Here is a 55514-nt window from a genome sequence, read left to right on the forward strand (position 1 = left end):
GGAAGCCGATCCGTCCCCGCGTTCGGCCCCAACGGTGCGCCCGCCGCGCCGCATCGCGACCGTGGCGCGGCCCGCAGGCCGCCGTGACATCCGCCTCCATCATCGTGCCGAGCGCCTCGATCCCCGCCGCAAGGCAGAACCGATCAAAGCTCGCCCGCACTTCTGCAAACGCTTCGTCCACAGCCCCAGTCGCCGGCGAACCAGCCGGTGTGATATCTCTCGTCATGGCGTTGCTCTCCTTTGTGGAATCAGCACCCCGAGCCTACCGGCTCAAGGTGGGCAACGCCGACCTCTTCAGAAATTCAACAGAACCCGGGACATCCCCCCGTCAGCCGCTTGGCGAGCGTGATGGGCTCGCCGTCGATCTGGAGAAAGGCGCGCTTGTCGTAGTCATAAAACCCCACGATGAACTGGGTACCATCGGCACAACGATAGGTCTGGAATGTCTGCGCGCCTGCCGGCAGCGCCTGGAAGGTTCCTCCCGCCAGTGCTGCGAAAGCCAAAATAATGGCCTTGTGCCTCTCCATGATCGCCCCCTGTAATAGACTTCAAGAAAAAATCCCGAAGGTGCCCGCTACGCGCGTCCGCCGGCAACATAGCCCAAGCTGATCCCATGTCAGACTCCCATATCCGTCACCTCAACCTGCAAGGCGCCAGCAATTTTCGCGATCTCGGCGGCTATCCGACCGCCGACGGCCGCACCACGCGCTGGCGGCATCTCTTCCGCTCCAACCATCTCGGCCTGCTCACGACCGCCGACGTCGAGATCGTCCGCGCGCTGGGCGTCAGAAGCGCGTTCGATTTTCGCGGGGTGGAGGAGCGCGCGGCCGGCGTCTGCGTCGTCGACGAGATCACCGTGCACTCGCTGCCGATCGAGCCCACCGTGGTGGCCTCGCTGCGCGCCGAGCTCGCGCGGGGCACGCTGACCGCGCCGGTTGCGCTCGAGATCATGCGCGAGTCCTATCGCAACTATGTCCGCCATAACACACACAGTTTCCGCGCGCTGTTCGGGCACCTCCTGGAAGACCGCGCGCCGCTCGTCATCCACTGCACCGCCGGCAAGGACCGCACCGGCTTTGCCAGCGCGCTGATCCTGCATGCGCTCGGCGTGGCGGACGATGTGATCGCCGGGGATTATCTGCTGACCAACCAGCTCTACCGCCGCGACGGCTCCAGCGCCGCCGATCTTCCCGCCGATGTGCTCGACGCCATCGGAAGCGTCGAGGCCTCCTATCTCGATGCGGGCTTCGAGGCCGTCCGCGCCGAATATGGCGATCTCGAAACCTATTTGCGTGACGGGCTCAAGCTCGGGACACCGGAGCGGAGCGCGCTGAAGGCACGCTATCTGCAGTCGTGATCGGAAACAGCCGCCAATCAGCTCGTCGCCCCAGCGGCTTTGACGATCGCTGACTTGAGGGCCAGCGACACCTGCCAGGTGCTCCAGTCGCTCTGGTGCAGCTTGTCCGGGTCAGTCGGATCCACCAACTGCTCGAACGATACGCCGTTCTGCACGTGCCAATGCCGCATCAACGCCCAGCGTTGAAACAGGTTGACCCCGGCGCGATCGGCAGCAGCGTGGATCAACTGCACCATCTTGTCCGACAGCTCGGCACGGTCATCCCAGAGCATCTTCGTCACATATTGAGGATCGATCAGAAAGACCTCGAATCCGCGGTCGCGCAACTGCGCCAGGCCTTCCCCGATCTTTGCGGCAACCACGTCGACATCGTAGAGGTCATTGTGAAACACCGCGTTCGTCCCGACCTGCCAGATCACCAGCACGGGACTGTCCTGGAAAATATCGGTCTCGAAGCGCCGAAGTTCGTCGCTTGCCTCCTCTCCGCCCTTGCCCCGGTTGAGCACGTCAATCCGGATCTCGGGATGAGGGTCGGCATCCTTGTAGTGCTGCCGTAGATACATCTCTAGCCGATAAGGATAGGGAACGACATCGCCCCGTCCTGCCGTTGAGGACGATCCCATGGCCACGATCCGCACCGGTCCTTTTCCGTCCAACGCCCGCCGGAATTGCCTGAGCGGGTATTTCAGGTCGACGATCGCCGAGGGAAATTCGATGATCGGCAAATTGTCAGACATGCCAAGCCCCCTCTTTGCGATCCAAGGTTGCGATGATTCAGCCTTGAAGCGGCCGCCATTGCAAGTCCAATTCGCCTTGCGCAATAGTCTGCGCGAATGAAACGACGGAGAGTATCGTGCAGGGAAAAGTCATTGTCGTGACCGGCGCGCTCGGCGCGCTCGGAAAGGTGGTGGCCGAGGCTACGCAGGCGCGCGGCGCGCGCATTGCCGGCATCGACTACGCCCCCTCGCAGACGCCGGCGACCGCCGACCGCATCGAAATCGGCGGCGTCGATCTGTCCGACGCGCCACACGCGAAGACGGCCGTCGATACGGCGGCAAAGCACTTCGGCAAGCTCGACGCGCTGATCAACATCGCCGGCGGCTTCGCCTTCGAGACGGTCGGCGACGGGGACGTCAAGACATGGCAGCGCATGTATGAGCTCAACGTGCTGACCGCGCTCAATACCTCGCGCGCGGCGCTGCCGCATCTGGCCGCATCGAAGGCCGGTCGCATCGTCAACATCGGCGCGATGGGCGCGCTCCAGGCCGGCGGCGGCATGGGCCCCTACGCGGCCTCCAAAGCCGGCGTGCATCGCCTCACCGAGGCGCTGGCCAACGAATGGAAAGGCAAGGTCACCGTGAATGCGGTGCTCCCCTCGATCATCGACACCAAGGCCAATCGCGCCGACATGCCGAAGGCGGATTTCTCAAAATGGGTGACGCCGCAGGAGCTCGCCGAAGTGATCCTGTTCCTCGCCAGCGACGCCGCGAGCGGTATCACCGGTGCTCTGATCCCCGTAAGCGGACGGGTCTAGTCCGGCACCAACAGCCGCAGATTGCCCTTGAAGCGGATGCTCTGCTTGCCGGCAAGCGCAATGCCTTCGCCATAAGCGGTCGCGTCGGTGTAGGTGCCGCTGAAGCCGATGGTCACGACCTTGCGGCCCCACACCGGACGCTCATCGAACGATGGCGAGTGCTCCTCGTTGGTCAGCTCGCCCTTCCACTTGCCGTCACCCGAGCTGTAGGTGCCGTAGGCGAAGAAGAATGAATCGCCGCCGCGCATGGTGCCGTCGCGCAACACCATGACGCCCTGATTGCCGCCCTGCACGCCATCCAGCATCTCGATCCGGATGTGATAGAGCCCATTCCTGATTGTCATCTTCGCAAGCGCCCGGCTGTCCCCCGTGCAGGATAGCCGCACCATCGGTTCCCGATCAAATGGCGCAGAGGGCCAAGTCCGATCCGGGCTAGACTGCCCGCAACTGATTCTCCGATCGGACACCAAGTGGAAACCGCGCTTTATCTGCCCGTCAAACGCTTCCTCGAAGGGCTCGGCTTCACGGTCAAGGGCGAAATCGGCGGCTGCGATCTCGTGGGCCTCAGCGCCGGCGATCCGCCGGTCGTGGTGATCGGCGAGCTCAAGCTCGCCTTCAATCTCGAGCTGATCCTCCAGGCCGTCGACCGCGCGCCGGCGGCCGACGAGATCTGGATCGCGGCGAAGATGTCGGCGCGCGGCAAGGGACGCGAGAGCGATGCGCGCTATCGCAATCTCTGCCGACGGCTCGGCTTCGGCATGCTTGGCGTGACCGACCGCGGTCAGGTCGAGGTGCTGGTGAAGCCACCGACGGCGGCCCCGCGCCGCGAGCCAAAGACGCGCTCCCGCCTCGTCGCCGAGCATCAGCGCCGCCAGGGCGATCCCGTGCTCGGCGGCAGCACGCGCACGCCGATCATGACGGCCTACCGGCAGCAGGCGCTCGCCTGCGCCTCCGCGCTCGCCGACGGGCCGCGGAAGGTGCGCGAGCTACGCGAACGCTGTCCGGATGCCGGCAAGATCCTGCTGCACAATGTCTATGGCTGGTTCGAGCGCGCCGAGCGCGGGATCTACGGCCTGACGGAAGCCGGCCATGCGGCCCTGAAACGCTGGCCGCAGCAACGGGTTGAGCTCGATGCCGGTGTCGCGTCACCGCCCTGACATCGGATCGATGCAAGCCGTGAATAGCTGACTTGCCACAGCAAATTCATATTGCAATGCAACATAGGTAGCACTAGGTATCCCGGGATCGAAACGAGGCCCCTATGAGCGCAGACTGGAATACCAAATATGGCACGCGGCGCGTCCGCCACGATCCGCCGACCCTGGACGAGGCGATTTTCGCCGCCGTCGGCATCACCGAGGATCATGACCAGCAGGCCGAGATCGCTGCCGCGCTGATGGGGATGCCGCTCGACGTCGTGCAGGCCGAAGTCAAGAAGCAGGCACGCACCAACACCCGCGTTTCGGCGACCCGCGTGATCGCCGGCGAACAGGGCGCACAGCGCTCGATCGTGGTCGAACGCCGCGTCGTGCGCCGCTTCGGCAACGACAAACGCACCGGCACCTGAGCGCTTTTTCGTCGACCCAAATATGAAAGCGGACCGGTTTTGCCGGTCCGCTTTTTGATTCTGCGCAGCAGCCTTTAGGCTGCGCGATTGCCGTACATGCTGGAAATCAGCTTCCAGCAGGTCGAGTTGAAGCTGAGAATGGCGCGGCCGGCCGTGAACGGCGCTGCCGCAAGATCCGCCAGTTCAGCTTCGGGCGGCTTGGTGAGATCGATCGTGCCGGTCGATTCGCCATGGCGGAATTGCAGATGGGCGCCGAACTTGTTCGCAAGGCCCCGCATCGCGTGATTCTCGGCGCCCGTGGTGATGCGCAGGCGTCTGTAACCCTTCCAGCGCGCCTCCGCGATCAGGCGGCGGAACAGCACCGTGCCGACGCCCTGGCGGCGCGCGGAGGCTTCCACGCTGAAAGCGACCTCGGGCAACGAATCGCCTTCCGGCGGATGCAGCTCAGCCGCACCACGGACCACGCCGTCGACGATATAGGCGACGATCACGGTGCCGTCCTCGGCACAGCGGGCGGCATACCGCTCGATAAAGCTGTCGTCGAGAAAGCCGTTGAAACGGTCGTGCCGGCTTTCGGCGTCGAGCCTCAGCAGGTGATCGCGCAGGAGCGGCAGCTCTTCCTGCTGGATCAGGGTCCGTACATAGCCCGGAGCGGTGCGGACGGTCTCTTTTAGTGCCACGTCAAAACTCCTCTTTGGTGTCCCTCGAGGAGGCGTTCGAATCCCTAGGTCCCCAATATTGTGCGTCGCAGCATCTCTTTCAAGACGGGAACCTGCCCAAGTTAGCGGCATGTAAGTGACAATTCGTTAATGAAATCAAGGCTCCGTAATCATACGAGGACTAACTGCGTCTGGGTCACGACAGCTACCAATTTACCGTCCTCGGTCTCCAGCCGCGTGGTCCAGACCTGGGTCCGCCGGCCCCGGTGGACGGGCGTAGCGGTGGCGATCACCGTGGTTCCCTCCTTGGCGCCGCCGATGAAGTTGGTCTTGCTCTCCAGCGTGGTGGTGCCCTTGGCGTCCTCCGGCAGGTTGATGACAGTCGCGGCCGCGCCGACGGAATCGGCCAGCGCCATCACGGCGCCGCCGTGAATGGTGTGGTGGAGCGTGCAGAGATCGGGCCTGACCGTCATCCGTGCGACCACGCGATCCTTCTCGGCCTCGACGAATTCGACGCCCTTGAGCTCGGCGAACGGCATCTTCATCGCTTTAAGTTTCTCAAGCGGCGTCATCGGATCTCCTCCCAATTCCTTGTTGTCTCAAGGTGAATGGCTTCGATCAGCAAAGCAATGACGTCCGAGGTCATGGCCCTGCTGACATCTTTGCCGGCATTTGGGCATATGCTCCTGCCATGCGCCACTTCCCGCCCCGCCGCATCGTCTGCCTGACCGAGGAAACGGTCGAAACGCTCTACCTGCTCGGCGAGCAGGATCGCATCGTCGGCGTCTCCGGTTACGCGGTGCGCCCGCCCCAAGTGCGTCGTGAGAAACCACGGGTGTCGGCGTTCGTTTCGGCGGACATTCCAAAAATCCTGGCGCTCGAACCGGACCTCGTGCTGGCCTTCTCCGATCTCCAGGCCGGCATCGTCGCCGATCTCGTGCGCGCCGGCATTGCCGTCCACGTCTTCAACCAGCGCGACGTCGCCGGCATCCTGGCGATGATCCGCACGCTCGGGGCGCTGGTCGGCGCGGCGGAGCGCGCGGGACATCTAGCCGAGGATTTCGAACATCGCCTCGCCGCGATCGCCGCAACGCCCCGCCCCTCGCCGCGGCCAAAGGTCTATTTCGAGGAGTGGGATGATCCGCTGATCTCCGGCATCGGCTGGGTCTCCGAGTTGATCGAGATCGCCGGTGGCGAGGATGTGTTCCCGGAGTTGCGGCATCGGCAGTCCGCGAAGGACCGCATCGTCTCGGCGGAAGCTGTCCGTGTGGCCGCCCCCGAAATCATCCTCGCCTCCTGGTGCGGCAAGAAGGTCGTGCCCGCCCGCATTCGCCAGCGCGATGGCTGGGCCGAGATTCCGGCCGTGCGCGACGATCGCATTGTGGAGATCAAGTCGACGATCATCCTGCAACCCGGGCCGGCCGCGCTGACGGATGGGCTAGATGCGATTGTGAGGGCGCTGTGGGGCGAGCGCGGGTGAATTGCTGCGTCGTCACCCTCTATGGCCCGTCATCCTGAGGCGCGAGCTGCACGGTGCGCAGCACCGTGCAGGGAGCCTCGAAGGATGAACGGCCCGGATGCAGCCGGGCCGTCGCCCTTCGAGGCCTCCGCTGCGCTCCTGCACCTCAGGGTGACGGTGATCGAGTTGAGCACACGGCTCCTTCCTCCTCGTCCTTGCAAGCGCAGCGAAGCGATTCAGAGTTTCGCCGGGGAACGATTCTGGATTGCTTCGCTGCGCAATGACGTTGAAGCGCCCTCGTCTCACGTCACCGCGTTCACGACCTGATACTCCGGCCGCTTCCACACCTCGCCTTTGACGATCTCCTCGATGATCTCAGCCGCCTTCAGCACCTCGGCCTCGCCGATATAGAGCGGCGTAATCCCAAACCTCATGATATCCGGCGCGCGGAAATCGCCGATGACGCCGCGGGCGATCAGGGCCTGCATGGCGGCATAGCCGCCGTCGAAGGCAAAGGAGACTTGTGAGCCGCGGCGTTCGTGCACGCGCGGCGTGACGAGCTTGAGCTGCGGACAGCGGCGCTCGACCTCGGCGATCAACAAATCGCCGAGCGCCAGCGAGCGCGCACGAACGTCGGCAATATCGACGCGGTCCCAGATGTCGAGCGAGGCCTCCAGCGCTGCCATCGCCAGCACCGGCGGAGTGCCGACGCGCATGCGTTCGACGCCGCCGGCAGGCGCATAGCCGAGATCGAAGGCAAAGGGTTTTGCATGGCCCATCCAGCCGGACAGCGCGGCCCGCGCCCTGTCGGCATGACGCGGCGCGACGTAGAGGAAGGCCGGCGCGCCGGGGCCGGCGTTGAGATATTTGTAGGTGCACCCCGCGGCGAAATCGGCGCCGCTGCCGGCGAGATCGACCGGCAACGCGCCGGCCGAATGCGCGAGGTCCCAGACGGTGACGATGCCGAGCGCATGCGCTTTTGTGGTCAGCTTCGCCATGTCGTGGCGGCGGCCGGTGCGGTAGTCGACCTCGGTGATGTAGAGCACCGCGATCTCCTCCGACAACGCGGCCTCGATCTCCTCTGGCGCGACCAGGCGCAATTGATGCCCGCGCCCCAGCGTCGCAATCAGGCCTTCGGCCATGTAGAGATCGGTCGGGAAATTGCCGGTGTCCGACAACACGACCAGGCGCTCCCGGTTCATGTCGAGCGCGGCGGCGAGCGCCTGATAGACCTTCAGCGACAGCGTATCGCCCATCATCACAGAGCCGGCCTCCGCGCCGATCAGCCGCGCGATGCGGTCGCCGACCCGGCGCGGCTGGACGTACCAGCCCGCCGTGTTCCAGGCGCGGATCAGCTCGTTGCCCCACTCGGCCGTGATGACGCGGTTGACGCGCTCGGCCACGCCAAGCGGCAGTGCGCCGAGCGAATTGCCGTCGAGATAGATCACGCCCTGAGGCAGATGGAACAGCGCTCTGGTGTCGTCATAGACGCGCAAGCGGATTTCGGTCATGGACACCTCTAGAGAATGGTGCGGACGCGCCAGAGCTCGGGGAACAGCTCGACCTCCAGCATGCGCTTGAGGTAGCTCACGCCACCAGTGCCGCCGGTGCCGCGCTTGAAGCCGATGACGCGTTCGACCGTCGTCACGTGGTTGAAGCGCCAGCGCCGAAAATAATCCTCGAAGTCGACGAGCTTTTCGGCGAGCTCGTAGAGCATCCAGTGCGTCTCCGGCGCCTCGTAGACCTCGCGCCAGGCCTGAAGTACGCCCTCGTGGAGGCTGTGGGTCTCGCGTACGTCGCGCGACAATACCGCGGCCGGTATCTTGAGGCCGTGGCGGTCGGCGAGCCGCAGCACCTCGTCATAGAGGCTCGGCGTCGCAAGCTCGGCCTCCAGGAGTTTCGTCGTCTCTGGATCATGCGCGTGCGGCTTCAGCATGGCGTGGTTGCGGTTGCCGAGCAGATATTCGATCAGCCGGTACTGACGCGACTGGAAGCCCGAGGACTGGCCGAGCTTGGAGCGGAAGCGCGTGTATTCGCTCGGCGTCATGGTGCGCAGCACATCCCAGGCGCTGTTGAGCTGCTCGAAGATGCGCGACACCCGCGCCAGCATCTTCATTGCCGGTGCCACCTCGTCCTGCGCGATCGCGCGGCGCGCGGCGCTGAGCTCGTGGATGGCGAGCCGCATCCACAATTCGGTGGTCTGATGCTGGATGATGAACAGCATCTCGTCATGCGCCTCCGACAGCGGATGCTGCGCGGTGAGGATCGCATCCAGCGCCAGATAATCGCCGTACGACATCCGCCGGGTGAAATCGGTCTCTGCGCCTTCGCTGGTGGGATCGTAATCGCTGGACGTCATGACAAGCCCCTCTCGATCATCCCTCTCGTAACTTCAGTCGAGGCCGACCAGGCGCGCGGTGATCGGCGACGACGGATCCTTCAGTCCGTCGACCACCGTGAAGTGGTTAAGCCCGGGCTCGATCGTAAGGTGCGTCGGCACATCAAAACCGGTCCAGACATTCGCCATCAGCTCGGACTGGCGGATGAACTCGGGCCGTTCGGCGCCGCCGACCCAGGCCGCAACCGGCGCATGCCCACGCGGCACATGCAGCGCCGCGCTCTCGAGCGTCGCCTCCTCCGTCGTCATCCGAAGCGTCTGGTTCATCTTCGTCTTCAGCAGCGGGCGCAGATCGTGCAGGCCGCTGATCGAGAGCGTCGCGGCGATGCGGTTGTAGACGGCAGGCTCGAGGCGGCTGTCGTCGCACAGCATGCGCGTGACGAGATGACCGCCGGCGGAATGGCCGGCAAGCCGGATCGGGCCGGAGACGAGCGAGGCCGCCTTGGCGATGGCGGCGGCGATCTCTGCCGTAATGTCGGAAATGCGCGCGGCCGGCGTCAGCGTGTAGCTCGGCAGCGCGACCGTCCAGCCGTGATGCCGTCCGCCTTCGGCGAGATCGGTCCAGTCCGACTTGGCAAAGCGCATCCAGTAGCCGCCGTGCACGAAGACGACGAGGCCCTTGCTATCGCCATCGGGCAGGATGAGATCGAGGTGCTGGCGCTGGCCGGGACCGTAGGCGATGTCGGGGCGAAAGCCGCGGAGTCCCGCACGATAAGCCGCCGCCCGCTCCGCCCACAGCGCCGGCAGCTTGTCCGAGCCCGGCACATGGGCCGAGTTGGCATAGGCATCATCCCAATCGCGCATTGTCACTCCCTGACGGACTCGGCCTGCGACTGCGCGCCAGTCTGCCACCGGCGCCGCCGGCATCCTAGTCTTTACTTTAAGCTTAAAGCATTTGGTGGCGCCCGTGTTTCGGGCAGCGGCGACGCCCAGAATCCAGAAATCGTAGGGTGGGCAAAGGCGCTCTTGCGCCGTGCCCACCATTTCCGCTCGGAGTGGTGGGCACGCTTCGCTTTGCCCACCCTACGAACTCAGCGCGCGAAACACCTACCCGTTCTCCACCCCGCACCATTCCGCGATGAACAGCGCCATCGCCTTGGTCGCCTTCTTCAGCGACTCCAGGTCGACATATTCGTTGAAGCCGTGCATCTCGCCGCCGCTCGCGCCGAAGCAGAGGCTTGGGATGCCGTGGTTGAGGCCGTAGAATCGGGTATCGGTGAGCGCGGTGAAAACGAGATCCTCGACCGCGCCGCCATAGGCCTTGTCGAAGGCCTTGGCGAAGGCGGCTTCCGGAGCGGCGGCGTCGGTCAACTCATAGCCTTCCGACAAAAAGCCCGACCATTCGACCTCAGGCGGATTGTTGGCGAGAAAGCGATGGTTGCGCGCCGCGGCGGCGACGCAGGCCAGAATCTCCTTCTGGTGATCGGCGATCGACCAACCCGGCAGCACCGCGATGCGGCAATCGACGTCGCACCAGGCCGGCACGCTGGACGCCCAGTCACCGCCCTTGATGATGCCGGGGTTGAAGTTGATGGGATGATTTAGCGTCTTGAAATGGCGGTCGGCCTTGGCGCGCTCGTTCCACTCGATCTCGAGCTTTTGCAGCGCCTGGATCAGATGATAGGCCGCCATGATCGCGTTGGCGCCGGAGCCGGCAAAGGCGACATGGGTCGGATGGCCTTTCACGCGCAGGCGGAACCAGATCACGCCGACCTGCGAGCGCACCATCTTGCCGCCGGTCGGCTCCGGAATGAAGCAGGCATCGGCGCGATAGCCGCGCTGAAGCGTCGAGAGCGCACCGACGCCGGTGCTCTCCTCTTCGATCACTGACTGGAAGTGGATCCGCGCCGTCGGCCGGAGACCAGCGGCCTTGATCGCGTCCAGCGCATAGAGCGCGCCGATGGTGCCGGACTTCATGTCGCAGGCGCCGCGGCCGAACATCTTGCCGTCCTTGATCACCGGCGAGAATGGCGGGGTATCCCACAGCTCCAGCGGACCGGCAGGCACCACGTCGCAGTGCCCCTGCAGGATCAGCGATTTGCCGGCCTCGGTTCTGGGACGATATGTGCCGACCACCGTGCGCGCCCTGGAGAAATCATGCTCGATCGCCCCAAAGCCGCGCAGGTCCTTCAAATCGTCGACATCGATGTGCCAGTCGTCGACCTCGTAGCTGCGCGCCCGCAGGAGGTCGCCGATCATGTCCTGGCACGGACCCTCGGCACCGCGGGTCGAGGGGATCGCGACGAAATCGCGTGTGGTCGCAAGCTGGGCGTCGAAGCCGGCGTCGACGGCGTCGACAATCCTCTGCTGCGTTTCGGCATTCATCAGGCAACTCCAGGCATTCAAGAGGTCCAAGGAGCGCGCAAGCTAGCCGATTTCAGCCGGTCGGGTACTGCTTAAAATAGGCATCCCGCAATGCATCTTCGAGCAACCGGCCTTCGGAATAGCCATTCAGCGTCGCAGGCCGCGTCACGCCGTCGAGCAGACGCGCGCACGGCTCCGGCGCGCCGAGCACCGTGCGCACCGGAATACGCTCGGCATAGATCGGCAACGCGTAGTCTTCCTCGTCGTCGGCGACGCCCTTGGCGCGGATTTTCGCCGACGCCTCCTCGATCTCCATCGCGATGAAGGAGGTCGCCTTGATCTCCTGCGTGTTGCTCTGGCGCAAGCTTGCCGTGCGATCCGGGAAGAAGCGGTCGACCATGGCGACCAGCGCGCGCTGCTTCTCCTCGGGATCGGTGACGAGATAGGCGATGCCGAAGGCCATCACGGCACGGTAGTCGGCGGAGTGGTTGAAGCCGCAGCGTGCCAGCACGAGGCTGTCGAGATGGGCCACCGTCACGCACACGCGCTCGCCCTTCGACTGGTTGCGCAGCATGCGGCTGGCGCTTGAGCCGTGCCAATAGAGCTTCGTCCCCTCGCGCCAGAAGAAGGTCGGCGTGCAATAGGGCTGGCCGTCGATCGCATAGGAGACGTGACAGAGCATCGAGGAATCCAGGATGCGGTGGACGGTGGCACGATCGTAGAAGCCGCGGTCGTGACGGCGCTTGACCTGATTGCGCGCTGACGTCGGATAGGAATTTTGAGTATCGCTTTGGCTCACGGCCGCTCCTGTCGGGACTGGAAGAATGCCAGGAGAGTTGTAGCGGTGGATTTGGTCTGCGATAGTGCCAATTCCGTGCAAAAAATTCCGACCAATCTGGCACCCTCGCCGGCCAAGTCCGAGCTGCCGCTCGACCTCACCGGCCCGCACATCACGGCCGGCGCCTCCGCGGCGCAGCGGCTCTACCAGGCGCTGTGCGAGACGATCGTGAGCGGGCTGGTGAAGCCCGGCGAGCCGTTGCCGCCATCGCGCACGCTCGCAAAGCAGACGGGATTTCGACGCAACGCCGTCGTCACCGCCTATGAGCGCCTGATCGCCGACGGCTTCGCCGAAGCGACCGTCGGCTCCGGCACCTTCGTCGCCGCGCGCATTCCGGCACGCGCGGCCGGGCCAACCAAGCCGAAAGCCGCGGTCGAGGCGCCGCGTCAGGGCGCGTTCTCGCTCGGTTGCACCCATATCGACGAGCGCGCGGTGCAGCGTTTGCGCGCCTTCGTGGGGCGGCGCATGCGCGCCTTCGGTGCCGAGCACCTCCATTATGGCGATCCGCGCGGCAGCCGCGAGCTGCGCGCCGCAATCGCCGATCACCTGTTGTCGGCGCGCGGCCTGCGCTGCGATCCCGACCAGATCATGCTCACGTCGGGAACGTTACACGCGTTACGCATCGTTCTCGGCGCGATCCTCAAACCGAACGATCAGGTCTGGTGCGAGGATCCCGGCTATCCCGCCGCCCGCGGGACAATTGCTCATTGTGGCTATCGCACGGTGTCTGTTCCCGTCGACGAGCACGGCATGCGCATTGCCAAGGGCCGCACCGCGGCTCCTTCCGCGCGCGCGGCCTATGTGACACCGTCGCATCAATTTCCGCTGGGCGTGCAGATGTCGATGCCGCGGCGGCTCGAGCTTTTGGACTGGGCGAAGACGGCCGGTGCCTTCGTGTTCGAGGACGATTACGACAGCGAGTTCCGCTACGACGGCGCGCCGCTGATGTCGCTCGCCGGCATCGATCGTCTCCAGCGCGTGATCTACATGGGCACCTTTGCAAAAACCCTGTTTCCTGGCCTGCGCATCGGCTATTGCGCGCTGCCCGAGCGCCTCATCACTGACGTCACGGCCGCGCGCGCCGCACTCGACCGCTTTCCCGGCACGCTGATGGAAGGCGCGGTCGCCGACATGCTCCATTCCGGCGGCTTCGCTGCAAATCTGAAGCGCGTCCGAAAACTCTATCGCGAGGCGCGCGATGCGCTGGCGACGACGCTCGAAGCCGCCTCCGACGGGATACTCTCGGTGCCGGTGCCGTCGCAGGGCCTGCATCTGGTCGCGCGGTTCGATGCATCGATCGATCTTGCGGTCGCGGCCCGGGCGAAACAAGCCGCCGGTGCGGAGGGCTGGCTGTTGGCCGACACCTATATGCGCGCGCGTCCTCTGCCCGGCTTCGTGCTGGGATTTTCGGGGCATGCGATTCCGCAACTCGTCGCATCCGCAGAGCTGCTGGCACGCGCGTCGCGCGCGGCCTTGCGCGCCAAAAGCAAGCCGGCCCGCCGGGCGTGACGAAGGTTCACTATCAGAATCGCGCGCAGCTCCCTAGATTGCGCCATCGATGCCGGGACCTCTCATCATGCTGCTGCGCCGCGCGACCTGCCTTTCGCTCCTGATCTCGATCGTGCTCGCCACGACGGCCCGCGCGGGCACCGTCGGGCGCGAACAGGACATCGTCGACCTCAAGCTCGGTCAGCGCGTGCTCGTGGATGACGGAACCTGCCCCGCCGGACAAGTCAAGGAAGTGCGCGGCGCGAAGATGACCGACCAGGGGGTCTCGCGGACGAGTGCCTGCGTGCCGCGTTTCGGTCCGAAATCGAAGTGACGGACTAAAAGCCCTACTTCGCCGGTTCGAACATGCACTGCAAGGTCGGTTTGGCGATCTTGGTGAAGGTCGGACCGATCTCGCTCTGCTTGGATGCCGGGACCCAGTCGGTCTCGATCGTCGGCACGCCGGTCTCGCTGATGCCGCGCAGCAATGCTTCGCGCAGGTCACGGTCCTCGACGACGGCCGCGGCATGATCATGCAGGCAGCCGCAAACCTCCTCCGGATGCTCCCGGCGGCCGAGCATATGCGGCGCGCATAGCCGCACGAACTCGCCGCGGGGATCCGGCAATCTATTGGGAGAGCGCACCTGCGCCTGGGCAGAACTGATTGCTGCGAGGGAAATGAATGCTGCGGCGCAAAGACGGAAGTGCATGATGGCGGTGCCGGCTGGTTTTCTTTGCCTTGCGATCAGAAGCGCGCAGCGACCACGATCGGCTGCGGCGCCGGGGCAACCGGCGAGCCGCTGTACTCGAAGGCGCCAACGCCCGGCAGGCTGCCATCGGCCGAACCCGCCACCGAGGAGCCAACGAGCACGAGGCCGAAAGCAACGATGAAGCTGAGCGCGCGCATTGACTGTCTCCAGGATCTGTTCGGCCGGCGGTGCGCCGTTTCGTTGCGGAACCTGATAACCATGCGTCGTTTCGTCCGTGATGCGCCAAAAGCGCAAAATGGTTTCGTGTTCGTGCGAATTGTTTCGTCGGACGCGAGGCGACGAAACAATTCTCGGAAAACACCAATCATTTCAAATGGGTCGCGCAGCAGTTTCACCTTGTCCGGCAAGCGGCCATGCGCCCGGGCGTTCACCTGAGGGATGGCCATCATGCTGGCGACAGATCGCGCAGCGTCGCGCGACTCGGACCGGTGGACGGATTGCGCCAATCAACGACCCGACCACGGCCGCACCGCCTCGTCAGGCGCCAATCCTTCGGGCGCCAGTCCTTCAGGCGCCAATTCTTCCGGCGCAATGGCGCAGCAATCCAGCCCCGGCTATGAGGCCGCGCCGCCGACATTCGTGCGGCTGACCGGCTCGCATCTCGTCAAGCCGCGCGCGCCGCGTCAGGACTAAAGACGCCGTCACTGGGTGAAGAAGTCGCCGCACTTCTCGATGTTCGTATCAGACGTCCCCCACGGCATGATCGGCACCGTCGAGGTCGAGTTCTTCGGTGAGCCCTCGATCAGCTTGTCGGAATAGACCATGTAGACGAGCACGTTGCGCTTGACGTCGCAGCCGCGCACGATCTGCATCTTCTTGAAGAACAGCGAGCGGCGCCGGCGGAACATGTCATCGCCCTGCTCGAGCTTGTTCTTGAACTTGATGGGGCCAACCTGGCGGCAGGCCAGCGAGACGTCAGAGACCTCTTCGGCCAGCCCCAGCCAACCCTTGAAGCCACCCTTCTCCGGCACGGTAAAATGACAGGCCACGCCTTCCACCTCGGGGTCGTCCAGCCCGTAGGTCGCAAGCTTGTCATTCGGGCTGACCCATTTGAACACGGTGGAGCGGCGGAAGATCAGATCCGGCTCGTCGGCAGCTAAGGCGGAGGTCGCGGGCAGGATCAGCAACGGGAAGAATAAAACGAGGTCTTTCAAGCGGATGCCGAAGAGACCGGGGAAGCGGGATGACATGAAGTACTCCGGTAGCAGTCCCCGCAATGTAGGCATGGGACAGCCGATCAGGAAGGCGGCCGCAGGCCAGGGACGGCCACCGTTTACCGGTCTGTGAGGCTTTTTTGCTACGGCTTGGACAAAACTAGCCTGCCGCACAACCGCCGTGCTGGTGAACGCATATTCCCTCTGGGAGACTAAAGAGTGATTTGGAATTGTGGATTCGAGGATGAATAGCGTGAAGGGGTCCAGTTCTATCGCCGCATCGGCGCGGTTCTGGCACGTCGCCGTTTTGACGGCGGCGGGTGCGATCGGTACGACAACCCAAGCGGAAGCAGCGTTTTATTATTGGACGGATTATTCCGACGGCTCCTATTTCACCCGGCAGGAGCGCCATCCGGAAATGCTGCGGCCGAAGCCGCAGAAGCGCAGCGCGACCGGCAAGAAGAAAGACGTCGTCGTCGAGAAGGAAAGCGGAGCCAAGCCGCAAGGACCTCTCGTCATCGTTGTCTCGATCGACCGGCAGAAGGTGACGATCTACGACTCCAAGGGGGTGTTCGCGGAATCCCCTGTGTCGACCGGCATGAAAGGCCATTCCACGCCGATGGGCGTGTTCAGCGTCATCCAGAAGCACAAATTCCACCACTCCAACATCTATAGCAACGCGCCGATGCCGTACATGCAGCGGATCACCTGGTCCGGCGTCGCCATGCATGCCGGCGTGCTGCCAGGCTATCCGGCCTCGCACGGCTGCATCCGCATGCCGATGGCGTTTGCAGTGAAGATGTGGAACTGGACCAAGATGGGCGCGCGCGTGATCGTCACGCCCGGCCAGATGACGCCGCAAAGCTTTTCGCATCCGCTCCTCGCCTCCGTGCGCGTGCCGCCGCAACCCGCGGCCAGCCTCGAGCCGCAGACCAATGGCGGCGACAAGGCGGATAAGGGTGCCGCGGAGACCAAGGCCGCGGAGGTGACCGTTGGAGAGGCGAAGCCCACCGAGACCAAGACGGCCAGCGCGGATGCCGTCCCCGAGCTGCGCTCGACGGTCGGCCACGCCGTGATGTCGGACGCGACCGGAGCCGCCTCACCGGCCGACAAGGCCGAAGCAACTGAGACGAAGACTGCCGAGGCGTCCGAACCGGCGAAGCCGCAAGCCGAGCAGGCTGCCAAGCCGGCCGAGGTGACGAACGTGGAGGCAAAGCCTGCCGCCAGTGCCGATGCTTCCAAGGACGCACCGAAGGCCGAAGCCAGGCCCGCCGAGAAGATTGAGGCCGCCAAGCCTGAGACTGTCAGGTCTGAGGCAGCGAAGTCTGAACCGGCCAAGACCGAAGCTGCCAAGAACGAGGCCGCCGAGGCCGCGAATAAACCCGACACGACGGTAACAGCGCCCGCGCAAGCCGCTTCGCCGGATGCGACGAAGGACCAGACCCGCGTCGCCGATCCCGCGCCCGCCGCAAAGCAGGAGCCGCCAAAGCGCGCCGGTCAGATTGCGGTGTTCATCAGCCGCAAGGATGGGAAGATCTATGTGCGGCAGAATTTTTCGCCGCTGTTCGAGGCGCCCGCGACCATCGCGGCGAGCGATCGGCCGCTCGGCACGCATGTCTTCACCGCCGAGGTGGACAAGACCGACACCAATGCGCTGCATTGGTCGGTCGTGTCGCTGCCCGTCTCCGTTCGCGCCGCCGCACGCGAGGATGACAACCACATCACGCGCCGCCAGCGTAACGCCGCCGTGGTCCCCGTTGCCGCAAAACCGGTGATCATGCCGGACAGTCCGGCCGAAGCGCTCGATCGAATCTCGATCCCTGCCGACACCATGGCGAAGATCAACGAGATGATGACCAGCGGTGGCTCGATCATCGTCTCCGACCAAGGCATCAACCAGGGCGAGACCGGCGAAGGGACCGACTTCATCGTGCGCCTGTATTGAGCGCTTCGCCGCTTAAGATAACGCGGTGTTGAGCAGGCCATTGGCGCCGGCGGCGTAACATGTATCCCCGGATCATCTCGGGGGACGCTGCCATGCTGAACCGCAGGACCATGCTGACCACGGCGCTCGCGGCGTCGGCCGCCTCCGCAACGCGCGCGCTGGCCGATGGCGGCATGAGCCGAATATCGGCCTACGCCTTCTCCTTCCCGGCGCTTTCGGGTGACGACATCCGCCTCGCCGCGTTCACCGGCCGGCCGCTGCTGATCGTCAACACTGCCTCGCTCTGCGGCTACACTCCGCAATATGCTGGGCTGCAGGAGCTCTGGAGCGAGTTTCGCCAGCGCGGGCTGACCATCATCGGCGTGCCCTCCAACGATTTCGGTGGCCAGGAGCCCGGCGGCATGAGCGAGATTTCGGAGACCGCACACCACCAATACGGCGTTACCTTCCCCATCACGGCCAAGGCCGTCGTGATCGGACCGGCAGCGCATCCCTTCTACAAGTGGGCCGCGGAGGCACGGCCGAAGGAGGTTCCGCGCTGGAACTTCCACAAATACCTGATCGGCCGCGACGGCTATATCGCCGAAGTGTTTGCGTCCGCGGTCGAACCGACCGACACACGGGTGAAAACAGCTGTCGCCAAGGCGCTGGCAGATAGCTGATGCGCGGCGACCCAAGACGGTTGGGCACAATTATGGCGAAGCGCCAAACAGCCGTTGCAATGGCGATGGCGCACCATCTAGGCTAGGATCATATGGGGCAGGATGGGTTTTGCCGGGGGCGAAAAGCCGCGGCGGAACAACGGGATCAATCTCGAGGACAACACCATGCGTGTGGCGGCAGGACTGATTTTGGCAAGCGCGATGTCTGTTGCGATGGCAGGCGCAGCATGGTCACAAACCCCGGCAGCGAAGCCCGCGGCCGCGACGCAAGCCGCGCCAGCTGCGGCGGCACCGGCGGCAGCAGCCGCGCAGCCCGCGCTGGCCAATCCGCCTGCGCCGAAACAGGCGGCGCAGCCGGCGCGCGCCGCTTGCAACAATCCGGACGCACTGGGCGTTGCCCGCACCGTCGAGATTGACACCACCGGCGGTCCCGGCTTCGGCTTCGAGCACTTCAAGGAGCTCGACTTCCTGCGCGACCACGAGGTCGTCCTGACCTTCGACGACGGTCCCTGGCCGCACAACACGCCGGCGGTGCTGAAGGCGCTCGCCGATCAGTGCACCACCGGCATCTTCTTCCCGATCGGCAAGCACTCGACCTATGAGCCGGAGATCCTGAAGCAGGTCTATGCCGCCGGCCACACCATCGGCGCGCACACCTGGTCGCATGCCAATCTCAACAACAAGAAGCTCACCGAGCAGCAGAAGAAGGACGAGATCGAGAAGGGATTCAGCGCGGTGAAATGGGCGCTCGGCGGCATCGCGCCCTCGCCTTTCTTCCGCTTCCCGGCGCTCCAGCATCCGCCCGAGATGGTCACCTATCTCGGCAACCGCAACGTCGCGATCTTCTCCTGTGACCTAGACTCCTTCGACTTCAAGGCCTCCAAGCCCGAGAAGGTGATCGAGACCGTGATGAAGAAGCTCGACAAGCTGGGCAAGGGCATCATCCTGATGCACGACTTCCAGAAGCACACCGCCGAGGCCCTGCCCGAGCTCTTGAACCGCCTCAAGGCCGGCGGCTTCAAGGTGGTGGCGATGCGCGCGAAGGCGCCGGTCTCAACGCTGCCCGAATACGACCAGGAGCTGCTCAAGGACGTCAAGCTGCCCACGGTGAGCCAGCGCCCGGTCAACAGCGTGGTGACGACCGTTTCCGAATAGCCGTCACACTTTGTCTCTCCGCTTCGAAGGCTACGTCATCGTCTCCGCGGACGGCATGCTCGCCGACGCGGGTCATGTCATGCCCGACAGCCTGAAGTTCGACGGCGACAAGCTGTTCTTCGAGCAGGCGCTCGATCGCGCCGCGCTGATCGTGCACGGCCGGCACTCGCATGAGCAGCAGCCGAACTCGCCCAAGCGCAAGCGGCTGGTCCTGACCCGCAGGATCAGGGCCCTTACCGTCGATCCGGAGCTGCCGAACGCAACGTTGTGGAATCCGGACCATGCGAGCTTCGAGGAGGCGAGCGCCTTCGCCGACGTCACCTCCGGCACGGTCGCGATCATCGGCGGTCCCGTCGTATTCGACATGTTCATGGACCGCTACGACACGTTCTGGCTGTCGGAAGCGCCACGCGTGCGGTTGCCCGGCGGCGAAGGCTGCTTCGTGGGCGTGCCGGAACGGACGCCGCATCAGGTGCTTGCCGCGCATGGGATGAAGCCGGGCACGCCATACATGCTCGACGCGGCGCATGACGTGACGGTTACGCCGTGGCGGCCGGCGCGAGACTCCAACTAAATCTCGAAGAACAACCCCATGCACAGTACCGGTGTCTTGATACCCGCGTACAACGCGTACGTTTGTCACGCAAAGCGAACGACGCCCTTGACGGCCTAAGAGCGTGCGATGTTCGAGAGCTCGTACTTCTCGAGTTCAGCGCGCACGTCCTTGAGGACGCTTAACCAATCGCCGGGCTGAGGTTGCCGGAACTGCCGCAGCGTCGGATACCAGGGGCTGTCGTCGCGGTTCAGCAACCAGCGCCAGCACCGGTCGAAGCGATTGAGCAGCCAGACAGGGCGGCCAAGCGCTCCTGCAAGATGCACCACCGCGGTATCGACACTGATGACCAGATCGAGCGCCTCGATCAGCGCGGCCGTTTCACCGAAGTCGTGGAGGTCATCGGTCCAATCGTGCAATGACAGACCGGGCGGCGGCGATTGGCCGGCCGCCGGTCCTTTCTGCAATGAGACGAAACTCACCCCCGGCAGGTCCGCCAGCTCTGAAAATCGGTCAAGCGGAATGGATCGCCGCCGGTCGCCGCTCATCGCCTGATTGCCTGCCCAGACGAGGCCGACCCGCAGGCCATTGAGTTGCCGGACCCGCTGGCGCCAGGCCGCCACGCGTTGCGGATCGGCCCGGAGATAGGATGCCTGTTGCGGGATGGTTTCGAGGGTGGTGCCAAGGACCCGCGGCAGACTCAACAGTGGGCAATACAGATCGAATGACGGCAGCGGATCGCCAAGGGCGACGATGCCCTCGATTCCCGGCAGCCCCGCCAGGAGCGGCACCAGCGGCCGCTGAACCTCGAGAACGATTCGCCGCCCCGCCGCAATTGCCGGCACGAAACGGCAAAACTGAAGCGTGTCGCCCAGGCCCTGCTCCGCATGAACCAGCAGGACCCGATCACCAATATCCCCTCCGCTCCAGAGAGGCTGGCGGAAGCCGCGAAGCTGCGACTTTTTCCTATCCTGCTTCCACCGCCACTCATATTCCCGCCATCCTTCGTCGAACTGGCCTGCCAGCAACAGCGCGACCCCAAGGTTGAAATGCGCGTCGGGATAGTCCGGCCTTTGCGACACTGCCATTCGCAAACTCCGAATGGCATCATCAGGCCGCCCAAGATCGACCAGCAAGGTGCCGAGATTATTGAGCGCCTTGGGCCAAGCCGGATTGTGATCGAGAGCCGCCCGATAGCAAGATTCCGCTTCTTGGAAACGACCGGACTCGCGAAGGGCGTTGCCCAAGGTCAGTTGCGCCTGCACATCGTCCGGCTTCAGACGCAAAGCTTCCCTGCAGCATGCTTCCGCCTCTTCCGGCCGCCCCCGGAGTCGCAGCAAGTCACTGAGATTGTTCAAAGCCTCGGGGAAACATGAATTGAGTCTGCAGGCTTCGCGAAGATTGACCTCCGCCTCGTCGAGGCGGCCCAATTTGATGAGAAGACCACCAAGATTACAATAGGCCTCCGCATATGTCGGATCGAGACGCAGGGCCTCACGATAGCAACGCTCGCATTCCTCGAAAGCGGTCAGATCGAATAGCACTGCCCCAAGGTGCAAATGGGCCGCCGCAAAATTCGGCCTATGCTGCAGCACCTGCCGAAACTCGCTGATTGCATCATCGAGACGTTTCCGCCCCGCCAGCAGATTGGCGAGTTTGAAACGGGCATCGACGTGGTCGGGAGCGTATCGCAGCGCGAGCCGGTAGTGGGCCTCCTCACCCGCGACGTCCCCACACTCACCCAGCAGGATACCAAGCTGAATGTGCACATCCAGATTGTCGGGCTTGTGCAGCAGCGCTTCCCGATAGCTCGCGACGGCCTCGCCCCTTCGTCCGAGGCCGTGCAGAGCGGCAGCCATGCTGCTGTGATAGAAGCTGTTGCGAGGTTGGAGCTTGACGGCACGGATGAAGAGATCGAGCGCCCTGTCGTGGTGACCAACCTGGAGCGAAGCAATCCCCAGAAGGAAAATGCTTTCCGCATGATCCGGCTCGGATGCCAGTATCCGCCGATAGATCGCCTCCGCTTGCGGTAAGCGGCCTGCGCGATGGTGCGCGAGACCGGCCTCGAATGAGACAGAACCTGACGAATCTTCAGCGTGCATTACGATGGACCCATCATCGATGCGAATGCGTAAGGTGCGATACAGATGCCCTTCTTGCGTGTGCCGCTCATGCAGACTCTCTGAAGCGGCCTGCCCCCCCGGCGGACTAGACAGCCAGACAAGCCGCTTGAACGCCGAGCGACTCTCGAACTTACCTCATGCCTCGTCTCGATCACTCTGCAGCAACGACCTTGCGCGAAGCTGGACACACCGCGAACGTCGACGCGGCAACAGTCGCCAACCCGAGATTTCGGCTTCGATTGCTTTGGATGCCAGCCAGGCTGACGGGGCGTGAGACGTCAGCTAGACGTCGCCGTAGGCCGCCTCGACCGGGCGCGTGGCCCGGCCGTAGCCGATGATCATGAACAGAGCGCCGATGATCGACAGGTTCTTCAGCGCGTCGACCAGCATCTTGGCGTTGTCGGGCGGCGCCTGATTCCAGAAATCGTAGAACAGCAGGGTTGCGACCGCGACGTAGATGATCAGCAGCATCGCGAAGAATCGCGCGCCAAAGTTCAGCGCGATCATCAGGCCCGCGATGATCTCGAGCGCGCCGACCGCGATCGCCAGCAGTTGCGGCGTGGTCATCGCGGTTGCCGTCTCGACCTGCTTTGCGTACGGCGCGATCACCTCGGGCACCACGACCTTGGTGGCGATGAAATCGGCCGTCGCCTGGATCGCGAACAATTTTGTCGCGCCCGTGTAGATGAACAGCACGGCGAACAGGATCCGCCCGAAAGTCACGAACGCTGGCATGGTCGGCCTCTTGGCAAACTCTAGAGCACGGGACGCTTGAGGTGATTATGAAGAGTCCGCCTGAGGTTTTCAAACGGGGAAATTGCGAAACGGTTTTGAAAAGATCGAGCGACCGAGGCTCCGGGTGTGTGCTCCCTCTCCCCGTTCTTACGGCAAAGGTTTGGGGTGAGGGGCTCCCCGATTACGGTAACAGTTGAAATCGCGGAAGCTCCCCCTCACCCGAATTCGAGCTGCGCTCGAATTCGACCTCTCCCCGCAAGCGGGGCGAGGTGAAAGAACAGCGCCCTACGTGAACAAGCTCGGCTGCTGCCGCGCCGCACGCTCCTGGGCTTCCACCACGGCGACCGCGGTCATGTTGAGAATGCCGCGCGCGGTGACCGAGGGGGTCAGGATGTGGGCGGGGCGTGCCGGGCCGATCAGGATCGGGCCGACGGGGAGCGCGTCCGCCAGCGACTTGATCATCTGATAGGCGACGTTGGCAGTGTCGAGGCTCGGCATGATCAAGATGTTTGCCTCGCCCTCCAGCTTGGAGTGCGGCAGCACCATTCTGCGCGCCGCCGCCGAGAGCGCGGTGTCGCCCTGCATCTCGCCGTCGGCTTCGATCTCCGGATGCTTCTCCCTCAGGAGCTGGGTGGCGTAGCGCATCTTGCGCGAGGACTCGGTGTCGTAGCCGCCAAAATCGGAGTGCGACACGAACGCGATCTTCGGCTTGATGTTGAAGCGCTGGACGTGGACCGCCGCGAGCGAGGCGATCTCGGCGAGCTCTTCCGCACTCGGATTGGGCCGCACCTGGGTGTCGGCAATGAAGAAGGCCCCCTTGCTGGTGATCAGCAGCGCCAGCGCGGCGTAGTCGCTGATCCCCGGCGAGAATCCGACGATCTCGCGGACATGACGCAGATGGCTCATGTAGCGGCCCTCGACGCCGCAGAGCATGGCGTCCGCCTCCCCGCGTGTCACCGCGAGCGCCGCGATCACCGTGTTGTTGGTGCGCACCACCGTGCGTGCCGCATCCGGCGTCACACCCCGGCGGCCGGCAACCTCGACATAGGACTGCACGTAGGAGCGGTAACGCGGATCGTCCTCGGGATTGACGAGGTCGAAGTCCTTGCCCGCCCGGATCGACAGGCCGAAGCGCTTGATGCGCGCCTCGACCACCGAGGGACGCCCGACCAGGATCGGCCGCGCCAGCTTCTCCTCCAGCACGACTTGGGTCGCGCGCAGCACGCGCTCGTCCTCCCCTTCGGCATAGATCACGCGGACCGGCTGGGTCTTGGCCTTCGCGAACATCGGCTTCATGACGAGGCCGGAGCGGAAGGCGAAGCGTTCGAGCAGCGCGCGATATTCGTCGAAATTGGTAATGGGACGCGTCGCGACGCCGGACTCCATCGCCGCCTTCGCCACCGCCGGCGCGATGCGCAAGATAAGCCGGGGATCAAACGGGCTCGGGATCAGCGAGCCGGGGCCGAAGCCGCCCGCCTCGCCGGTGTCGAGGCTGCCCTGGGAGACGGCATCGGACGGCGCCTCGCGCGCGAGCTGCGCGATGGCCTCGACCGCGGCGTGCTTCATCTCCTCATTGATCGCGGTGGCGCCGACGTCGAGCGCGCCGCGGAAGATGAAGGGAAAGCACAGGACGTTGTTGACCTGGTTCGGATAGTCGGAGCGCCCGGTGCAGATCATGGCGTCGGGACGGGCTTTGCGCGCCTCCTCCGGCATGATCTCCGGCGTCGGGTTCGCGAGCGCCATGATCAAGGGCTTGTCGCCCATCGCCTTGGCCATCTCGGGCTTGAGCACGCCCGGTGCCGAGAGGCCGATGAAGATGTCCGCGCCATCGATCACGTCGGCAAGCGTGCGCTTGTCGGTCTTCTGCGCGTAGACCGCCTTCCAGCGGTCCATCGAGGTGTTGCGGCCCTCATGCACGAGCCCGTCGATGTCGCAGACCCAGATGTTCTTGCGCTGCGCGCCCATCGACACCAGCAGATTGAGCGTTGCGATCGCCGCGGCCCCTGCCCCGGATGCCACGATCTTGACGTCGGACAGCTTCTTGCCGTTCAGCCTGAGGCCGTTGACGATGGCGGCGGCGACGATGATCGCGGTGCCGTGCTGGTCGTCATGGAACACCGGGATCTTCATGCGTTCCTTCAGCCTCGCCTCGATCTCGAAGCACTCCGGCCCGCGGATGTCCTCGAGATTGATGCCGCCGAAGGTCGGCTCCAGCGCCGCGACGGTCTCGACGACGCGATCGATGGTGTCGGCGGCGATCTCGATATCGAAGACGTCGATGCCGGCGAACTTCTTGAACAGGACCGCCTTGCCCTCCATCACCGGCTTCGAGGCCAGCGGGCCGATATTGCCGAGGCCCAGCACCGCGGTGCCGTTCGAGACCACGGCGACCAGGTTGGCCCGGGTCGTGAGCGAGGCGGCTTCGGCCGGGTTCTTGGCGATCTCGGTACAGGCGGCGGCAACGCCCGGAGAATAGGCAAGTGCGAGATCGCGCTGGTTGGCGAGCGGCTTGCTCGCCTGGATCTCGAGCTTTCCGGGGCGCGGCAGACGGTGATAGGCCAGTGCCGCCGAATGGAGATCTTCAGAATAAGACGACATGCGGTGTCTCGCCTCGCGTTATGCGGCCTCAAAGATGCATTGTCCTGACCGGCTCGCCGCAGTGCACACGGTATTCCGGCTCATGGAAACGGGGATGAAGCACGGCCGACGCCCCGGTGGCAACATCCGATTACAAGCCCATCAACAGGCCGCGCCGTCAAATATTTGAAAACCATAGCTTTCCCTGGACCGGCCAAGGTTTCGCGAATATGGCAGCTTGCGCAGTGCAAAATGAGCAACCGGAGCTGAGGAATGAAGAGAATCCTGATCGGCCTGATCGCAGCGGCCGTGCTGGCCGCAGGCGGGTGGTTCGGCTTCAACCTCTACGCCAAACATCGCGCCACCGCCGAGATCGAGGCCGCGTTCGACCAGATCCGCGCCGGCGGCGGCAAGGCGAGCTACGGCAAGGTGACCTTCGACGTGATGAGCCGGACGCTGACGATCGAGGACATCGCCGTCGAGCCCGCCCAGCAGCCGCAGGCCCGTGTCAGGATCGCAAACCTCAAGGGCACGGGAGTCCGCCAGGTCGACGAGACGCGTTTCTCGGCAGACAATATCGAGCTCGCCGGCCTGGACGTCACGCTGGAGCAGGTCGGACCGCCGGTGAAAGCCGCCTACAAGATTCCGCAGGTCACGATCCGGGATTATTCCGGCCCGATCCGCGCCCAGAGCGCGCCGACGTCGAGCTCCCTCATCGACATCTGCCGGTTTGTGCTCGATCAATATGCGACCGTCACGGCATCTTCGGTCGTAGCCCCAACCCTCACCGTCTCATTCGATGCCGGCAGCAACGCCGGCGGCAGCGGCGACATCGTCTATTCGGGGCTCGCAATCCAGAAGCTCGCCCGGGGCAAGGTCGATGCGATGAAGGCGGACCGGGCCACCTTCACGATCAACGTGCCGCAGCCTGGCAAGCAGGACAAGGTGACCGGCGAACTCTCCAATCTCGTGGTCAATGATTTCGATGCGACCGCGATCGCCGCCACGCTCGATCCGCAGAAGACTAATGACGACAGCTACCACCGCATCTACCGGCAAATCGCCGCCGGTCCCTATGTGCTGACATCGGCACAGGGCGTGCGGATCGAGGTCGATGGCGTCACTTTCGACGAGATTGCGGTGCAGCCGTCAAAATTCCGGCCAGCCGAGATTCTGGCGCTGATGCCGGCGGACCGGTCGGTTCTCCCGACACCGGCGCAGTCGCGCGAGGTGATGGAGAAGCTCGCCGGGCTCTATGAGGGTCTTCGTGTCGGCAAGATCGAGGTCGGCAGGACGTCGATGGGAACGCCGCAAGGAACCGCCAGAATCAATGCGGTCCGCTACCAGCAAGGCGAATTCGCAATCGAAGGCCTCGATGCGCCGTCCCCGAAGGGCCAGTTCAAGATGGACCGCTTCGCTCTCAAATCCTTCAGCGCGGCGAACCTGATGCGTTGGGCGGCGGGCCTGACCAACCCTGGGCAGACGCCGTCGCCGGATCAGATGCTCGGCCTGTTCCGGGTGCTCGAAGGCGCCGAGATCAAGGGCGTGGTGTCGCCCTACGGGAATGCGAAGCAATCGGTGACCATCGATACGATCAGCCTGAACTGGGGCCAGCTGGTCGGACCGATCCCGAGCAAAGCCAATCTGGTCGTGAAGATGGTTGCCCCGACCGATCCGGCCAATCCGGCGCAGATGCCACTGACCATGGCCGGCATCGACAAGCTCGCGATCGATCTCGATCTCGGCGCCGCTTGGACCGAGTCGTCCGGCTCCTTTGCGCTCGCGCCTGCGACCATCGATCTTGGCAACCTCGCCAAGGCGCAGGCCCGCGTCGCACTCGCCAACGTGCCGCGTGGCGTGTTCACGTCCGATCCGGCGCAGGCCATGGCGGAGGCAGGGAAGATCGAGGCCGGCACGGTGGAGCTCAGCCTGCACGACAATGGCGTCGTCGACCTCGCGATCGCGCAGTTCGCGCGCATGCAGAATGTCGGCCGCGACGCCGCACGACAGGCGATCATCGACGGCATCAAGGCGCAGCGCGAACAATTCGCCGACGCCAATCCCGACGCAGGCGCAGCGGTGGATGCGATCGCGAGCTTCGTCGAGACACCCGGCCAGACGCTCGCCCTCAAGCTGACGCCGCTCGGCAAGGTGCCGCTGGTTCAGCTCATGGATCTCCTCAACACCGAACCGATCATCGCGCTGGCGCAATTCCGGATCGAGACGTCGACGGGGCTCTGAGGGCTGATCTCCACGGGGGCAGTGGTCGTTGAACCCGCTGCGGTCCCTCATTCTTCGTCATTGCGAGCGCAGCGAAGCAATCCAGACTGTCGCCGCGGTGGTGCTCTGGATTGCTTCGCCGCGCTCGCAATGACGATGTGGATGCGGCCTCTCCCCGCATCCGCCTTCGCCGAAGCTTTGGCGGGACAAGCGCGAGGAGAGGCATCGAGCATCACTTCTGCGGCAGGTTGACCCGGATGTGCAGCTCGCGGAGCTGCTTGGTGGTGGCTTCCGAGGGCGCGCCCATCAGGAGGTCCATGGCCTGCTGGTTCATCGGGAACAGCGAGATCTCGCGCAGGTTCGTGGTACCGCACAGCAGCATCACGATGCGGTCGACGCCCGCCGCCATGCCGCCATGCGGCGGCGCGCCGTACTGGAAGGCGCGGTACATGCCGCCGAAGCGATCGACCACTTCCTGCTCGCCATAGCCGGCGATCTCGAACGCCTTCACCATCGCTTCCGGCACGTGGTTGCGGATGCCGCCCGATGCGATCTCGTAGCCGTTGCAGGTGATGTCGTACTGGAACGCCTTGATGGTCAGCGGATCCTGTCCCTTCAACGCCTCCAGACCGCCCTGCGGCATCGAGAACGGGTTGTGGGAGAAGTCGACCTTCTTGTCGTCCTCGTTGTACTCGTACATCGGGAAGTCGACGATCCAGGCGAGTTCGAACCGCTCCTTGTCGGTGAGGTTCAACTCCTCGCCGACCTTGTTGCGGGCCAGCCCTGAGAACTTCCAGAACTTGTCGGGATCACCGGCGACGAAGAAGGCGGCATCGCCCTCCTTGACGCCGAGCTGCGCGCGGATCGCAGCCGTGCGCTCCGGCCCGATGTTGTTCGCGAGGGGACCTGCGCCCTCGCCGCCCTCGCGCCACATGATGTAGCCGAGGCCCGGCTGGCCTTCTCCTTGCGCCCACGAATTCATGCGGTCGCAGAAGGCGCGGCTGCCGCCGCCCGGCGCGGGGATCGCCCAGACCTGGTTCTTGGGATCCTCGAGCATGCGCGCGAACACCTTGAAGCCGGAGCCGCGGAAGTGCTCGGAGACGTCCTGCATCTCGATCGGGTTGCGCAGGTCCGGCTTGTCGCTGCCATATTTGCGCAGGGCTTCCGCGAACGGAATCCGGCGCCAGCCCTTGGTCACCGGCTTGCCCTTTGCGAACTCCTCGAACACGCCGGTGATCACCGGCTCCATCGCTGCGAAGACGTCGTCCTGCGTGACGAAGCTCATCTCGACGTCGAGCTGGTAGAATTCGCCCGGCAGACGGTCGGCACGCGGATCCTCGTCGCGGAAGCAGGGCGCGATCTGGAAGTAGCGGTCGAAGCCGCTCATCATGAGCAGCTGCTTGTACTGCTGCGGCGCCTGCGGCAGCGCGTAGAACTTGCCGGGATGGATGCGCGAGGGCACCAGGAAGTCGCGCGCGCCTTCCGGCGAGGACGCGGTCAGGATCGGGGTGTTGAACTCGAAGAAGCCCTGGTCCTTCATGCGCCGGCGCATGGAGTCGATGATCGCGACGCGCGTCATGATGTTCTGGTGCAGCTTCTCGCGACGCAGGTCGAGGAAGCGGTACTTCAGCCTGATGTCCTCGGGGTATTCCTGGTCGCCGAACACTGGCAGCGGCAGGTCGCCGGCGGGGCCCAGCACCTCGATCTCGCTGACATAGACCTCGACCTTGCCGGTCGGCAGGTCGTCATTGTCGGTGCCTTCCGGGCGACGGCGAGCCTTGCCGTCCATCCGCACCACGAATTCCGAGCGCAGCTTTTCGGCCAGCGAGAACGCCGGCGAGTCCGGGTCCACCACGCACTGGGTCAGGCCGTAATGGTCGCGCAGGTCGATGAACAGCACGCCGCCATGGTCGCGAACGCGATGGACCCAGCCTGAGAGGCGGACCGTCTCGCCGATGTTGCTGTCGCGGAGCGCGCCGCATGTATGTGACCGGTAGCGATGCATGGTCGTCCCAAAATCAATGTCGGAGGATCGAATCGGACGGCCAAAAGGCCGGTCCGAAGTTGCGGCAGGGTTTACCCGACGAGACCGGGGGCGGCAACCAAGGGAGCGGCCTGTTTTGGGCCCGGAACGTCCATTTTTGGACCGTTGGGGCCCAAGCCTTTCAAAGCTAGAGCCTTTGCCGATCGGCGTTCCCCGCCTATCTTTAGGGCCATGACGGTTCATTTCCCCTTCCAGAACTCCTATTCGGCGCTGCCGGACACCTTCTTCGCCCGGGTCGCGCCGACCCCGGTCGCCGCGCCCCGGCTGATCAAGCTGAACCGGCCGCTCGCGGTTCAGCTCGGGCTCGATCCCGAGGTCCTGGAGACCCCGGAAGGCGCGGAAATCCTGGCTGGCAAGACGGTTCCTGATGGCGCCGATCCCATCGCCATGGCCTATGCCGGCCACCAGTTCGGGCAGTTCGTGCCCCAGCTCGGCGACGGAAGGGCGATCCTGCTCGGCGAGGTCATCGACAAGGACGGCGTCCGCCGCGACATCCAGCTCAAGGGAAGCGGCCCCACCCCCTTCTCCCGTCGCGGCGATGGCCGCGCCGCGCTCGGGCCGGTGCTGCGCGAATACATCGTGAGCGAAGCGATGTTCGCGCTGGGCATTCCGACCACGCGATCGCTCGCCGCCGTCGTCACCGGCGAGCATGTGCTCCGCGAGACCGCGCTGCCGGGCGCGGTGCTGACGCGCGTCGCCTCGAGCCACATACGCGTCGGCACCTTCCAGTATTTTGCCGTCCGCCGCGACACCGACGCGATCCGCCGGCTAGCCGATCACGTCATCGCCCGCCACTATCAGGAGTTGTTCAACGCCGAGCGGCCCTATCACGCGCTGCTCGCCGGCGTCGTCGCGCGCCAGGCCGAACTGGTCGCGCGCTGGCTGCTGGTCGGGTTCATCCACGGCGTGATGAACACCGACAACACCTCGATCTCCGGCGAGACCATCGACTATGGCCCCTGCGCGTTCATGGATGCCTACGATCCGGCGCAGGTGTTTTCCTCGATCGACGAGATGGGCCGCTACGCCTATGCCAACCAGCCACGCATCGCGCTGTGGAATCTGACCCGGCTCGCCGAATGCCTGCTGCCGCTGTTCTCCGACGACCAGGAGAAGGCAATCGCGGAAGCGCAGGACATTCTCGGTGCCTTCCCCGACATCTTCAGCCAAGCCTATCAGGCTGGCCTGCGCAGGAAGGTCGGTCTGTTCACGGAGCGTGACGGCGACGAGGCCCTGATCCAGGACCTGCTCGACGCCATGGCGAAGAACCAGGCCGACTTCACCCTCACCTTCCGCAGGCTCGGCGATGCCGCAGGCAATGAGGACCGCGCTAGCGACGTCCGCGCGCAGTTCATGGATCCCTCCGCTTTCGACGAGTGGGCGAAGCGCTGGCGCGAACGCACCGGCTTGGAGCCGCAGTCCGCGGCCGAGCGGCAAGCCGATATGCACGCGGTCAACCCCGCCTTCATCCCGCGCAATCACCGCGTCGAGGCGGTGATCCAGGCCGCTGTCAACAACGACGATTACACGCCGTTCGAGGAGCTGGTGAAGGTGCTGGCCAACCCGTACGACGACCAGCCCGAGTATGCGGCCTACGCCGACCCGCCGCTGCCGGATCAGCGCGTTCTCAGGACGTTCTGCGGGACGTGAGGCGCGTCGATCTTCGTAGGGTGGATTAGCCGAAGGCGTAATCCACCATCGGCTCATTCCCGCTCTCCAAAGTCGCCGACGACATTGGAATCGCCGCCCCAATCCTCGGGAAACAAACCGGCGCGGACGTCGCGATGAAACGACGAGTACGGCCAGTCGCACACCCTTGAGACATGCCCATGCTTGACGGGATTGTAATAGCAATACGCGACGTGGCGCGCGTAGTCGGCCTCGTCGAGAATAAGATGTTCCCAAAACCGGCGTTGCCAGATGCCGCGTTCGTTCCGCGCGGCGCGGACCGCGCTCAACCGCTCGGTCGATGGCAGCGCTTTGGCGAAGCGGGTCTTGATGAGCCGCCAGCGCATCGAAAAACCGGAATCGCCTGGCGGCAATGTCCAGACTGCGTGCAGATGCTCGGGCAGAACTACAAACGCGTTGATGGCGAACGGAGAGCTCTGGCGAGTTGCGGCCACCGCCTCTCGCAAGATTCCGATCTGGTCAATCAAAAGAGCCTTACGCCGATCGAGTAGATTCACCGTGAAGAACCAGCATCCTCCGGGAACGAATGCGCGGCGGTAGTCGGACATCCTCGTCGGATATCACAACCTGAGATTGGTTCACAGTGGTGGATTACGCCTTCGGCTAATCCACCCTACACTGGTGCGGACCGAGCCATCCCACGCACCTTCCGGGTGGCGAGATCGGTCGATCCATCCAGCAGTTGCGGTGCAATGCGGTAGGCGTGGAACCGCTGTCATCAAACTGATACACTCGCGCTCTAACGGGCTGGCAGGCCGTCTTGCCGGAGGCGACCGTCCTCCCAAAATCCAGACAAGCGCGCCATGCCCTTCAAATTCATCCACATCACCGACACGCACATCGCTGGCCCCGGGCTGAAGCTCTATGGGCTCGATCCGCGCGCCCGGCTGGATGCCGCCATCGCCGACATCAACAAGCACCAGCTAGATGCCGCATTTGCGGTCGTGACCGGCGATCTCACCCATTGGGGCGAACCGGAGGCCTACGCTGATTTCGCCGCGGCGATGGCCGCGCTCAAGATGCCCTACATCGCCATGGTGGGTAATCACGACCGCCGCGTCGCCTGCCTCGACGGCCTCAAAGCCGCGCCGCGCGATCCCAACGGCTTCGTGCAGGGCACGCGGACCACCGAGCACGGCCTGTTCGTCTTCCTCGACACGCTGGACGAGACCAGCCACGCCGGCGAGATGTGCGCAAAGCGTTTCGAATGGCTCGCGAACACGCTTGCCGCGGCGCCCGCCGACACGCCGTTCGTGGTGTTCATGCATCACCCGCCCTTCCCGGTCGGCGTGCACGCAATGGACGAGATCGCGCTGAAGCAGAGTGCGGAATTCGCCGAGGTGATCGCGCCCTATCGTTCGCGCATCCGTCACCTCTTCTTCGGCCATGTGCACCGGCCGATTTTCGGCAGCTATGGCAAGATCCCCTTCTCCACCCTGCGCGGCACCAACCATCAGGTCTGGTTCGAGCTCGATCCCGCCGCCACCGACCATCTCGCGAGCCACGAGCCACCGGCCTATGGCGTGGTGCTGATCGATCAGGAAAACCTGGTCGTGCACAGCCACGACTTCCTCGACACCAGTCTGCGCTTCCCCTTCGCCGCACCGGCGGGAACGGACGACCGCGACTATGCGCTCAACTTCGCGGCGCGATGAGATGAGCCTCGCTGGACCCGCGGCTCTCCCGGTCGCGACCTCGGCGCCGCCGCGACTACATGCTCTCAGGAGATTTGCCGCTGGCCTCAAGGCCTCGCTGCCGGCCTATCTCCTGCTGCTGCCCTCACTGATCTTTCTCGCGCTGTTCACCTATGGCGCGATGGGCCGCGTGTTCGTCGATGCGCTCTACCAGCGCACAACGCCGAAGACGCCGGTCCGCTTCGTCGGCCTCGACAACATCGGCACGGTGCTTGCCGATCCCTCCTTCACCGGCGCGGTCGTCAACAACCTCATCTACGCCGTCGGCACCGCGATCCCGAGCATCGGCCTCGCGCTGTTGTTCGCGCTTGCGCTGTCGCGTACCAACGCGGTGACCAGCGCATTGCGCGCCGCGCTGTTCCTGCCGGTGCTGATCCCGATGGTGGCGGCGTCAGCGCTGTTCCTGTTTATCTTCCTGCCCAATGTCGGCCTGCTCGACTACTACATCGGCCGCCTGCTTCCGGTGCTGCCGAACTGGCTCGGCGACCCCGATATCGCGCTCTACGCGATCATGGTCATCACCATCTGGAAGAACGCCGGCTATTACATGCTGTTCTTCCTCGCCGGGCTCCAGGCGGTGCCCGAGGACGTCATGGAGGCGGCACATCTCGACGGCGCCGGACCGTTCATGCGGCTGCGCTACATCATCCTGCCGGAGCTTAAGCCCACCTTCCTGTTCGTCACGGTCATCGCAACGCTCAACGCGGTGACACAGGTCGACCACGTCTTCGTCATGACCAAGGGCGGCCCGTCGAACGCCACCAACCTCGTGCTGTTCTACATCTACGAGCAGGCCGTGGAGCATTACGACATCGGCAAGGCTTCCGCGGCGACGCTGCTGACGCTCGCGGCGCTGATGGCCCTGACCGCGCTCTCCTTCCGGACGCTTGCGAACCGGGAGGGCGGCCCATGAAACTGTTCGACGCACTGTTCAAGGAAGCCCCGCTCGCCACCCGGGGCGAGATCACGCCAAAGCTCGGTTTCGCGCTGACGGTGCTGCTCGCGATCGTCTGGCTGATCCCGTTCCTTTGGATGGGCGTGGCAACGCTGCGCCCCGCCTCCGACGGCATCAACCTCATGGCCGAGCTGATCCCGAGCGTGAAGCCGACGCTCGACAACATCAGGGATGCCTGGGAGATCGCCGATTTCCCGCGCTATTTCCTCAACACCACCTTCATCTGCACCGGCATCCTGCTCGTGCAGTTCGTCACGATCACGCTGGCGGGTTTTGCGTTCGCGCGCCTCGCCTTCGCCGGCAAGACGCTGATCTTCTATCTGTTCCTGATGCAGCTCATGCTGGTGCCGGTGCTGTTGATCGTGCCGAACCTGAGGCTCGTGGCGCAGCTCGGCCTCTACGACACGCTCACCGGCGTGATGATGCCGTTCTTCGCCTCCGCCTTCGGCACCTTCCTGATGCGCCAGGCCTTCGAAGCGATCCCGACCGAGCTGGAGGATGCCGCACTGATCGACGGCGCCGGCCTGCTCCAGCGCATCCGCCACATCTACGTGCCGCTGTCGCTGCCGAGCTTCTCCGCCTTCGCCATCATCTCCGTGACCAGCCACTGGAACGACTTCCTGTGGCCGTTGATGGTGATCAATTCGCCGGACAAGCGGCCGCTCACGGTCGGTCTGTCCGTCTTCACCGCCACGGCCGAGGGCACCCAGGCCTGGGGCACGATCGCCGCGGGCACGCTCATGGTGATCGCGCCGCTGCTCATCACGTTCCTCATTTTCCAGAAGCGCTTCATCAGCTCTTTCGTCACCTCAGGCATCAAATAGGAGATTTTTCGATGCTGTTCTCCCGCAGGCTCATGCTTGGCCTCGCCATCGCAGGCACTTTGGCTGGCGCCCTCGCCTTCCCGGCGATGGCCGAAGGCCCGACCGAGATCGACCTGTTCTTCCCCGTGCCCGTCGACGGCAAGCTTGCCCGCGACATGGGCACGCTGATCAAGGAGTTCAACGAGAGCCATCCCGCGATCAAGGCGACCGCCGTCTACACCGGCTCCTATGACGACACGCTGATCAAGACTCGCGCCGCGATCAAGGCCGGCAAGCCACCCGCCGCCGTGATCATGTCGGCGAACTTTCTGCTCGACATGCAGATCGAGAACGAGCTCACCAATCTCGATTCCCTGATCGCCGCCGACGGCACCACCAAGGAGCAGTTCCTCGGCCAGTTCTTCCCGGCGCTGCAAGGCAACGCGGTGATCAACCGCTCGGTCTACGGCGTGCCCTTCCACAATTCGACGCCGCTGCTCTACATCAACGCCGATCAGGCCAAGGAAGCCGGCCTCGACCCGGACAAGCCGCCGCAGACCTGGGCGGAGCTCACCGACTGGGCCAAGAAGCTCACCAAGCGCGAAGGCGACAAGGTCACGCGCTGGGGCATCGCCATCCCCTGCGCCTATGATTATTGCGGCTGGATGATGGAAACGCTCACCATGTCCAATGGCGGGCGCTACTACAACGAGGAGTTCGGCGGCGAGGTCTATTACGACACGCCCTCGATGCTCGGCGCGCTCACCTGGTGGAACGACCTCGTCGCCAAGCACAAGGTGCATGCGCCGGGCGCCACGCCAGGTCCGGCCGTGAGCACCTCCTTCATCTCCGGCAACGCCGCGATGATGATGCTGTCGACGGGTTCGCTGACCTATGTTCGCGACAACGCCAAGTTCAACTACAAGGTCGCCTTCATCCCGCGCAACGTCCGCAACGCCGTGCCGATCGGCGGCGCTTCGCTGATCATTCCGGCGGGCCTCGAGGCCGACAAGCAGAAGGCCGCCTGGACGCTGATCAAGTGGATGACCTCGCCGGAGAAGAGCGGCTGGTGGAGCCGCGCCACCGGCTACTTCGCGCCCAACATGGCCGCCTACAAGACGCCCGACATGGTCGACTTCCTCAACAAGAACCCGGACGCAAAGACTGCCGTCGAGCAGCTCGACGTCGCAAAGCCCTGGTTCGCGACCTACAAGACGGTGCCCGTCCGCAAGACGCTGGAGGACGAGGTGATGCTGGTCCTGAACGGCAAGAAGCAGCCCAAGGAAGCCCTCGCCGCCGCCCAGAAGGCCGCCGACGAGCTGCTCAAGCCGTACAACGCCGAGACCTCGCTGAAGCTGCCCTGAGGGCCGGCAAGATAGTCAACGACCTTCGGCGCTCCGCCATGCGGGGCGCCGAATGCGTTTTGGGACACGCGATCCGAGCCCCCGTTAACCTCTCGTCCACCATTCGACCCGTCCCGCCCGCGGTAACCACGAGAATTAACAGACCGTCAACGCGCCCCCGACAATTCTAACGGTCTTGCGGGGGATTTTGCCGTGGATCTGTTGGTTTTCGAGTTCCTGGGACTGGCGCTGGTCGCGATGTGCGTGGTCGTGGTGGCGCTGCCCTGCGCCCGCAAACCCTCGCAGCGGATCCGCTACGAGTAGGATTTGGAACGGTTCAAGCGATTCCGACCCAAATTCAAGGCCCGAATTCGCTACGAGCCCCTTGACATCACAGCACTTTCGGCAGAACGGCTGATGTACGTGTCATGGGCCGTTCATGGATCTGATTACCACCACCGCTGACCTCGCGGCTGCCTGCAGCCGGCTGGCCAAGCACCCCGTCATTACCGTCGATACCGAGTTCCTGCGCGAGACCACCTACTACCCGCTCTTGTGCGTGGTGCAGATGGCAAGCGCCGAGGAAGCCATCGTCGTCGACGCCCTGGCCGAGGGTATCGACCTCAAGCCGTTCTTCGAGCTGATGGCCAACGAGGCCGTGCTGAAGGTGTTCCACGCCGCCCGGCAGGACATCGAGATCGTCTGGCACCAGGCCAACATCATCCCGCATCCGGTGTTCGACACCCAGATCGCGGCCATGGTGCTCGGCTATGGCGACAGCATCGCCTACGATCAGCTGGTGGAGAAGGTCACCGGCCACCGGCCGGACAAGACCCATCGCTTCACCGACTGGTCGCGCCGGCCGCTGACCAAGGAGCAGATGCATTACGCGGTCTCCGACGTCACGCATCTGCGCGACGTGTTCGCCGCGCTCGACGCCGACCTCAAGAAGCGCCGCCGCAGCGAATGGGTCTCGATCGAGATGGAGATCCTGACCTCGCCGCGCACCTATGACTTCCACCCCGAACGGGCCTGGGAGCGGCTGAAGACGCGGGTGCGCAAGCCGAAGGACCTCGCGGTGCTGATGGAAGTGGCGGCCTGGCGCGAGCAGGAGGCGCAGAGCCGCGACGTTCCGCGCGGCCGCGTGCTGCGCGACGAGGCGATCAGCGACATCGCAACCCATGCGCCGACCTCGCTGGAGAAGCTCGCTCATCTGCGCTCGGTGCCGAAGGGCTTTGAGAAGTCCAAATGGGGCGCGGACATCGTCGCCGCGGTCGAGCGCGGACTGGCGCGCGATTTCGCGACGCTGCCGAAGCTGGAGAAGCCGCGCAACAATTCCAATGGTGCAGCGATCGTCGAGCTGTTGAAGGTCTTGCTGCGCATGACCGCGGAGCGTCATGCGGTCGCCAGCAAGGTGATCGCGACCGTCGACGATCTCGAAGAGATCGCGGCCGATGACGAGGCCGACGTGCCCGCCTTGCGCGGCTGGCGCCGCGAACTGTTCGGCGACGCCGCACTAAAGCTCAAGCGCGGCGAGCTGGCACTCGCGATCGAAAAGGGCCGCGTGATCGGGGTGAAGCGGGCGTAGCGACCGACAATCGGCGAGAATCGCAACGCCGACAGCGCCAATCCCTCACCCAGAGGAGCGCGGAACGCGCGTCTCGAAGGATGAAGGCCCGGCTCTCAGCCTCGCCGTTCGAGACGCGCGCAAAGAGCGCGCTCCTCAGGGTGAGGGTCGGCTATCTCTGATGCGTCCCTACGCCGGCGTCAGCTTCGCCGCCTCGCCCTTCATGTCGTCCAGCACGCCGGCGATCGCGGTGACGAGCTCGTCGATCTGGCTCTTGTTGACGATCAGCGGCGGGCAGATGGCGATGGCGTCGAGCATGTTGCGCGAGATCACGCCGCGCTCCTGCAGCATGCGGCTGGCGATGCCGCCGACGGCACCGGGCGTTGCCGCTGCGGTCTTGCGCTGCTTGTCGAGCACGAGCTCGAGCGCCGCGATCATGCCAACGCCGCGGACCTCGCCGACCAGCGGATGGCCGGCGAGCTCGCGCAACTTGCCTTGCATATAGGCACCCGTCTCGGCGGCATGCGCGACGAGGCCGCGCTCGTCGATGATCTTCAGGTTTTCCAGCGCCACGGCGGCACCAACGGGATGACCGCCGGCAGTGAAGCCATGGCCGAGCACGCCGATCTTGTTGCTCTCATCCGCGACCGGCTCGAACATACGGTCGTTCAGGATGATCGCCGACAGCGGGAAGTAGCTCGAGGTGATCTGCTTGGAGACCACGATCGCATCGGGCTTGATGCCATAGGTCTCGCAGCCGAACATCTTGCCGGTGCGACCGAAGCCGCAGATGACTTCGTCGGCGACCAGCAGGATGTCGTATTTGTTGAGGACCTTCTGAATCTTGTCCCAGTAGGTTGCCGGCGGCACGATGACGCCGCCCGCGCCCATGACGGGCTCGCCGAAGAAGGCGGCGATCGTCTCGGGCCCCTCCTTGACGATGAGGGCTTCGAGCTCCTCGGCCCGCCGCGTCGCAAAGGCCTCCTCACTCTCTCCCGCCGCGCCGTCCTTGTAGAAATGCGGCGAGCCCGTGTGCAGGATGTTCGGCAGCGGCAGATCGAACGAGCGGTGATTGTTCGGCAGCCCCGTGAGACTTGCGGAGGCGATCGTGACGCCGTGATAGGCGCGCAGGCGGCTGATCACCTTCTTGCGCTGCGGCTGTCCCAGCGCATTCGAGCGATACGCGATCAGTTTGAGCACGGTGTCGTTGGCTTCCGAGCCGGAATTGGTGAAGAACACCTTGCTCATCGGCACCGGCGCGAGCGCGACCAGCTTCTCGGCGAGATCGATCGAGGGCCCGTGCGATTTCGCGGAGAACGTATGATAGAACGGCAGCGCCTGCATCTGCCGGTAGGCGGCCTCGACCAGCCGCTTCTCATTGAAACCTAGCCCGACGCTCCATAGCCCGGCCATCGCCTCGAAATAGCGCTTGCCCGTTGCGTCGAAGACGTAAGGCCCCTCGCCGCGCTCGATCACCAACGGACCTGCCTGCTGATGGGTGCGCGCGTTGGTGTAGGGATGGAGCTGGTAGGCCACATCCCGGGCCTCTTGCGAATTCGGCAGCATCGACATTGCGGAGATCCTCTAGGCTTTACGTCGCCGGCACAGGCAGCGTCATCACTTGGCTATTGCGACACTAGAGAACTTGCAACGCCATTTCGCCAGCAGCAAATGCCCGGCAGCGATGCAGAAAGCGTCGCCGCGCCGCGTTCAGGCCGCCCCGTCGTCATCATCGTCATCGGCGGCCTCAGCGGCCTCCCTCGCTTCGACGAGCGCCATTGAGAGAAGATAGACGGTCGTGGGCAGGCCCAGCCGGCGCGCCTTCTCGGCCGCGCGTGACAGCTCGCCCGCCAAGTCCTTCAGCTCGTCCCCCCGAGACACCGCCCTAGTCCACCCTCGTCGCCGTCCACCTATCCGGTCGCGCCCGCTTGCATCGCGATGGCGCCGCTGGTCCTGATCAGTTCGGCGCTGGTGCGGATTATAGCAAAATTTCCGATGACATTCACCACTGCTTGCTTGTATGCGGCGGCATCGTCGGCGCCTGGCTGCCGGCAGGCCACGGCGTCGCTGACCACCTGGTAGCGATGGCTGCGATGAAACCCGTCGACGACTGTGGCCAGGACGGTCTCATCCAGGGAAAAGCCGAGTAGCACGCAGCGGACCGCGCGGATATTGGACATGTAGTCGACAAACCGCGCGGAACTGTAGGCCGAGGGCAGCGGGTGCTCGAACGTCATCTCTCCCGGCCGCGGCTTTGCTTCCGCGATCCAATCAGTCAGCTTGGATGCCGGATTGAACCATGCCGCCTGTGCGATGCGCTTTAAGTGCATCACCGGCCAGAGATTGTCGCGCCACAGCGTCAAAAGGTCGAGACAGCGCGGCAGCGCGGCATCGCCGTCGAGGATGACGTGGCGACGCCCCTGGGTCAGATATTCGACCTGGAGATCCGCGCAGACCAGGATCGGCGGATCGTCGTGGGTTGGATCCAGCATCTTCTTGCTTGTAGCTGCGCCAATTTCAACGATCAGCGAGCGCGAGGTCACGCAGTGGCGAGGTCACCGCCCGCCCGGCGGAAGCATCGAGCACGCCAGGCCGGTCCCAGTCGCCCTCGGGGCGAATGATCACATAGGGATCGCTGTCCAGCGTGATGGCGTCCGGACCCGGCTCGATCTCGAGCACCATCTCGGTGTAGGAGAAATCGGAGAACGTGACTTTGCGATTGTGACCGAGCGGCTTGGCGCCGAAATGGGCCCAGAAATCGACCAGCCGGTCCTGCGCCTGGCCGTAGATTTTGCGAAACCCCTTGCGCTTCACATAGTCGACGCTCGCCTGCACCAGCTTGAACGAAACGCGCGAGCGCCGATATTGGTGACGCACCGCGAGCCGCTCCACCTTGGCGAATTCGCCAAAGAAGCGCACTCGCAGGCAGCCCGCAGGCTCGTTACCGACGAAGCCGATGAAATGCGCCGCCACCAGATCGTTGCCGTCGAACTCCTCCTCGAAAGGACAATCCTGCTCGGCGAGATAGACCGCGGAACGGATGGCGGTGACGAGCATGAGATCGCTGGGATCGCGCGCAAGCCTGACGGTGATGGCGCGGGAGTCTGGTTTGGCGAGAGGAATCCTAGTGCCGTGCATCTGCAAAACTCCTTGCTTGGATGATCGCGCCCGGCATGCGCAGCGGCTGTCTGTTCCAGGGCCGCTCGTAACACCAGAGGTCGGGTTGAAAGCTCGGGACGGGCTCAAAACCCGTCGCCTTCATGATGTCGCGTCCTGCCAGCGTCGACGGCTGTGCATAGCAGTCCGCACTGCGAAACCGCGCCTGGCGCAGATGTGCCGCGGCCTTGCCGAGACCGGCGATGCCACGGCCCGTGGCCGCGATCGCCCAGATGTAGATGGCAGACACCTCTTCATTAGCGGCGGCGAGATGGCGCGTGTCAGGCGCGGTCAGGCAGATTTCGTCGAGCAGCAGCGCGTCGTGCCCGCGGTCATTGAGAAACAGGAAAGCCATGCCGCCAACGAGGCGCCCCTTCCGGCTGAAGGTGAGCAGGCTCTGGGGATCGAAGGTGAAGTAGTTTGCAAGCTCCGCCGTCCCGATCCGCACGCCCGGCACCAGCCGGCGTGCCATGTCGGAAAGCGCAGCAATTTCCGAAAATTGCGCGCAACGGACATCGGTGTCCGGGCTCAGTGGCAACGAGTCGAAATGATGCCTTGCGGCAAACGAGCCCCTTTCCATACCCATGTCACCCCTCTATCGTTCGCTGTTTTCGCGCCCCGCTATGACAACGAGCTTAGCGGTTGGGGATCAGGAGTATGCAGCAACTATTGCACCGGGGTGCTGCGATGATGCAGCACCGTGAAGAAGCCCTGGATGCGTCCTGGGACGATTTGAAGCTGTTTTTAGCGTGCGCGAAATTTAAAAGTTTTCGCAACGCGGCCGAGGAACTCGGCATGACATCGACGACGCTGATGCGCAGGATCGATCGGCTCGAAGAGAGCATCGGCTGCAAGCTGTTCCTGCGCGACCAGAGCGGGCTCACGCTCAGCGACGAAGGCACCGCGATGATTGCCGACGTCGCTCATATGGAACGTCACGCCTTCAACGTATTCCGCCGCGCCTCGCGTTCGTCGAACGACACGGCCGGCACCGTGCGCGTCGCGGTGACTGAAGGTCCCGGGAATTTCTGGATCCTGCCGCGGCTGATCGATTTCCAGAAGACCTATCGCAAGATCACCGTCGATCTACGCTGCGCGATGGAACAGACCGACGTCGCGCGCCTGGAATCCGACATCGCAATCCAGCTCGAGCCGCCGACCAATCCCGACCTGATCGTCACCAAGCTCGGCCGGCTGCACATCTATCCCTTCGTTTCGAAGGACTATGAGAGTCTCTACGGCGTACCGGCGACGCTCGCCGAATTGAACAACCACCGCATCATCAAGCAGAGCGCGCCGCAGGTCGACGACGGCGCCTATGCCCGCGTGCTCGGACTGAAATCGCTGGAGGGCATCGTCGGCATCAAAACCAACTCCTCGGTCGGCGTGCTCTATGCGGTGGAGCGCGGCGCCGGCATCGGCTTCCTGCCGACGGTCTCGATCGCGCTCGGTGCACCGCTCATCGCCGTCGATCTCGGCGTCAGTCACCACGCCGATCTCTGGCTCACCTATCACAAGGAGTTCCGCACGTCGGAGCGGCACAAGATCGTGGTCGACTGGCTGAAGAAGATTTTTGACCCCAAGGCCTACCCCTGCTTCCGCGACGAGTTCATCCATCCGAACGCACTGGTTCCGATGATGGCGGCAGCACGCGAAGGATTTGGTCTCAGCGGTTATGTCGCGGCGACACCGAGGTGAGCTCGCGCCTCACCATTTGTACTCGAAGCCGACCGTGCCCTGGTGCGACTGGAGGTCGTTGCGGAACTTGGCATCGTAGTTGATGTAGAGTCGCGCGGTGTTGGTGAGGCTGAGCGAGGCGGCCGCACCCGCATCCATGCCGTAGCGGCTCTCGCCGATGCCGGGCACGATGACGCTCGTGGTCCCCAGGCTGACCTGAACCGAGCCCAGGTTCTGATAGAAATTGTCGACGAACTTGCCGTAGGCGGACAGGTCGAGGATCTTCCGGTCGAAGATGAAGTAGCGTCCGATCTCGGCCCCGATCAAGGCGCGCGCACGCGAGATCGTGGTCGAGCCGACATTGAACGGATCGAGTCCACCGGTCTCCTGGAACGACGCGCTGGTGGCGCGGACATATTCGAGCGCGCCCTTGGGCACGATCCGCATCTGGTCCTTGGTCCAGTAGTAGCTGATCTCAGTCAGCGCGCCGTCGACCGTGGCGCGGTAGCCCGCGGTTGCGAGACCAAAGCCGGTATCCCTGCTGGAGTGGACCTTGCCGGAGCCGTGCACCACTGCAAAGGCCCAGGTCCACGGCCCCTTGTCGACGGAACCGTTGACGCCGAACTGGGTCAGGTCGAGCGTGGCCGATTGCAGCGCCAGCGGGACGTCGACATCAGTATGGCTCTGATCGACGGAGAAGCCGATGTTCACGCCCGGCGCGAGCCGCGCCCCAAAGCCGGCGACGCCGCCGAACGTCTTGCGCTTGTCGCCGACGAAATCGCCCTGCGCATCGGTCCGTACCGAGATGCCATAGCCTTCGAACCATGTGCGGTAGCGCGGATCCTCCGTGCTCTCCGACGCACCGCCGCCACCGGGATTGGTGCGCAGTGCGCGGTTGATGCCGCCCGACGCCTGATTGCCGAGCCGCTCCAGGAAGCTCGATCCGAGATCGAGCGAGGTGGCGGTCGGCACCGGAATTGGGGTCGGTGACGGCAGCGGTGTGGGCACCGGAGGCGGGGGTGTCGGGCTCTGCGCGAAGCCCGGCGTGGCGGCCGACATCACCATGACGAACGCGAGAGCCGCGGCGATCGCAGCCGCGATCCTGCGGACCCGATCCAGCCTGATCATCCGTGTCCCGGAGAGCTGCGACGCGCAGCACATGACAACAAATCCCGAAGCAAAAGGCGGCGCGCAAAAATGCAACACGCGCGGCGTTACGTGCCGCGATTTGTGCCGAACTGCCACGGGTGGTCAATCGGTCGCAGGGTTCGCCCAAGGAAGATTAAGGGGGATTGCCTCCGATTGTGGTTCCGCTGCCACAGGTCATAAATCGCCGCCGGACATATTCGCGTCGCTCTTGAAAATCGCGCGTTGCTTGCTAACGGCCGGTTTTCATGTTGCAATATCAGGCACAATCGGATTTGGCCGCTCGGCTGTGCGTATCGTGACGTTGAGACTCAAGACTCGAACAGACTTCCGGAAGCCCGTTTGTGGCGTGGCACGCGCAAAAGCGTGGCCGCGTCTTTTTTATATCTAGTGGAGGAGACTAGCGATGCCGCAAAAGGGCACCGTCAAATGGTTCAACCCGACCAAGGGCTATGGGTTCATCAAGCCGAACGGCGGCGACAAGGACGTGTTCGTCCATATCTCCGCCGTCGAGCGTGCCGGACTCTCCACCCTCAATGAAAACCAGGTGGTTGAATACGACCTCGTGGAGAACCGCGGCAAATCGTCCGCCGAGAATCTCAAGGTCTCCTGATCCCTTCGCATTGTTCTCGCGTAGAGATCACGACGTTGCCCCCGGCTCTGCCGGGGGATTTTGTTTGGGCCGCATGCATGATGAGGATTCGACCGGTCCGGGACGCTGACCTCGACGCGCTCTATGCGATCTCGCTTGCGACGGGGTCCGCGGGAGCCGACGCAGGTCATCTCTACCAGGACGACCGACTGTTGGGTCACATCTACTCGGCCCCCTATGCACGCCTCGCGCCCGATCTTGCGCTCGTGGTCGAAGACGAAGCCGGAGTGGCCGGATTTGCAGTCGGCGCGATCGATACCGAAGACTGGGAAGCGCGGCTCGAGCGGGAATGGTGGTCCGACCTCCGCAGGCGCTATCCCGATCCCACCGGGGCACCCGGCGACTGGACCGCGGATCAAAGGCGTTGCGCCATGATCCATCATCCCGAGCGGACACCGACGAACATCGCGCAGGACTACCCGGCCCACATACATCTGAATCTGCTGCCGCGGCTGCAACAGCAAGGCCTCGGCACGAGACTCTTGCAGGCGTGGCTTGAGCTCGCGCACGAGAGATGCGCGCGCGCCGTCCATGTCGGCGTCAATCGCGCCAACGCGCGCGCACTGGAATTCTGGGCACGGCAGAGCTTTCAGCCGTTGCAAGCCAATGGCGGCGCGGCTCGCACCGCCTGGTTGGGCCGTCTAACGGTCGGTTAGGTCCGAGGCCCGGGCCACGACGGGCGAAACCAGGAAATTCTCGGAAGCGCCGCTTCCCTCCGTCTTGCAGACCTCGCCGACGATCCGGACCTTGCCGGTGGCGAGCAGCCGCAGCGCCTCGGGATAGATGCGATGCTCGACTTCGAGGATGCGCTCCGAGAGCGTATCCCCTGTGTCGTGGTCGCTGACGGGAACCGCGCCCTGCATCACAATCGGGCCGGCGTCGGTGGCGGGGATCACGAAGTGCACTGTCGCGCCAGACAGTTTCACCCCGGCGCGCAGCGCCTGGCCGTGCGGATCGAGGCCGGGAAAGGACGGCAAGAGCGACGGATGGATGTTGAGCATCCGTCCGTACCAGCTTTGGGTGAATTCGGCCGTGAACAGGCGCATGAAGCCGCCCAGGCAAATCAGCTCGATGCCGTGCTGATCGAGCGCGGCCTGCAGTACCGCCTCAAAACCGGCGCGGTCCTTGCCGAACGGCTTGCTCTCGATCACCAGCGTCGGCACCCCGCTCGCCTTCGCCCGCTCCAGCCCCGGTGCATCGGCCTTGTTCGAGATGACGAGCGAAATCTCAGCCGGGAAATCAGGCGCGGCCGCGGCCTTGATCAGCGCGGCCATGTTCGAGCCCCGGCCGGAAATCAGGATGGCGACGCGGCGTTTCATCGGTTTACAGCGCGAGATCGAGGCGGCCGCTATAGACGACGCGATGCTCGCCCTCGGCCGGGATCACGGTGCCGAGCTGGGCCACCGTCTCGCCAGCATCGGTGAACACTTGCGTCACCTTATCCACCGCGTCTGGCTCGACGATCGCGATCATGCCGATGCCGCAATTGAAGGTGCGCAGCATTTCCAGCTCGGCGATGCCGGCCTGCGCGGCCAGCCATTTGAACACCGGCAGCACCGGCAGGCGCGTCAGATCAATGCCGACGCCGAGATGTTTTGGCAGCACGCGTGGAATGTTGTCGGTGAAGCCGCCGCCGGTGATGTGGGCGAGCCCCTTCACCGCGCCGGTCTCGCGGATCGCGCGCAGGCAGGATTTGACGTAGAGCCGCGTCGGCGTCAGCAGCGCGCCACCGAGGGTCATGACCGGCGAGAACGGCGCCTTCGCCTCGAAGCCGAGGCCGGACTGCTCGACGACCTTTCGCACCAGCGAGAAGCCATTGGAATGGACGCCGGAGGACGCAAGGCCAATCACGGCATCGCCCGCGGCAATGTCCTTGCGCGGCAGGAGCGTGCCGCGCTCGGCGGCGCCGACGGCAAAGCCGCCGAGATCGTAATCCCCGTCCTTGTACAGGCCCGGCATCTCGGCCGTCTCGCCGCCGATCAAGGCACAGCCGGACTCGCGGCAGCCCTCGGCCACACCTGCGACGATCGCGGCGGTGGCCTCCGGGTCGAGCTTGCCGCAGGCAAAATAGTCGAGGAAGAACAACGGCTCGGCGCCCTGCACCACGAGATCGTTGACGCTCATGGCGACGAGGTCGATGCCGATCCCGCCATGCAGGCCGGTCTCGATCGCGATCTTGACCTTGGTGCCGACGCCGTCCGTCGCGGCGACCAGGACGGGGTCCTTGAAGCCGGCCGCCTTGAGGTCGAACAGGCCGCCGAAACCGCCGATTTCGGCGTCGGCGCCGGGGCGAGCGGTGGCGCGCACCATCGGCTTGATCAGGTCGACCAAGCGGTTGCCCGCATCGATGTCGACGCCTGAATCGGCGTAAGTGAGGCCGTTTTTGCGGTCGGTCATGCCCGATTTCCAGTGGGTTTGCGGCTGGTTACGTCGAATTCCGGGGACACGCAATGGCTCGCATGGCGCCCGGGGCTATACTATGTAGATATCAACCGGTTCAGCCTTCAAAGGGTCGGATTTGAGGTCAGACAAGGTGCCAGGAAGCGCCGCGTGAGTATCCCGAACATCATTACCCTTGGCCGTATCATGCTGGTCCCGATCATCGTCTGGGCCATCGTGTCGAGCCAAATGGAAGTGGCGTTCGCGGTGTTCCTGATCGCCGGCATCAGTGACGCCGTCGACGGTTTCCTGGCCAAGCGCTTCAACATGAGGAGCGAGCTCGGCGCCCTGCTCGACCCCCTCGCGGACAAGGCGCTGCTGGTCTCGATCTACCTGGCACTCGGCATCTGGGGCGACATCCCGCGCTGGATCGTGATCCTGGTGGTGTCGCGCGACATCATGATCGTGGCCGCCGTGATCGTGTCCTGGCTGTTCGACAAGCCGGTCGAGATGAAGCCGTCGATGGTGTCCAAGCTCAACACCGCGGCCCAGGTGGCCTATGCGGCCTTGGTGCTGGCCGCCCTCGCCTTCGGCTTCAGGCCGGCACCCTATGATATTATCCTGATGGGCTTCGTAACGGTCTTCACACTGTCCTCGGTGTCGCTCTATCTCGTCGAGTGGCTGCGGCACATGAGCACCATCGAGGCAAAATGAGCGGCCCAGCAAATGGGCCAAATCGAGTTGAACGAGCAGCGCTCGATCCGTCAGACCCCTTCAAGTGAGGCCGGCACGCCCGGCATGGAGCAAAGCAAGCGTGGCAGGCCGCGTTCATCCCCGACAGTTGGCGTTTTCGCTTCCGCATGCGGAGAGCCTCAGCCGGGACAATTTCCTTGAAGGGCCTGCCAACGCGGCCGGTCTCGCCTTGATCGATGGCTGGCCGGAATGGCCGAACCGGATCATGTGGCTGGCCGGCCCGGAAGGATCGGGCAAGAGCCACCTCGCCGCGATCTGGGCCGAGGAGGCCGGTGCCCGCTCGACCACGGCCAATGCGCTGACCGCGTCTACCGTGCCGGGGGCACTGGCGACGGGTGCGCTGGTGGTTGAGGATCTCAGGGTTGGGGCCTTCGACGAGCGCGCCCTCTTCCACCTGATGAATCTGGCCCGCGAGGACGGCGCTTATGTCCTCTTCACCGGACGCGAACTTCCGGCCGCGCTCGACATTGAGCTACGCGACCTGCGCTCGCGCCTGCGCGCCGTGCCAGCGATCTCGCTGCTGCCGCCGGACGACCAGCTGTTCCGCGGCCTGATCGTAAAGTTCTGCGCCGACCGCCAGCTCACGGTCGACGAGAGCGTGGTCAGCTACCTTGCCACCCGCCTGGAGCGGTCCTCGGCCGCCGCCCGGCGCGCGGTAGAGCTGCTGGACAGCGAGGCGCTGCGGCTCGGCCGGCCCGTGACCCGGGCGCTCGCCGCCGACCTGCTGCGCGATGCCTGACCGGGCCGCCCTTCCGACGCCGCTTGACGCGGCCGGGCGGCGGAACATCAATGTCATCGAAACGTCATCGCCTTAACACATGCTCCCGCCGGTTTTGCGCGTAAGTCGCAAAAGTAAGGCGAGACAAGATGGACCGACTTCTGATGGAATCCGCGCAAGCTATTGAAGTAAAAGAGAAAGCTCCGGAAGCCGAAGGACTGCCGGCGATCGCCACGAGCCCTGAGCGATTCATCAACCGCGAGCTCTCCTGGCTGCATTTCAATCGCCGCGTCCTCGAAGAATCGGTCAATGCCCACCATCCGGTGCTGGAGCGGGTGCGATTCCTGTCGATTTCGGCAAATAACCTCGACGAATTCTTTATGGTCCGCGTCGCCGGCATCAAGGCCCAGGTACGCGAGGGCATTCCCGAGCGCAGCCCCGACGGCCTGACGCCGTCCGAACAGCTCGCGCTGATCAACCGCACCGTCTCCCAGCTTGCCAGCGACCAGCAGGCGATCTGGCGCGACCTGCGCGGCACCCTCGCCGACGTCGGCATCGTGCTGGTCGACGGCAAGGACGTCACCAAATCCGAGCGGATCTGGCTCGAGGACTACTTCCTCAACAACGTGTTCCCGCTGCTGACGCCGCTGGCGATCGACCCTGCGCACCCCTTCCCGTTCATTCCGAGCCTCGGCTTCACTATCGCGCTACAACTAACGCGCGCTGCCGACGGCAAGCAGATGAACGCGCTGATCCGCATGCCCGGCAAGATCGACCGCTTCATCCGCATGCCCGGTGACGGCAAGGTCCGGCTGATCTCGCTCGAACAGGCCACCGCCCTGTTCATCAACCGCCTGTTCCCCGGCTACAATCTTCACGGCCAGGGCGCCTTCCGCATCATCCGCGACTCCGAAATGGAAATCGAGGAAGAGGCCGAAGACCTCGTCCGCGTGTTCGAGACCGCACTGAAGCGCCGCCGCCGCGGATCGGTGATCCGGCTCGAGATCGATGCCAAGACACCGGAGGAGCTGCGCAGCTTCGTGCAGCATGCGCTGTCCGCCGCCGACGACGAGGTCTTCCTCGTGGATGGCGTGCTCGCCATGAACGAGCTCTCGCAGCTCACCCGCCTCGACCGGCCCGACCTCGAATTCACCCCTTACGTGCCGCGCCATCCCGAGCGTGTGCGCGAGCATGGCGGCGACATCTTTGCCGCGATCCGGCAGAAGGACCTGATCGTCCACCACCCCTACGAATCCTTCGACGTGGTGGTCCAGTTCCTGCAGCAGGCGGCGCGCGACCCCGACGTCGTCGCGATCAAGCAGACGCTCTATCGCACCTCCAACAACTCGCCGATCGTGCGCGCGCTCGCGGAAGCCGCCGAGGCCGGCAAGTCCGTCACCGCGCTGATCGAGCTGAAGGCGCGCTTCGACGAGGAGGCCAATATCCGCTGGGCGCGCGACCTCGAGCGCGCCGGCGTGCAGGTCGTTTACGGCTTCCTCGAACTCAAGACTCACGCCAAGCTTTCGATGGTGGTGCGCCGCGAGGGCGGCATCCTCACCACCTATGTCCATACCGGCACCGGCAACTACCATCCGGTCACTGCGCGCATCTACACCGACCTCTCCTACTTCACCTCGGATCCGACCATCGGCCGCGACGCCGCGCGCGTGTTCAACTTCATCACCGGCTATGCGGCGCCGAGCGATCTGGAAAAGATGGCGGTGTCGCCGCTGACGCTGCGCGGACGCATCATCGAGCACATCCAGGCCGAGACCGCGCATGCGCGGCACGGCCGGCCCGGCGCGGTCTGGATGAAGATGAACGCGCTGGTCGACCCCGACATCATCGACGCGCTCTACGAGGCCTCGCAGGCTGGCGTCCAGGTCGAGCTCGTGGTGCGCGGCATCTGCTGCCTCAGGCCCGGCATCCCCGGCCTGTCGGAGAACATCCGCGTCAAATCCGTCATCGGACGCTTCCTGGAACACGGCCGAATCTACTGCTTCGGCATGGGCCAGGGCCTGCCGAGCGCCAAGGCGGCTGTGTATATCTCCTCGGCCGACATGATGCCGCGCAACCTCGATCGCCGCGTCGAGGTGCTGTGTCCGTTGCAAAATCCGACTGTGCATCAGCAGGTTCTCGAACAGATCATGGTCGCGAACTTGAAGGACAATGAGCAGAGCTGGCAATTGTTGCCGGACGGGTCCTCAACGCGTATGAAGGCCGCGAAGGGCGAGGAGCCTTTCAACGTGCACAACTACTTCATGACAAATCCGAGTCTGTCTGGCCGTGGAAAGTCGCTCAAGGAATCCTCGCCGCGCCGTCTCACGCGCCGGAACGAACGTCATCAATCCTGATCGGAGTTTGTCGTGGTGACACGGGCGCGCAAGCGCAGCGCGAGCGTCGCCGTCATCGACATCGGTTCCAACTCGGTCCGTCTCGTCGTCTACGAGGCGCTGACGCGCAGCCTCATTCCGATCTTCAACGAGAAGACGCTATGCGGCCTCGGACGCGAGGTGCAGAGCACCGGCCTGCTCGCGCCCGATGCCGTCGACAAGGCGCTGACCTCGCTCAAGCGCTTTCGCGCGCTGTGCCGCGTGATGCAGGTCGGTCGCGTCTTTGCGATCGCCACCGCCGCCTGCCGCGACGCCTCCAACGGCCCCGACTTCATCGCGAAAGCCGAGCGCATCTGCGCCGTGAAAATCGAGATCCTGTCCGGACAGCGCGAGGCGCGGCTGTCGGCGCTCGGCGTGATCTCGGGGATTCATCATCCCGACGGCATCGTCGGCGACCTCGGCGGCGGCTCGCTCGAATTGATCGACGTGCGCCGCAACAGCGTGCGCAGCGGCGTGACGCTGCCGCTCGGCGGCCTCGCGCTGCAGGACCTCGCGCACAAATCGCTCAAGCGCGCCGATCGCATCGTGCGCGAGGAGATCGACGAGCTGCCGCAGCTCATCGCGGGCCGCGGTCGCACCTTCTACGCGGTCGGCGGCACCTGGCGCGCACTCGCACGCATCCACATCATCCAGAGCGGCTATCCGCTCCAGGTGATGCACGGCTATTCCATTCCTGCCGCCGAAGCCCTCGACTTTGCGCGCCGGCTGCGGCGCCTTGCGGCCGCCGACATGCTCGCCGACATCGAGGTCGTCGCCGATGCCCGGCGGCCCCTCCTCACCTATGCGGCGCTCGTGCTCGAGCACATCATCCGCGTCGCCCAGCCGAAGACTATCGTGTTCTCGACCTTCGGCGTGCGCGAAGGCCTGTTGCACGAGAAGCTCTCCGAGAGCGAGCGCAGCAAGGACGGCCTGATCTGCGCGGCCGAAGAGTTGAACCAGCTCTTGTCGCGCTCGGCCCGCCACGCCCGCGAGCTAATCACCTGGAGCGACCGCCTCGCACGCGTGGTGAAGTTGCGCGAGACCGAGGAGGACCGCCGCCTGCGCCACACCGCATGCCTGCTCTCCGATATCGGCTGGCGCGTGCATCCCGACCATCGCGGCGAGCAGACGCTGAGCCTCGTCGTCAACGGCAATTTCGGCGCGATCAATCACCAGGAGCGCGCCTTCGTCGGCCTCTCGGTGTTCTACCGCTACGCGGGCCTCAGCGAGGAAAACCAGCCGCCGATGACGATGCAGGAACTGCTGACGCCGGCCCAGCTCGAACGCGCCCGCTTGCTGGGTGCGGCATTCCGCGTCGCGCACCTGATCTCGGCGGCGCGGCCCGGCGTGCTGCCGGCCACGCATTTCCGCAGCGAGGGTCGCAAGCTGATGCTGGTGTTCGAGCACCGGCTCGGCGATCTCGTCGCCGATCGCGTCGGCGGCCGCTTCCGCCAGCTCGCCCGCCTGATCGGCCGCTCCGGCTCGATCGTACGTCGCTAGCGCATGATCCGGAAAAGTGCGCAGCGGTTTTCCGAAAGGATCATGCTCAAACAACAGCCTAAAGCGCGATGACGATTCATCCCAATCTCATCGCGCTTTAGGCGATAAAGCTTACTCCGCCGACGCCTTGGCGTGGCGCTCTGAGGATTCGAGCGCAGCCGCGCTCATGCTGCGCCGGCGCCAGATATAGCCGACGACCAGCACAACGACGACGCCGAGCGCGGCGCAGAGATACTCGCCGCCTCCGCCACCATGGGCGAATTGCGGCGGGATGCGCAGGGCTGCGAGCATCGAATCCAGCGAGGCGCCGAGCGGGCCGTCGAACAGCGTATGCAGATTCGGTTCGATGCCGGGATCGGTCGCGATCACCTCGCCGGCGATCCAGCCGAGCAGCGCCGCACCCGCCCAGACCAGGACCGGCAGTTTGGCCAGCAGCGCCATGATCAGCGCAGCGCCGGCGACGATCAGCGGCACGCTGATGGCAAGGCCGAGGATCAACAGCGGCACGCTGCCATTGGCGGCGGCGGCGACCGCGATGACGTTGTCGAGGCTCATCACGATGTCGGCAACGACGACGATCTGCACGGCCTGCCAGAGATGCGAGGCGGACTCGACGCCCTCCTCGTCCTCTTCCTCCGGCACGAGGAGCTTCGCCGCGATCACGATCAGCGCGAGACCGCCGACCAGCTTGAGATACGGCAGCCCCATCAGGCTCGCGACGATGCCGGTGAAGATGATTCGCAGCAGCACCGCCGCGCCGGCGCCGAGCACCATGCCCCACAGCCGGTGCCGCGGCTTCAGGCCGCGGCAGGCAAGCGCAATCACCAGCGCGTTGTCGCCGGAGAGCAGGATGTTGATCCAGATGATCTTGCCGACCGCAATCCAGAAGGTCGGCTCGGCCATCTCATTGCGGAACTGGGTGAAGAATGCCCCGATCGTCGCGGGATCGAAGATCTGCCAGAGCCAGTTCACAATGCGTCCTTTCGCCCCGTCGATACAGCATGATCCTGAAAAGTGTGCAGCGGTTTTCCGAAAAGATCATGCTCAAACAATAACCTGAAGCGCGATGACATTCATCGCGCTTCAGTGCCGGCTGACGGATCAGCCGACGATCTCGTTGCCCGAGAAGAACTGCGCGATCTCGATTACCGCGGTCTCCGGCGCGTCGGAACCGTGCACGGAGTTCTCGCCGATCGACTTGGCGTAGAGCTTGCGGATGGTGCCGTCAGCCGCCTTCGACGGATCGGTCGCACCCATCACCTCGCGATATTTGGCGATCGCGCCTTCGCCTTCCAGCACCTGAACCACGACCGGGCCCGAGGTCATGAAGTCGACGAGCTCGCCGAAGAACGGACGCGCCTTGTGGACGGCATAGAAGGTCTCGGCCTGGCCCTTGGTCATGCGGATGCGCTTCTGGGCGACGACGCGCAGGCCCGCCTTCTCGATCACGGCGTTGACCGCGCCGGTCAGGTTACGCTCGGTCGCGTCGGGCTTGATGATCGAGAAAGTGCGTTCGGTCGCCATGATCTTGTCCTTGAGGAAAAGGGGTGGTGTGGAGTTGCCGGGCTTATATCGGCGCCATCGCCGAACGGCAAGCGACCGCCAAAACGGTCCCATGCGCGCTTCGCCGCAGGAGACAAGCCGATATTTTCGGCATGGATTACAACAATTTCACCCAGATGAACCCAATCTGCAGGCTCCGTCAGGGTTCGGTTCAGCGTCGCTGACGTAGGCTCTCCTCCATCGAAACCAAAGCCTCCAGCCGAGGCGAACCGTTTCGACGGCCTTTCCATCGACGCGCAGGCCCGCGCCGGCAGTTTTGAGGAGATCACCATGTTGAGGAAACTTTCGCTTGCCGCAGTCGCCGCGGTCGCGCTGGGTGCCGCGCTGGCACCGACCTCCGCCTCCGCGCACTGGCATGGCGGCTGGGGCTGGCATGGCGGCGGCTGGCACCACGGCTACGGCTACGGCTGGGGTGCACCGCGCTTCTATGCCGGCGGCCCCGTCTCCTACGGCTATGGCGGCTGCTATGTGCGCCGGCTGGTCCCGACCCCCTGGGGACCCCGCTGGCGGCTGATCAACCGCTGCTACTAAGCCCGACAGCACCTTCCCAAGGGTACCATCCCCCAGGTACCCTCCAAGAGAAGCCCCGGCGCGTCCCCCCGCCGGGGCTTCGCATTTGGGTGGATATTGCGACCATTAATACAATTTTTACTACAATCCTCAGCACTCCCCGCAGCTGCCGAAACCATTTTGGGGGCCAACGACTTGGTACCGTGAAATGACCTCTGGACACGGAACTCTGCCATGACGGGCCGCTTCGCCAATGACAGCGAACAGATTGATCGGCGCACCAGCCGCTCGATTTGCGATGCCGTGGGCGAGCGGCTGCAGCAGAGCCTTCGCCCCGAACCCCGGCTGACGTCGCATCTCGAGCATCTCCTGAACGAGCTGAAGAAGCGCGACCGCGAGGGCGGCCCGCACAACTGACGGGCGCAAAAACGGGTTGCGTTTACGCCGCCTTGCGGTGACAAGGCCGCATGCTTTCCATCACCGACCTCTCGGTCCGGCTCGCCGGACGCCTCCTGATCGACCAGAGTTCCGTGCAGATCACGCCCGGTTCGCGCGTGGGTCTGGTCGGGCGCAATGGCACCGGCAAGTCGACGCTGTTCAAGGTGATTCGGGGTGAGCTCGCCGCCGAGCATGGAACGGTGACGTTGCCACCGCGCTGGCGCGTCGGCAGCCTCGCGCAGGAGGCGCCAAACGGACCGGAAAGCCTGATCGAGGTCGTGCTCAGGGCCGATCTCGAGCGCGACGCGCTGCTGCGCGAGGCCGAGAGCGCGACCGATCCGCACCGGATCGCCGAGATCCAGACCCGCCTTGTCGACATCGACGCGCATTCGGCTCCGAGCCGAGCAGCCGCGATCCTTTCCGGCCTCGGCTTCTCGGCCGCCGATCAGGCGCGCCCCTGCGCGGAGTTCTCCGGCGGCTGGCGCATGCGCGTCGCGCTGGCCGCGACCCTGTTCGCGGCCCCTGACCTGCTGCTGCTCGACGAGCCCACCAACTATCTCGACCTTGAAGGCACGCTGTGGCTGGAGGACCATCTGGCGCATTATCCGCGCACGGTGATCGTGATCAGCCACGACCGCGACCTGCTCGAGAGCTCGGTCGACCAGATCCTGCATCTGGAGCGCGGCAAGCTCACGCTCTATCGCGGCTCCTACTCCTCTTTCGAGGAGCAGCGCGCCGCGCGCGAGCTGCTCGATGCCAAGCAGGTGAAGCGCCAGGAGGCCGAACGCGCGCGCCTGCAGGCCTTCGTCGACCGCTTCAAGGCCAAGGCGTCGAAGGCACGCCAGGCGCAGTCCCGCGTGAAGATGCTCGAACGGCTGAAGCCGATCACGGCACTCGTGACCGAGGACGTACACGAGATCAGCTTTCCTGCGCCGGAGAAGATGCAGTCGCCGCCGATCATCGCCGTCGACAACGTCTCGGTCGGCTACGACCCGGCGACGCCGGTGCTGGGCCGCGTCACCTTGCGCATCGACAATGACGACCGCATCGCGCTTCT

Annotated in this window: 58 protein-coding genes and 1 pseudogene (1 of these 59 running past the window's edge); 30 read left to right on the forward strand and 29 right to left on the reverse strand. The window is 64.6% G+C overall.

Annotation, left to right across the window (positions count from 1 at the left end; all coding sequences use genetic code 11):
* Positions 1-226, reverse strand: a pseudogene (locus K289_RS44170) (IS256 family transposase); the annotation flags it as partial.
* A gap of 76 nt (positions 227-302) precedes the next feature.
* The gene (locus K289_RS44175) at positions 303-527 is read right to left on the reverse strand and encodes a hypothetical protein (protein ID WP_371260798.1); all 225 of its coding nucleotides are present in this window, start codon (positions 525-527) and stop codon (positions 303-305) included.
* Between the two features lie 86 nt (positions 528-613).
* Here K289_RS44175 and K289_RS0109960 point away from each other — a divergent pair, with 86 nt between their 5' ends.
* On the forward strand, positions 614-1357 hold the full coding sequence (locus tag K289_RS0109960) for a tyrosine-protein phosphatase (protein WP_027551370.1): 744 nt from the start codon (positions 614-616) through the stop codon (positions 1355-1357).
* Positions 1358-1374: 17 nt separating this feature from the next.
* Here K289_RS0109960 and K289_RS0109965 read toward each other — a convergent pair whose 3' ends face one another.
* Entirely contained in the window at positions 1375-2082 is a 708-nt protein-coding gene (locus K289_RS0109965; protein WP_245283888.1) for an SGNH/GDSL hydrolase family protein, read from the reverse strand.
* Positions 2083-2210: 128 nt separating this feature from the next.
* Here K289_RS0109965 and K289_RS0109970 point away from each other — a divergent pair, with 128 nt between their 5' ends.
* Positions 2211-2891 (forward strand): SDR family oxidoreductase, encoded by a 681-nt coding sequence (locus K289_RS0109970; RefSeq protein ID WP_027551372.1) that lies wholly within the window; start codon positions 2211-2213, stop codon positions 2889-2891.
* On the opposite strand, the gene K289_RS0109975 is transcribed toward K289_RS0109970, so the two are convergent.
* The gene (locus K289_RS0109975; protein WP_027551373.1) at positions 2888-3235 is read right to left on the reverse strand and encodes a GrlR family regulatory protein; all 348 of its coding nucleotides are present in this window, start codon (positions 3233-3235) and stop codon (positions 2888-2890) included. The two genes, K289_RS0109970 and K289_RS0109975, sit on opposite strands and share 4 nt — an antisense overlap.
* Positions 3236-3361: 126 nt before the next feature.
* On the opposite strand from K289_RS0109975, the gene K289_RS0109980 reads away from it, so the two are divergent.
* Complete coding sequence (locus K289_RS0109980; protein ID WP_027551374.1) at positions 3362-4048, forward strand: DUF2161 domain-containing phosphodiesterase; 687 nt, start codon at positions 3362-3364, stop codon at positions 4046-4048.
* Between the two features lie 104 nt (positions 4049-4152).
* Positions 4153-4458 (forward strand): hypothetical protein, encoded by a 306-nt coding sequence (locus K289_RS0109985; RefSeq protein ID WP_027551375.1) that lies wholly within the window; start codon positions 4153-4155, stop codon positions 4456-4458.
* 74 nt (positions 4459-4532) lie between these two features.
* On the opposite strand, the gene K289_RS0109990 is transcribed toward K289_RS0109985, so the two are convergent.
* Positions 4533-5138 (reverse strand): GNAT family N-acetyltransferase, encoded by a 606-nt coding sequence (locus K289_RS0109990; protein WP_027551376.1) that lies wholly within the window; start codon positions 5136-5138, stop codon positions 4533-4535.
* A gap of 149 nt (positions 5139-5287) precedes the next feature.
* Positions 5288-5689, reverse strand: coding sequence for a PaaI family thioesterase (locus K289_RS0109995; protein WP_027551377.1), 402 nt, complete (start codon positions 5687-5689; stop codon positions 5288-5290).
* Positions 5690-5808: 119 nt separating this feature from the next.
* On the opposite strand from K289_RS0109995, the gene K289_RS0110000 reads away from it, so the two are divergent.
* Positions 5809-6597 (forward strand): cobalamin-binding protein, encoded by a 789-nt coding sequence (locus K289_RS0110000; protein ID WP_027551378.1) that lies wholly within the window; start codon positions 5809-5811, stop codon positions 6595-6597.
* Positions 6598-6681: 84 nt separating this feature from the next.
* On the forward strand, positions 6682-6903 hold the full coding sequence (locus tag K289_RS50320) for a hypothetical protein (protein WP_156917898.1): 222 nt from the start codon (positions 6682-6684) through the stop codon (positions 6901-6903).
* On the opposite strand, the gene kynU is transcribed toward K289_RS50320, so the two are convergent.
* The 5 genes from kynU to K289_RS0110025 form a co-directional block, all read right to left on the reverse strand.
* A complete protein-coding gene (kynU, locus tag K289_RS0110005; protein ID WP_027551379.1) occupies positions 6879-8087 on the reverse strand; it encodes a kynureninase in 1209 nt (402 codons plus the stop codon). The genes K289_RS50320 and kynU overlap by 25 nt on opposite strands.
* Before the next feature lie 8 nt (positions 8088-8095).
* The gene (kynA, locus tag K289_RS0110010; protein ID WP_027551380.1) at positions 8096-8935 is read right to left on the reverse strand and encodes a tryptophan 2,3-dioxygenase; all 840 of its coding nucleotides are present in this window, start codon (positions 8933-8935) and stop codon (positions 8096-8098) included.
* 33 nt (positions 8936-8968) lie between these two features.
* Positions 8969-9778 (reverse strand): alpha/beta hydrolase, encoded by an 810-nt coding sequence (locus K289_RS0110015; RefSeq protein ID WP_027551381.1) that lies wholly within the window; start codon positions 9776-9778, stop codon positions 8969-8971.
* A gap of 243 nt (positions 9779-10021) precedes the next feature.
* A complete protein-coding gene (locus tag K289_RS0110020; protein ID WP_027551382.1) occupies positions 10022-11299 on the reverse strand; it encodes an ArgE/DapE family deacylase in 1278 nt (425 codons plus the stop codon).
* A 52-nt stretch (positions 11300-11351) separates the two neighbouring features.
* Positions 11352-12077, reverse strand: a complete 726-nt coding sequence (locus K289_RS0110025; protein WP_027551383.1) for a pyridoxamine 5'-phosphate oxidase family protein — start codon at positions 12075-12077, stop codon at positions 11352-11354.
* Positions 12078-12152: 75 nt separating this feature from the next.
* Here K289_RS0110025 and K289_RS0110030 point away from each other — a divergent pair, with 75 nt between their 5' ends.
* Together K289_RS0110030 and K289_RS0110035 are read left to right on the forward strand one after the other, a co-directional pair.
* The gene (locus K289_RS0110030) at positions 12153-13625 is read left to right on the forward strand and encodes a PLP-dependent aminotransferase family protein (RefSeq protein WP_027551384.1); all 1473 of its coding nucleotides are present in this window, start codon (positions 12153-12155) and stop codon (positions 13623-13625) included.
* 67 nt (positions 13626-13692) lie between these two features.
* Positions 13693-13938, forward strand: a complete 246-nt coding sequence (locus K289_RS0110035) for a DUF6719 family protein (RefSeq protein WP_027551385.1) — start codon at positions 13693-13695, stop codon at positions 13936-13938.
* Between the two features lie 13 nt (positions 13939-13951).
* Here the strand turns inward: K289_RS0110035 and K289_RS0110040 are convergent, their stop codons facing one another.
* Together K289_RS0110040 and K289_RS50330 are read right to left on the reverse strand one after the other, a co-directional pair.
* Positions 13952-14314, reverse strand: a complete 363-nt coding sequence (locus K289_RS0110040; RefSeq protein WP_027551386.1) for a hypothetical protein — start codon at positions 14312-14314, stop codon at positions 13952-13954.
* Between the two features lie 35 nt (positions 14315-14349).
* The gene (locus K289_RS50330; RefSeq protein WP_156917900.1) at positions 14350-14763 is read right to left on the reverse strand and encodes a hypothetical protein; all 414 of its coding nucleotides are present in this window, start codon (positions 14761-14763) and stop codon (positions 14350-14352) included.
* Between K289_RS50330 and K289_RS0110050 the strand changes: the two genes are divergently transcribed.
* The gene (locus tag K289_RS0110050; protein ID WP_035684483.1) at positions 14762-15007 is read left to right on the forward strand and encodes a hypothetical protein; all 246 of its coding nucleotides are present in this window, start codon (positions 14762-14764) and stop codon (positions 15005-15007) included. The genes K289_RS50330 and K289_RS0110050 overlap by 2 nt on opposite strands.
* Before the next feature lie 8 nt (positions 15008-15015).
* Here the strand turns inward: K289_RS0110050 and K289_RS0110055 are convergent, their stop codons facing one another.
* On the reverse strand, positions 15016-15564 hold the full coding sequence (locus tag K289_RS0110055; RefSeq protein WP_027551388.1) for a CreA family protein: 549 nt from the start codon (positions 15562-15564) through the stop codon (positions 15016-15018).
* A 208-nt stretch (positions 15565-15772) separates the two neighbouring features.
* On the opposite strand from K289_RS0110055, the gene K289_RS0110060 reads away from it, so the two are divergent.
* The 4 genes from K289_RS0110060 to K289_RS0110075 all read left to right on the forward strand — a co-directional run bounded on the left by K289_RS0110060 (position 15773) and on the right by K289_RS0110075 (position 19864).
* Positions 15773-17473, forward strand: a complete 1701-nt coding sequence (locus K289_RS0110060) for a L,D-transpeptidase (protein ID WP_027551389.1) — start codon at positions 15773-15775, stop codon at positions 17471-17473.
* A 92-nt stretch (positions 17474-17565) separates the two neighbouring features.
* Positions 17566-18135, forward strand: coding sequence for a glutathione peroxidase (locus K289_RS0110065; protein WP_027551390.1), 570 nt, complete (start codon positions 17566-17568; stop codon positions 18133-18135).
* 165 nt (positions 18136-18300) lie between these two features.
* Complete coding sequence (locus K289_RS0110070; RefSeq protein WP_027551391.1) at positions 18301-19290, forward strand: polysaccharide deacetylase family protein; 990 nt, start codon at positions 18301-18303, stop codon at positions 19288-19290.
* Positions 19291-19300: 10 nt separating this feature from the next.
* Positions 19301-19864: a dihydrofolate reductase gene (locus K289_RS0110075; protein WP_027551392.1), complete on the forward strand. Its 564-nt coding sequence runs from the start codon at positions 19301-19303 to the stop codon at positions 19862-19864.
* A gap of 95 nt (positions 19865-19959) precedes the next feature.
* Here the strand turns inward: K289_RS0110075 and K289_RS0110080 are convergent, their stop codons facing one another.
* From K289_RS0110080 to K289_RS0110090, 3 genes are all read right to left on the reverse strand, one after another.
* Complete coding sequence (locus tag K289_RS0110080) at positions 19960-21945, reverse strand: tetratricopeptide repeat protein (protein WP_084788589.1); 1986 nt, start codon at positions 21943-21945, stop codon at positions 19960-19962.
* A gap of 303 nt (positions 21946-22248) precedes the next feature.
* Positions 22249-22701: a DoxX family protein gene (locus tag K289_RS0110085; RefSeq protein ID WP_027551394.1), complete on the reverse strand. Its 453-nt coding sequence runs from the start codon at positions 22699-22701 to the stop codon at positions 22249-22251.
* 285 nt (positions 22702-22986) lie between these two features.
* Positions 22987-25299, reverse strand: a complete 2313-nt coding sequence (locus K289_RS0110090) for an NADP-dependent malic enzyme (protein ID WP_027551395.1) — start codon at positions 25297-25299, stop codon at positions 22987-22989.
* A 252-nt stretch (positions 25300-25551) separates the two neighbouring features.
* Here K289_RS0110090 and K289_RS0110095 point away from each other — a divergent pair, with 252 nt between their 5' ends.
* The gene (locus K289_RS0110095; RefSeq protein WP_027551396.1) at positions 25552-27519 is read left to right on the forward strand and encodes a hypothetical protein; all 1968 of its coding nucleotides are present in this window, start codon (positions 25552-25554) and stop codon (positions 27517-27519) included.
* Positions 27520-27730: 211 nt separating this feature from the next.
* Here the strand turns inward: K289_RS0110095 and aspS are convergent, their stop codons facing one another.
* Entirely contained in the window at positions 27731-29503 is a 1773-nt protein-coding gene (gene aspS / locus K289_RS0110100; protein WP_027551397.1) for an aspartate--tRNA ligase, read from the reverse strand.
* A gap of 210 nt (positions 29504-29713) precedes the next feature.
* On the opposite strand from aspS, the gene K289_RS0110105 reads away from it, so the two are divergent.
* Positions 29714-31192 (forward strand): YdiU family protein, encoded by a 1479-nt coding sequence (locus K289_RS0110105; RefSeq protein WP_027551398.1) that lies wholly within the window; start codon positions 29714-29716, stop codon positions 31190-31192.
* Between the two features lie 53 nt (positions 31193-31245).
* Here the strand turns inward: K289_RS0110105 and K289_RS0110110 are convergent, their stop codons facing one another.
* Entirely contained in the window at positions 31246-31779 is a 534-nt protein-coding gene (locus K289_RS0110110) for a transposase (RefSeq protein WP_027551399.1), read from the reverse strand.
* Between the two features lie 255 nt (positions 31780-32034).
* On the opposite strand from K289_RS0110110, the gene K289_RS0110115 reads away from it, so the two are divergent.
* From K289_RS0110115 to rnd, 5 genes are all read left to right on the forward strand, one after another.
* Positions 32035-32886, forward strand: coding sequence for a phosphodiesterase (locus tag K289_RS0110115; RefSeq protein ID WP_027551400.1), 852 nt, complete (start codon positions 32035-32037; stop codon positions 32884-32886).
* Position 32887: 1 nt separating this feature from the next.
* Positions 32888-33838, forward strand: coding sequence for a carbohydrate ABC transporter permease (locus K289_RS0110120; protein ID WP_027551401.1), 951 nt, complete (start codon positions 32888-32890; stop codon positions 33836-33838).
* The gene (locus K289_RS0110125; protein WP_027551402.1) at positions 33835-34704 is read left to right on the forward strand and encodes a carbohydrate ABC transporter permease; all 870 of its coding nucleotides are present in this window, start codon (positions 33835-33837) and stop codon (positions 34702-34704) included. Before K289_RS0110120 ends, K289_RS0110125 begins: the two co-directional genes overlap by 4 nt.
* Positions 34705-34715: 11 nt before the next feature.
* Positions 34716-36047: an ABC transporter substrate-binding protein gene (locus tag K289_RS0110130; RefSeq protein ID WP_027551403.1), complete on the forward strand. Its 1332-nt coding sequence runs from the start codon at positions 34716-34718 to the stop codon at positions 36045-36047.
* Positions 36048-36465: 418 nt separating this feature from the next.
* Positions 36466-37614: a ribonuclease D gene (rnd, locus tag K289_RS0110140; RefSeq protein ID WP_027551404.1), complete on the forward strand. Its 1149-nt coding sequence runs from the start codon at positions 36466-36468 to the stop codon at positions 37612-37614.
* Between the two features lie 168 nt (positions 37615-37782).
* Here the strand turns inward: rnd and K289_RS0110150 are convergent, their stop codons facing one another.
* The 5 genes from K289_RS0110150 to K289_RS0110170 all read right to left on the reverse strand — a co-directional run bounded on the left by K289_RS0110150 (position 37783) and on the right by K289_RS0110170 (position 41335).
* Entirely contained in the window at positions 37783-39165 is a 1383-nt protein-coding gene (locus K289_RS0110150; RefSeq protein ID WP_027551405.1) for an aspartate aminotransferase family protein, read from the reverse strand.
* 138 nt (positions 39166-39303) lie between these two features.
* Complete coding sequence (locus tag K289_RS51480) at positions 39304-39447, reverse strand: hypothetical protein (RefSeq protein WP_198024690.1); 144 nt, start codon at positions 39445-39447, stop codon at positions 39304-39306.
* A gap of 56 nt (positions 39448-39503) precedes the next feature.
* The gene (locus K289_RS0110160; RefSeq protein ID WP_027551406.1) at positions 39504-40085 is read right to left on the reverse strand and encodes an isochorismatase family protein; all 582 of its coding nucleotides are present in this window, start codon (positions 40083-40085) and stop codon (positions 39504-39506) included.
* A 25-nt stretch (positions 40086-40110) separates the two neighbouring features.
* Complete coding sequence (locus K289_RS0110165) at positions 40111-40731, reverse strand: GNAT family N-acetyltransferase (RefSeq protein WP_027551407.1); 621 nt, start codon at positions 40729-40731, stop codon at positions 40111-40113.
* The gene (locus K289_RS0110170) at positions 40718-41335 is read right to left on the reverse strand and encodes a hypothetical protein (protein WP_027551408.1); all 618 of its coding nucleotides are present in this window, start codon (positions 41333-41335) and stop codon (positions 40718-40720) included. The genes K289_RS0110165 and K289_RS0110170 overlap by 14 nt, the downstream gene beginning before the upstream one ends.
* A gap of 71 nt (positions 41336-41406) precedes the next feature.
* On the opposite strand from K289_RS0110170, the gene K289_RS0110175 reads away from it, so the two are divergent.
* A complete protein-coding gene (locus tag K289_RS0110175) occupies positions 41407-42447 on the forward strand; it encodes a LysR family transcriptional regulator (protein WP_027551409.1) in 1041 nt (346 codons plus the stop codon).
* Between the two features lie 9 nt (positions 42448-42456).
* On the opposite strand, the gene K289_RS0110180 is transcribed toward K289_RS0110175, so the two are convergent.
* A complete protein-coding gene (locus K289_RS0110180; RefSeq protein ID WP_027551410.1) occupies positions 42457-43587 on the reverse strand; it encodes an autotransporter outer membrane beta-barrel domain-containing protein in 1131 nt (376 codons plus the stop codon).
* 391 nt (positions 43588-43978) lie between these two features.
* Here K289_RS0110180 and K289_RS0110185 point away from each other — a divergent pair, with 391 nt between their 5' ends.
* Together K289_RS0110185 and K289_RS0110190 are read left to right on the forward strand one after the other, a co-directional pair.
* A complete protein-coding gene (locus K289_RS0110185) occupies positions 43979-44185 on the forward strand; it encodes a cold-shock protein (RefSeq protein WP_008551638.1) in 207 nt (68 codons plus the stop codon).
* 77 nt (positions 44186-44262) lie between these two features.
* Positions 44263-44880: a GNAT family N-acetyltransferase gene (locus tag K289_RS0110190; RefSeq protein WP_027551411.1), complete on the forward strand. Its 618-nt coding sequence runs from the start codon at positions 44263-44265 to the stop codon at positions 44878-44880.
* Here the strand turns inward: K289_RS0110190 and purN are convergent.
* Together purN and purM are read right to left on the reverse strand one after the other, a co-directional pair.
* Positions 44866-45543: a phosphoribosylglycinamide formyltransferase gene (purN, locus tag K289_RS0110195; RefSeq protein ID WP_027551412.1), complete on the reverse strand. Its 678-nt coding sequence runs from the start codon at positions 45541-45543 to the stop codon at positions 44866-44868. The two genes, K289_RS0110190 and purN, sit on opposite strands and share 15 nt — an antisense overlap.
* Before the next feature lie 4 nt (positions 45544-45547).
* The gene (gene purM, locus K289_RS0110200) at positions 45548-46621 is read right to left on the reverse strand and encodes a phosphoribosylformylglycinamidine cyclo-ligase (RefSeq protein WP_027551413.1); all 1074 of its coding nucleotides are present in this window, start codon (positions 46619-46621) and stop codon (positions 45548-45550) included.
* A gap of 153 nt (positions 46622-46774) precedes the next feature.
* Between purM and K289_RS0110205 the strand changes: the two genes are divergently transcribed.
* The 4 genes from K289_RS0110205 (at position 46775) to ppx (ending at position 51946) form a co-directional block, all read left to right on the forward strand.
* Complete coding sequence (locus K289_RS0110205; RefSeq protein WP_027551414.1) at positions 46775-47317, forward strand: CDP-alcohol phosphatidyltransferase family protein; 543 nt, start codon at positions 46775-46777, stop codon at positions 47315-47317.
* Between the two features lie 100 nt (positions 47318-47417).
* On the forward strand, positions 47418-48095 hold the full coding sequence (locus tag K289_RS0110210; protein ID WP_027551415.1) for a DnaA ATPase domain-containing protein: 678 nt from the start codon (positions 47418-47420) through the stop codon (positions 48093-48095).
* Between the two features lie 143 nt (positions 48096-48238).
* Positions 48239-50428, forward strand: a complete 2190-nt coding sequence (locus K289_RS0110215) for an RNA degradosome polyphosphate kinase (protein ID WP_027551416.1) — start codon at positions 48239-48241, stop codon at positions 50426-50428.
* A gap of 15 nt (positions 50429-50443) precedes the next feature.
* Positions 50444-51946 (forward strand): exopolyphosphatase, encoded by a 1503-nt coding sequence (ppx, locus tag K289_RS0110220; protein ID WP_027551417.1) that lies wholly within the window; start codon positions 50444-50446, stop codon positions 51944-51946.
* 111 nt (positions 51947-52057) lie between these two features.
* Here the strand turns inward: ppx and K289_RS0110225 are convergent, their stop codons facing one another.
* Both K289_RS0110225 and ndk read right to left on the reverse strand, forming a co-directional pair.
* Positions 52058-52918, reverse strand: a complete 861-nt coding sequence (locus K289_RS0110225; RefSeq protein ID WP_027551418.1) for a TerC family protein — start codon at positions 52916-52918, stop codon at positions 52058-52060.
* A 129-nt stretch (positions 52919-53047) separates the two neighbouring features.
* The gene (gene ndk, locus K289_RS0110230) at positions 53048-53470 is read right to left on the reverse strand and encodes a nucleoside-diphosphate kinase (RefSeq protein WP_027551419.1); all 423 of its coding nucleotides are present in this window, start codon (positions 53468-53470) and stop codon (positions 53048-53050) included.
* 309 nt (positions 53471-53779) lie between these two features.
* Here ndk and K289_RS0110235 point away from each other — a divergent pair, with 309 nt between their 5' ends.
* From K289_RS0110235 to K289_RS0110245, 3 genes are all read left to right on the forward strand, one after another.
* Positions 53780-54040, forward strand: a complete 261-nt coding sequence (locus K289_RS0110235) for a hypothetical protein (RefSeq protein ID WP_027551420.1) — start codon at positions 53780-53782, stop codon at positions 54038-54040.
* A 213-nt stretch (positions 54041-54253) separates the two neighbouring features.
* Positions 54254-54436: a hypothetical protein gene (locus K289_RS0110240; RefSeq protein ID WP_027551421.1), complete on the forward strand. Its 183-nt coding sequence runs from the start codon at positions 54254-54256 to the stop codon at positions 54434-54436.
* Positions 54437-54486: 50 nt separating this feature from the next.
* Positions 54487-55514: the 5' portion of an ABC-F family ATP-binding cassette domain-containing protein gene (locus K289_RS0110245; RefSeq protein WP_027551422.1), read on the forward strand. It continues 838 nt past the right edge of the window; only the first 1028 of its 1866 coding nucleotides appear in the window; it begins with the start codon at positions 54487-54489; the stop codon falls past the right edge of the window.

This window comes from Bradyrhizobium sp. Cp5.3, assembly GCF_000426265.1.
GTDB classification, from domain to species: domain Bacteria; phylum Pseudomonadota; class Alphaproteobacteria; order Rhizobiales; family Xanthobacteraceae; genus Bradyrhizobium; species Bradyrhizobium neotropicale.

Excerpts from the sequence above, each read along its gene's own strand:
- K289_RS44175 (WP_371260798.1), bottom strand. The coding sequence starts at position 527 with ATGGAGAGGCACAAGGCCATTATTTTGGCTTTCGCAGCACTGGCGGGA.
- K289_RS0110240 (WP_027551421.1), top strand. The coding sequence starts at position 54,254 with ATGACGGGCCGCTTCGCCAATGACAGCGAACAGATTGATCGGCGCACC.
- purM (WP_027551413.1), bottom strand. The coding sequence starts at position 46,621 with ATGACCGACCGCAAAAACGGCCTCACTTACGCCGATTCAGGCGTCGAC.
- K289_RS0110060 (WP_027551389.1), top strand. The coding sequence starts at position 15,773 with ATGAATAGCGTGAAGGGGTCCAGTTCTATCGCCGCATCGGCGCGGTTC.
- K289_RS0110015 (WP_027551381.1), bottom strand. The coding sequence starts at position 9,778 with ATGCGCGATTGGGATGATGCCTATGCCAACTCGGCCCATGTGCCGGGC.
- K289_RS0109960 (WP_027551370.1), top strand. The coding sequence starts at position 614 with ATGTCAGACTCCCATATCCGTCACCTCAACCTGCAAGGCGCCAGCAAT.
- K289_RS0110065 (WP_027551390.1), top strand. The coding sequence starts at position 17,566 with ATGCTGAACCGCAGGACCATGCTGACCACGGCGCTCGCGGCGTCGGCC.
- K289_RS0110070 (WP_027551391.1), top strand. The coding sequence starts at position 18,301 with ATGCGTGTGGCGGCAGGACTGATTTTGGCAAGCGCGATGTCTGTTGCG.
- K289_RS50320 (WP_156917898.1), top strand. The coding sequence starts at position 6,682 with ATGAACGGCCCGGATGCAGCCGGGCCGTCGCCCTTCGAGGCCTCCGCT.
- K289_RS0110160 (WP_027551406.1), bottom strand. The coding sequence starts at position 40,085 with ATGCTGGATCCAACCCACGACGATCCGCCGATCCTGGTCTGCGCGGAT.
- ndk (WP_027551419.1), bottom strand. The coding sequence starts at position 53,470 with ATGGCGACCGAACGCACTTTCTCGATCATCAAGCCCGACGCGACCGAG.
- kynU (WP_027551379.1), bottom strand. The coding sequence starts at position 8,087 with ATGACCGAAATCCGCTTGCGCGTCTATGACGACACCAGAGCGCTGTTC.
- K289_RS0110190 (WP_027551411.1), top strand. The coding sequence starts at position 44,263 with ATGATGAGGATTCGACCGGTCCGGGACGCTGACCTCGACGCGCTCTAT.
- K289_RS0110080 (WP_084788589.1), bottom strand. The coding sequence starts at position 21,945 with ATGCACGCTGAAGATTCGTCAGGTTCTGTCTCATTCGAGGCCGGTCTC.
- kynA (WP_027551380.1), bottom strand. The coding sequence starts at position 8,935 with ATGACGTCCAGCGATTACGATCCCACCAGCGAAGGCGCAGAGACCGAT.
- K289_RS0110020 (WP_027551382.1), bottom strand. The coding sequence starts at position 11,299 with ATGAATGCCGAAACGCAGCAGAGGATTGTCGACGCCGTCGACGCCGGC.
- K289_RS0110050 (WP_035684483.1), top strand. The coding sequence starts at position 14,762 with ATGCTGGCGACAGATCGCGCAGCGTCGCGCGACTCGGACCGGTGGACG.
- purN (WP_027551412.1), bottom strand. The coding sequence starts at position 45,543 with ATGAAACGCCGCGTCGCCATCCTGATTTCCGGCCGGGGCTCGAACATG.
- K289_RS0110150 (WP_027551405.1), bottom strand. The coding sequence starts at position 39,165 with ATGTCGATGCTGCCGAATTCGCAAGAGGCCCGGGATGTGGCCTACCAG.
- K289_RS0110115 (WP_027551400.1), top strand. The coding sequence starts at position 32,035 with ATGCCCTTCAAATTCATCCACATCACCGACACGCACATCGCTGGCCCC.
- K289_RS0110085 (WP_027551394.1), bottom strand. The coding sequence starts at position 22,701 with ATGCCAGCGTTCGTGACTTTCGGGCGGATCCTGTTCGCCGTGCTGTTC.
- K289_RS0110090 (WP_027551395.1), bottom strand. The coding sequence starts at position 25,299 with ATGTCGTCTTATTCTGAAGATCTCCATTCGGCGGCACTGGCCTATCAC.
- K289_RS50330 (WP_156917900.1), bottom strand. The coding sequence starts at position 14,763 with ATGATGGCCATCCCTCAGGTGAACGCCCGGGCGCATGGCCGCTTGCCG.
- K289_RS0110035 (WP_027551385.1), top strand. The coding sequence starts at position 13,693 with ATGCTGCTGCGCCGCGCGACCTGCCTTTCGCTCCTGATCTCGATCGTG.
- K289_RS0110130 (WP_027551403.1), top strand. The coding sequence starts at position 34,716 with ATGCTGTTCTCCCGCAGGCTCATGCTTGGCCTCGCCATCGCAGGCACT.
- K289_RS0110125 (WP_027551402.1), top strand. The coding sequence starts at position 33,835 with ATGAAACTGTTCGACGCACTGTTCAAGGAAGCCCCGCTCGCCACCCGG.
- K289_RS0110000 (WP_027551378.1), top strand. The coding sequence starts at position 5,809 with ATGCGCCACTTCCCGCCCCGCCGCATCGTCTGCCTGACCGAGGAAACG.
- K289_RS0110165 (WP_027551407.1), bottom strand. The coding sequence starts at position 40,731 with ATGCACGGCACTAGGATTCCTCTCGCCAAACCAGACTCCCGCGCCATC.
- rnd (WP_027551404.1), top strand. The coding sequence starts at position 36,466 with ATGGATCTGATTACCACCACCGCTGACCTCGCGGCTGCCTGCAGCCGG.
- K289_RS0110185 (WP_008551638.1), top strand. The coding sequence starts at position 43,979 with ATGCCGCAAAAGGGCACCGTCAAATGGTTCAACCCGACCAAGGGCTAT.
- K289_RS0110055 (WP_027551388.1), bottom strand. The coding sequence starts at position 15,564 with ATGTCATCCCGCTTCCCCGGTCTCTTCGGCATCCGCTTGAAAGACCTC.
- K289_RS0110095 (WP_027551396.1), top strand. The coding sequence starts at position 25,552 with ATGAAGAGAATCCTGATCGGCCTGATCGCAGCGGCCGTGCTGGCCGCA.
- K289_RS0110175 (WP_027551409.1), top strand. The coding sequence starts at position 41,407 with ATGCAGCAACTATTGCACCGGGGTGCTGCGATGATGCAGCACCGTGAA.
- K289_RS0110170 (WP_027551408.1), bottom strand. The coding sequence starts at position 41,335 with ATGGGTATGGAAAGGGGCTCGTTTGCCGCAAGGCATCATTTCGACTCG.
- K289_RS0110235 (WP_027551420.1), top strand. The coding sequence starts at position 53,780 with ATGTTGAGGAAACTTTCGCTTGCCGCAGTCGCCGCGGTCGCGCTGGGT.
- K289_RS0109995 (WP_027551377.1), bottom strand. The coding sequence starts at position 5,689 with ATGACGCCGCTTGAGAAACTTAAAGCGATGAAGATGCCGTTCGCCGAG.
- K289_RS0110105 (WP_027551398.1), top strand. The coding sequence starts at position 29,714 with ATGACGGTTCATTTCCCCTTCCAGAACTCCTATTCGGCGCTGCCGGAC.
- K289_RS0110040 (WP_027551386.1), bottom strand. The coding sequence starts at position 14,314 with ATGCACTTCCGTCTTTGCGCCGCAGCATTCATTTCCCTCGCAGCAATC.
- aspS (WP_027551397.1), bottom strand. The coding sequence starts at position 29,503 with ATGCATCGCTACCGGTCACATACATGCGGCGCGCTCCGCGACAGCAAC.
- K289_RS0110215 (WP_027551416.1), top strand. The coding sequence starts at position 48,239 with ATGGAATCCGCGCAAGCTATTGAAGTAAAAGAGAAAGCTCCGGAAGCC.
- K289_RS0110110 (WP_027551399.1), bottom strand. The coding sequence starts at position 31,779 with ATGTCCGACTACCGCCGCGCATTCGTTCCCGGAGGATGCTGGTTCTTC.
- K289_RS0110120 (WP_027551401.1), top strand. The coding sequence starts at position 32,888 with ATGAGCCTCGCTGGACCCGCGGCTCTCCCGGTCGCGACCTCGGCGCCG.
- K289_RS0109975 (WP_027551373.1), bottom strand. The coding sequence starts at position 3,235 with ATGACAATCAGGAATGGGCTCTATCACATCCGGATCGAGATGCTGGAT.
- K289_RS0109985 (WP_027551375.1), top strand. The coding sequence starts at position 4,153 with ATGAGCGCAGACTGGAATACCAAATATGGCACGCGGCGCGTCCGCCAC.
- K289_RS0110180 (WP_027551410.1), bottom strand. The coding sequence starts at position 43,587 with ATGTGCTGCGCGTCGCAGCTCTCCGGGACACGGATGATCAGGCTGGAT.